The 57,671-nt window shown below is 42.1% G+C and carries 46 protein-coding genes and 2 pseudogenes (1 of these 48 running past the window's edge); 7 read left to right on the forward strand and 41 right to left on the reverse strand.

Going from position 1 to position 57,671, the window contains the following annotated elements:
* From AC1DM9_RS30925 to AC1DM9_RS31025, 21 genes are all read right to left on the reverse strand, one after another.
* Positions 1–1,070, reverse strand: a protein-coding gene (locus tag AC1DM9_RS30925; protein WP_477583898.1) for an IS3 family transposase whose coding sequence is annotated in 2 segments (ribosomal slippage) — positions 1–833 and positions 833–1,070 — 1,071 coding nt annotated over the 2 segments. Because the reading frame shifts where the segments join, the coding sequence is not laid out codon by codon here. This gene is flagged as partial in the annotation.
* A 478-nt stretch (positions 1,071–1,548) separates the two neighbouring features.
* Positions 1,549–2,688 (reverse strand): glycoside hydrolase family 88 protein, encoded by a 1,140-nt coding sequence (locus tag AC1DM9_RS30930; RefSeq protein ID WP_477512068.1) that lies wholly within the window; start codon positions 2,686–2,688, stop codon positions 1,549–1,551.
* A 47-nt stretch (positions 2,689–2,735) separates the two neighbouring features.
* Entirely contained in the window at positions 2,736–4,685 is a 1,950-nt protein-coding gene (locus AC1DM9_RS30935) for a heparinase II/III family protein (RefSeq protein WP_477512067.1), read from the reverse strand.
* Between the two features lie 126 nt (positions 4,686–4,811).
* Positions 4,812–6,434 carry an extracellular solute-binding protein gene (locus AC1DM9_RS30940; RefSeq protein WP_477583900.1) on the reverse strand — a complete coding sequence of 541 codons (1,623 nt, stop codon included), beginning with the start codon at positions 6,432–6,434 and terminating at the stop codon, positions 4,812–4,814.
* A gap of 57 nt (positions 6,435–6,491) precedes the next feature.
* Positions 6,492–7,352 carry a carbohydrate ABC transporter permease gene (locus AC1DM9_RS30945; RefSeq protein ID WP_477512065.1) on the reverse strand — a complete coding sequence of 287 codons (861 nt, stop codon included), beginning with the start codon at positions 7,350–7,352 and terminating at the stop codon, positions 6,492–6,494.
* A gap of 10 nt (positions 7,353–7,362) precedes the next feature.
* Positions 7,363–8,283, reverse strand: a complete 921-nt coding sequence (locus tag AC1DM9_RS30950) for an ABC transporter permease (protein ID WP_441884551.1) — start codon at positions 8,281–8,283, stop codon at positions 7,363–7,365.
* A 287-nt stretch (positions 8,284–8,570) separates the two neighbouring features.
* Entirely contained in the window at positions 8,571–10,712 is a 2,142-nt protein-coding gene (locus AC1DM9_RS30955; RefSeq protein WP_477551823.1) for a helix-turn-helix domain-containing protein, read from the reverse strand.
* A gap of 603 nt (positions 10,713–11,315) precedes the next feature.
* Positions 11,316–12,947 (reverse strand): S-layer homology domain-containing protein, encoded by a 1,632-nt coding sequence (locus AC1DM9_RS30960; protein ID WP_477512062.1) that lies wholly within the window; start codon positions 12,945–12,947, stop codon positions 11,316–11,318.
* 63 nt (positions 12,948–13,010) lie between these two features.
* A complete protein-coding gene (locus AC1DM9_RS30965) occupies positions 13,011–15,986 on the reverse strand; it encodes a LamG-like jellyroll fold domain-containing protein (protein WP_477583903.1) in 2,976 nt (991 codons plus the stop codon).
* Between the two features lie 392 nt (positions 15,987–16,378).
* On the reverse strand, positions 16,379–17,251 hold the full coding sequence (locus tag AC1DM9_RS30970; protein ID WP_477512060.1) for a DeoR/GlpR family DNA-binding transcription regulator: 873 nt from the start codon (positions 17,249–17,251) through the stop codon (positions 16,379–16,381).
* A gap of 48 nt (positions 17,252–17,299) precedes the next feature.
* The gene (locus AC1DM9_RS30975; protein WP_477512059.1) at positions 17,300–18,103 is read right to left on the reverse strand and encodes a PhnE/PtxC family ABC transporter permease; all 804 of its coding nucleotides are present in this window, start codon (positions 18,101–18,103) and stop codon (positions 17,300–17,302) included.
* Position 18,104: 1 nt separating this feature from the next.
* Positions 18,105–18,890: a PhnE/PtxC family ABC transporter permease gene (locus AC1DM9_RS30980; RefSeq protein WP_441884619.1), complete on the reverse strand. Its 786-nt coding sequence runs from the start codon at positions 18,888–18,890 to the stop codon at positions 18,105–18,107.
* Positions 18,880–19,668: a phosphonate ABC transporter ATP-binding protein gene (gene phnC, locus AC1DM9_RS30985; RefSeq protein ID WP_477528168.1), complete on the reverse strand. Its 789-nt coding sequence runs from the start codon at positions 19,666–19,668 to the stop codon at positions 18,880–18,882. The genes AC1DM9_RS30980 and phnC overlap by 11 nt, the downstream gene beginning before the upstream one ends.
* 69 nt (positions 19,669–19,737) lie before the next feature.
* On the reverse strand, positions 19,738–20,802 hold the full coding sequence (locus AC1DM9_RS30990; protein WP_441884539.1) for a PhnD/SsuA/transferrin family substrate-binding protein: 1,065 nt from the start codon (positions 20,800–20,802) through the stop codon (positions 19,738–19,740).
* A gap of 102 nt (positions 20,803–20,904) precedes the next feature.
* Complete coding sequence (locus tag AC1DM9_RS30995) at positions 20,905–22,044, reverse strand: phosphonoacetaldehyde reductase (protein ID WP_477512057.1); 1,140 nt, start codon at positions 22,042–22,044, stop codon at positions 20,905–20,907.
* Complete coding sequence (gene phnX / locus AC1DM9_RS31000; protein ID WP_477512056.1) at positions 22,041–22,856, reverse strand: phosphonoacetaldehyde hydrolase; 816 nt, start codon at positions 22,854–22,856, stop codon at positions 22,041–22,043. Before phnX ends, AC1DM9_RS30995 begins: the two co-directional genes overlap by 4 nt.
* Positions 22,857–23,561: 705 nt before the next feature.
* Entirely contained in the window at positions 23,562–24,005 is a 444-nt protein-coding gene (locus tag AC1DM9_RS31005; protein ID WP_076270629.1) for a cell wall hydrolase, read from the reverse strand.
* A gap of 206 nt (positions 24,006–24,211) precedes the next feature.
* The gene (locus AC1DM9_RS31010; RefSeq protein ID WP_477512055.1) at positions 24,212–24,808 is read right to left on the reverse strand and encodes a hypothetical protein; all 597 of its coding nucleotides are present in this window, start codon (positions 24,806–24,808) and stop codon (positions 24,212–24,214) included.
* A gap of 172 nt (positions 24,809–24,980) precedes the next feature.
* On the reverse strand, positions 24,981–25,502 hold the full coding sequence (locus AC1DM9_RS31015) for a hypothetical protein (protein ID WP_477583907.1): 522 nt from the start codon (positions 25,500–25,502) through the stop codon (positions 24,981–24,983).
* Between the two features lie 618 nt (positions 25,503–26,120).
* On the reverse strand, positions 26,121–26,822 hold the full coding sequence (locus tag AC1DM9_RS31020) for a class I SAM-dependent methyltransferase (RefSeq protein ID WP_477512053.1): 702 nt from the start codon (positions 26,820–26,822) through the stop codon (positions 26,121–26,123).
* 512 nt (positions 26,823–27,334) lie between these two features.
* Entirely contained in the window at positions 27,335–28,513 is a 1,179-nt protein-coding gene (locus tag AC1DM9_RS31025; protein WP_477512052.1) for an MFS transporter, read from the reverse strand.
* Between the two features lie 218 nt (positions 28,514–28,731).
* Between AC1DM9_RS31025 and AC1DM9_RS31030 the strand changes: the two genes are divergently transcribed.
* A complete protein-coding gene (locus AC1DM9_RS31030) occupies positions 28,732–29,115 on the forward strand; it encodes a MerR family transcriptional regulator (protein WP_441911906.1) in 384 nt (127 codons plus the stop codon).
* Between the two features lie 144 nt (positions 29,116–29,259).
* On the forward strand, positions 29,260–30,321 hold the full coding sequence (locus AC1DM9_RS31035) for an NAD(P)-dependent alcohol dehydrogenase (protein WP_477512051.1): 1,062 nt from the start codon (positions 29,260–29,262) through the stop codon (positions 30,319–30,321).
* A gap of 205 nt (positions 30,322–30,526) precedes the next feature.
* Here AC1DM9_RS31035 and AC1DM9_RS31040 read toward each other — a convergent pair whose 3' ends face one another.
* Positions 30,527–30,955: an NUDIX hydrolase gene (locus tag AC1DM9_RS31040; protein WP_430063174.1), complete on the reverse strand. Its 429-nt coding sequence runs from the start codon at positions 30,953–30,955 to the stop codon at positions 30,527–30,529.
* Between the two features lie 180 nt (positions 30,956–31,135).
* Between AC1DM9_RS31040 and AC1DM9_RS31045 the strand changes: the two genes are divergently transcribed.
* Positions 31,136–32,872, forward strand: coding sequence for an Imm51 family immunity protein (locus tag AC1DM9_RS31045; RefSeq protein ID WP_477583910.1), 1,737 nt, complete (start codon positions 31,136–31,138; stop codon positions 32,870–32,872).
* A 234-nt stretch (positions 32,873–33,106) separates the two neighbouring features.
* Here the strand turns inward: AC1DM9_RS31045 and AC1DM9_RS31050 are convergent, their stop codons facing one another.
* The 4 genes from AC1DM9_RS31050 to AC1DM9_RS31065 form a co-directional block, all read right to left on the reverse strand.
* On the reverse strand, positions 33,107–34,177 hold the full coding sequence (locus AC1DM9_RS31050) for a hypothetical protein (RefSeq protein ID WP_477512049.1): 1,071 nt from the start codon (positions 34,175–34,177) through the stop codon (positions 33,107–33,109).
* Between the two features lie 166 nt (positions 34,178–34,343).
* Positions 34,344–35,228, reverse strand: coding sequence for a putative RNA methyltransferase (locus tag AC1DM9_RS31055; RefSeq protein WP_477512048.1), 885 nt, complete (start codon positions 35,226–35,228; stop codon positions 34,344–34,346).
* Positions 35,229–35,560: 332 nt separating this feature from the next.
* Positions 35,561–36,118: a DUF4362 domain-containing protein gene (locus tag AC1DM9_RS31060; RefSeq protein WP_477512047.1), complete on the reverse strand. Its 558-nt coding sequence runs from the start codon at positions 36,116–36,118 to the stop codon at positions 35,561–35,563.
* A gap of 243 nt (positions 36,119–36,361) precedes the next feature.
* Entirely contained in the window at positions 36,362–37,036 is a 675-nt protein-coding gene (locus AC1DM9_RS31065) for a hypothetical protein (RefSeq protein ID WP_441884512.1), read from the reverse strand.
* A 397-nt stretch (positions 37,037–37,433) separates the two neighbouring features.
* Here AC1DM9_RS31065 and AC1DM9_RS31070 point away from each other — a divergent pair, with 397 nt between their 5' ends.
* On the forward strand, positions 37,434–37,802 hold the full coding sequence (locus AC1DM9_RS31070; protein ID WP_477512046.1) for a DUF6713 family protein: 369 nt from the start codon (positions 37,434–37,436) through the stop codon (positions 37,800–37,802).
* A 614-nt stretch (positions 37,803–38,416) separates the two neighbouring features.
* On the opposite strand, the gene AC1DM9_RS31075 is transcribed toward AC1DM9_RS31070, so the two are convergent.
* From AC1DM9_RS31075 to AC1DM9_RS31090, 4 genes are all read right to left on the reverse strand, one after another.
* A complete protein-coding gene (locus AC1DM9_RS31075; protein ID WP_430062057.1) occupies positions 38,417–38,635 on the reverse strand; it encodes a helix-turn-helix domain-containing protein in 219 nt (72 codons plus the stop codon).
* 10 nt (positions 38,636–38,645) lie between these two features.
* Positions 38,646–39,128 carry a DUF2975 domain-containing protein gene (locus AC1DM9_RS31080; RefSeq protein WP_477512045.1) on the reverse strand — a complete coding sequence of 161 codons (483 nt, stop codon included), beginning with the start codon at positions 39,126–39,128 and terminating at the stop codon, positions 38,646–38,648.
* Positions 39,129–39,365: 237 nt separating this feature from the next.
* On the reverse strand, positions 39,366–39,662 hold the full coding sequence (locus AC1DM9_RS31085) for a hypothetical protein (protein ID WP_339208316.1): 297 nt from the start codon (positions 39,660–39,662) through the stop codon (positions 39,366–39,368).
* Between the two features lie 290 nt (positions 39,663–39,952).
* Positions 39,953–40,378, reverse strand: a complete 426-nt coding sequence (locus AC1DM9_RS31090) for a GNAT family N-acetyltransferase (protein ID WP_477512044.1) — start codon at positions 40,376–40,378, stop codon at positions 39,953–39,955.
* 523 nt (positions 40,379–40,901) lie between these two features.
* On the opposite strand from AC1DM9_RS31090, the gene AC1DM9_RS31095 reads away from it, so the two are divergent.
* Together AC1DM9_RS31095 and AC1DM9_RS31100 are read left to right on the forward strand one after the other, a co-directional pair.
* On the forward strand, positions 40,902–41,681 hold the full coding sequence (locus AC1DM9_RS31095) for an alpha/beta fold hydrolase (protein WP_441884615.1): 780 nt from the start codon (positions 40,902–40,904) through the stop codon (positions 41,679–41,681).
* 212 nt (positions 41,682–41,893) lie between these two features.
* Positions 41,894–42,298, forward strand: a complete 405-nt coding sequence (locus AC1DM9_RS31100) for a hypothetical protein (RefSeq protein WP_441884505.1) — start codon at positions 41,894–41,896, stop codon at positions 42,296–42,298.
* A 363-nt stretch (positions 42,299–42,661) separates the two neighbouring features.
* On the opposite strand, the gene AC1DM9_RS31105 is transcribed toward AC1DM9_RS31100, so the two are convergent.
* Together AC1DM9_RS31105 and AC1DM9_RS31110 are read right to left on the reverse strand one after the other, a co-directional pair.
* Positions 42,662–43,231 carry a dihydrofolate reductase family protein gene (locus AC1DM9_RS31105; RefSeq protein ID WP_441884503.1) on the reverse strand — a complete coding sequence of 190 codons (570 nt, stop codon included), beginning with the start codon at positions 43,229–43,231 and terminating at the stop codon, positions 42,662–42,664.
* 161 nt (positions 43,232–43,392) lie between these two features.
* Entirely contained in the window at positions 43,393–44,181 is a 789-nt protein-coding gene (locus tag AC1DM9_RS31110) for a hypothetical protein (RefSeq protein ID WP_477512042.1), read from the reverse strand.
* Between the two features lie 457 nt (positions 44,182–44,638).
* Here AC1DM9_RS31110 and AC1DM9_RS31115 point away from each other — a divergent pair, with 457 nt between their 5' ends.
* Entirely contained in the window at positions 44,639–45,607 is a 969-nt protein-coding gene (locus tag AC1DM9_RS31115; RefSeq protein ID WP_477512041.1) for a copper amine oxidase N-terminal domain-containing protein, read from the forward strand.
* A gap of 307 nt (positions 45,608–45,914) precedes the next feature.
* Here the strand turns inward: AC1DM9_RS31115 and AC1DM9_RS31120 are convergent, their stop codons facing one another.
* The 9 genes and pseudogenes from AC1DM9_RS31120 to AC1DM9_RS31160 form a co-directional block, all read right to left on the reverse strand.
* Complete coding sequence (locus AC1DM9_RS31120) at positions 45,915–47,150, reverse strand: CynX/NimT family MFS transporter (protein WP_477512040.1); 1,236 nt, start codon at positions 47,148–47,150, stop codon at positions 45,915–45,917.
* Between the two features lie 220 nt (positions 47,151–47,370).
* Positions 47,371–47,937: a helix-turn-helix domain-containing protein gene (locus AC1DM9_RS31125; protein WP_441884495.1), complete on the reverse strand. Its 567-nt coding sequence runs from the start codon at positions 47,935–47,937 to the stop codon at positions 47,371–47,373.
* 158 nt (positions 47,938–48,095) lie between these two features.
* A pseudogene (locus tag AC1DM9_RS31130) lies at positions 48,096–48,482 on the reverse strand (manganese catalase family protein); the annotation flags it as partial.
* Between the two features lie 284 nt (positions 48,483–48,766).
* Positions 48,767–48,856: pseudogene (locus tag AC1DM9_RS31135) on the reverse strand (flagellar biosynthesis protein FliA); the annotation flags it as partial.
* Positions 48,857–49,384: 528 nt separating this feature from the next.
* On the reverse strand, positions 49,385–52,216 hold the full coding sequence (locus AC1DM9_RS31140) for a sugar-binding domain-containing protein (protein ID WP_477512039.1): 2,832 nt from the start codon (positions 52,214–52,216) through the stop codon (positions 49,385–49,387).
* 32 nt (positions 52,217–52,248) lie between these two features.
* Complete coding sequence (locus AC1DM9_RS31145) at positions 52,249–53,847, reverse strand: response regulator transcription factor (protein ID WP_477512038.1); 1,599 nt, start codon at positions 53,845–53,847, stop codon at positions 52,249–52,251.
* The gene (locus AC1DM9_RS31150; protein WP_477512037.1) at positions 53,847–55,634 is read right to left on the reverse strand and encodes a cache domain-containing sensor histidine kinase; all 1,788 of its coding nucleotides are present in this window, start codon (positions 55,632–55,634) and stop codon (positions 53,847–53,849) included. Before AC1DM9_RS31150 ends, AC1DM9_RS31145 begins: the two co-directional genes overlap by 1 nt.
* Before the next feature lie 90 nt (positions 55,635–55,724).
* On the reverse strand, positions 55,725–57,425 hold the full coding sequence (locus tag AC1DM9_RS31155; protein ID WP_477527907.1) for a type 2 periplasmic-binding domain-containing protein: 1,701 nt from the start codon (positions 57,423–57,425) through the stop codon (positions 55,725–55,727).
* A gap of 75 nt (positions 57,426–57,500) precedes the next feature.
* A protein-coding gene (locus AC1DM9_RS31160) for a carbohydrate ABC transporter permease (RefSeq protein ID WP_477512035.1) crosses the window boundary here: on the reverse strand, positions 57,501–57,671 show its end. The gene runs 726 nt beyond the window's last position; only the last 171 of its 897 coding nucleotides appear in the window; its start codon lies beyond the right edge, outside the window; it ends in the stop codon at positions 57,501–57,503.

The raw sequence follows: 57,671 nt of genomic DNA on the forward strand, positions 1-57,671 counted from the left end.
TTTTAGTTTCGTTTGAATACGAATTGCGTTATAGTAAGTGATGTAGTCTCGAACGGTCTGTTCAACGATTGCAGTCGTTGTATGGGTCAACCCTTCGAGGTAGAACGTTTCAGACTTTAGTGTGGAATGAAACGATTCAATGGGGGCATTATCAGCGGGCGTTCCCTTGCGGGACATGCTCATGGTAATGCCTTTTCCTTTTACAGCTTCCTGATACCCATGGGACGTGTAGACGCTGCCCTGATCGCTATGGAGAATCGCACCAGGCACAGCTGGCAATTGATTAAGTGTATCCAGGACAAAGTCCGTATCTTGCGTATCGGATAGACTGCTAGCTACGATCTCTCCGTTATATAAATCGAGGATGCTCGATAGGTACATCATTTTTCCACCGAATGGTAAATACGTAATATCCGTGACGAGTTTATGCATCGGTGYTTCAGCTTGAAATTGCCGCTTTAATAGGTACTCAGCTACATAAGCAGGCTGCCCTGTATGCTTTCGTTTCTTKACTCTGACTCGACATTGAAGCTGCTCACATTGCATGATTCGTTGTACGCRCTTGTGATTAATCTTGTGCTTTTTTCGAAGCAGTGCAGTAATCTTTCGGTATCCGTAACGGAATTTATGCTCAGTGCAGAGTTCTCGAATCTCTTCAACCATGCTGTCCAATGGCCGAGTTTTGTTTTTTGCTCTCCATCGGTAATAGGTAGCACGTGGCACACCCAGCCATGCACAAGCTTTGGTGATCGTAACTTCCCCGTGAATCAACTCAACCAGTTCAACTATGATTTTTGGTGACAACTCCTTTCYAKTTCCTTGTACTTTTTTAGCACATCTATTTGTTGCTTTAAGAACCGATTCTCCGCCTTTATTTGCTCCAGTTCCGAGGTAAACTCAGGTCCTTTACCRTAGCTGTATTGTTTGCCTACAGGTTGCTCCAAGCGGTTTAATTCGCCCTTGCGGTACCATCGCATCCAGGTTTCCAATTGCGTCTTATTTCGTATGCTCAGCTGCTCCATGACCTCTTTCACTGGAACTCCTGTTATTCTCAATTCAATATGATACACAGGACTATAGCCAAAGCACGAAAAGTTCTTTTTCGTTCTTCTTTTCTATCTACCATTTAATGCACCATCCCACCGTCATTAAGATATTGTTTATCTTCGTATGCTGAAAAAGGAGTACACAAGCAAAACATCTCCAAAGAAGATTGCCATCAAAAACGCTCTCCATAAATATTTTAAAAACACCGTTAAAGCACCTGTCTCCTTATTTCTGCATTTACTTCATTTAGAAGGCTGCTAGGACATTATATTTCATTTACTTTAATCCAAAAAGTGTAACTTTCAGGTGTTCTATTTCATGTTTTCGACTTGGTCATTTCCACGCTAAACTGCCCATTAGTTTAACAACTTCAGCAGGCAAAAGAAAAAACCTCCCCGCAGCACCCTGCAGAGAGGTTCTCCCAAATAAAATATCTTCTAATTGCACTTACCCTTAAGTATCTCCACCGCTATGATATGCTCGTTGGTACTCATCGTTTTACTACCACAAGAACAACTCGTTCCCTTTTAGCTTGAAAACAGCTTCCATGAAATAATAGTCGCCATAAATGATTGAAATATGAATGTCTTGATGATGATACGCTGCTGAACCATTGATCAACAGATGATCGGAATCCGTCGTCCAGTCGCAGCGAGAAACGTCCAGCGTTTTCAACAGCTTCAGTGCGGCATTCAGATAGACTTCCTTCTCATACTCGCCAACCGCTTTGGCGATTTCGATCAGTCCGCAAGCCGCGATCGCCGCTGCCGTGGAATCTTCGTAAGCGGGCTCGTTCGGTTGACGGAAATCGATCGGAATAATGCCGTTATCCGGAATATTCGCCATAAAATAATGCGCCACGCGTTTGGCTGCCTGCAAATACTCCTGCTTCCCTGTATGCTTATAACTGATCATAAAGCCGTACAAAGCCCACGTCTGCCCACGCGTCCACGACGAGCCTTCCTCGAATCCTTGACCGCCATAAGTTCGGACAACGCTTCCCTTGAATGGGTCGAACTCCACGATATGATTCACGGAACCGTCCGGCCTAATAAAAGCATCGAGAGCGGTGTCCGCATGCTTCATCGCGATTTGCGCATATCGCGGATCTTTGGTCTCTTCGCTCGCCCAATACAGAAGAGGAAGATTCATCATGCAATCCACGATCGCCCACCCTCTCGTATCTTCGCTGGTTGTATCATCGTTCCAAGCGCGGATAAACCCGCCCACCAAGTTTAATCGTCCGGCAAGCAAGTTGGCGGCATGCAGCGCCCTCTTGCGGGATTCCAGATTACCGGTAACTTTATAATTGGCCACACTCGTAGGCAGCCACATAAAACCGACATCATGATGCAGACCGTAGAATTGATGGAGACTAGCATCCAAAGCATCTTCCGTGAAATTGGCGATTTCCTTGTACTTCTGAGCCCCGGTTTCATGGTACATAAGCCACATCATGCCGCCCCAGAACCCATTCGTCCACCAGTTGATATCTTTCTTGATCTGGTTATCGTGCTCACCGTTACTTGTGGTATATGGAATTTTGCTGCTTGATCTTTCACTTACTGCGCCCATTTTGGCTGTTATTTTGGAAATAACATTTTCAACCCAAATTTGATCGTCAGTCTGTAGGTTCAACATCTTTTCACTCCTATTCATATCTTTCTAAGGGTTTCGCCTTTTCAAGCCTATTTGGATATTTGCATATCTCTTTCGTGTATCGAAACAAAGTATCGCTCTCCAAGCTCGAAGTTAAATACACCATCCGCTGTTTCAACAATCTGAACAGCAGGCTGCTGCCCCCCTTGGAAAGGAATAAGCACCGTCAAGAAAGTAACTGTACCGCTGAATCTATCTTGGAAGCGTACCCTTGTCGAAGGCCTTGAGAGATCGGTCTCATCAGACAACCTTCCTTGTAGAAAATCCAATTCCCCTATATGGCTTGTTGCAATCACCAGATTCGCAATTTCGCTCGTCGCAATCACGCCGCCCAGTTTCTCCTTCACCTCGACAAAATCCAGATGGAAATAGCGCTGAACGCTATGGTTATTCAGCCCTTCTACAAGGTCCGCAATAAGAACGAACCGATTATCGACTAGTGAAATATGCCTGTGATGAATCACCGGTTCGTAGTTTGTATGGCAGGCGCTGGCGAGCCGGTAGAAACCTCTATCCTCCACATTGTAGATTCCGCCGGGTTTTTGCGGTCCGTATTGAAAGGGGCGAATATACTCAAAATGATCTCGCTCATCGATTAGCAGCGTAGAGTGATAATTTGAACTCTTGAACTGTTTGCGGTCCTCATCATCTCGATAACAAAAAAATCCGGGATCGCAAATCATGTCTTTTCCGAGCGCAGTAAAATCAAAGCTCATCAAATCAATGTGGGCATGGGCATTTTGAACAGGGCTTTTACATGTAAACAAAAAACTGAGAGCCTTTGAATCCCAGCCGCTGCGGATAATCGCTTGATGCAACGTTCGATTCCAAAACGTCGTCGGTTTATCCAATACAAACTGTCTGCCCTGCAGGGAATACAGCTCTTCCACGAATTTGCTGACATCGAGCGCCCTCCATACATGCTTGCTTGCTTCCCGTACCACCTCGTTCACATCGATCAAATTCGTTGCAAGTCCGAGCCAGGATACATCCTCCAAAGCAAAATACCCATAGACGCCGGACATTACAGCAAGGGGATTCGCATAGGAATCGCCGACAGGTACACATTTCCCGGTTGGTCTTAACGAGTAGATCGAGTAATCCAAATTTTTTCTAAACCGCTCCATGTACGCTGGTGAGAACTGAAAATGGAAACGTTTAGCCAGAACCACAGCCAGCCCGAACCAGAACATGCAGCCATTATGATAAGATGGGCAACCCTCGATTTGACCGCCGTCCTCCGTCAGCTGCGCTATGCTGCACTTTTCGATGCCATCGATCGCAAAAGCCTTCCATTCTTCCGCTTCTTTCAGCTCGGGAAAATAAAGGGCCGTCGTCAGAAGACCCAAACACTCCATTAAATAATGATTATGATCCGCTTTAGGCCACAGCTGAGGCGACACGTTGCGCAGAGCTTTTATTTGCTTGTAAATGACCGTTAAATACTGCTCCAACACTGCTTCCGTAAACAGCTCCGAATGACCTAGATGCTCCAGGATAAGCGGCCAAATTTTGTAGGCTCGAATACCAATCTCCAAAACCCTCAGCGGATGGCATTCCGTAAAATAGTCAATCGGCTTATCGAGTAAGTCCTCGGGAATAGTGACGAACTCGATCCAGTCCATCATTTCGTCGATGACCTTAACACCGTACTTTACATCCTTAGTGAGAGAATAGGCTTCCAGCAAGTCCTGCCAATGAGTCATGCGATTCAGCTGCCATAAATATTCATTATCATTATGTCTGCGCTCCAGCCAGTTAGGCGGGTGCCCTACAAACTCCCTGACTCCCCCCGTACCGGGAAGCATGATCATCCCTCGATAAGCGAGTTCTGCATTCGCGATCGTCTCGCGCACATGATCAGGCATATGGGCTGCTATATAGGCGGCTTTATCTTCCATCGGCTCTAGCCGCGAACGCAAGTTAGCTAGCAGGTCTGTTGTACTTATCGGCTCAATCAACAATGATTGCAGATTCATTTTTTCATCTCCATCATATAATTTTTGTTTCGTTACGATGTTCTCGATCACATTTTCGATAACGTTTACAATCCAGAAGGAATACTCCCTCCTAAATCATCACGACTCCGGAGGGAGGGGTTCCAACTATTTCATGTAACGGTCATATGCACCTTGTTCCAGTTCAAGCAGTTGCTTGATGCCTAAATCTTCCAACTCCTTAATATACTTGCTGAATGTCTCATCGTTGATCGGTTCTACGCCGAGCACCCATCTCTGCAGCTTTTCCTCGACGTAGGTCAATACGCCCGCGTTTAGCTCCTCAAATTTGGTCCGTTCCTCATCCGTATACGAGATCGGCGGGTAGGCCTGCATAATATAACCATTGTCAATGTATTCCTTGATGCCTTTCAACGCAGTCGCGTTTGTCCATTGTTCTTCGTAAGCATAGTCTTGATGGAAGGCCAGCTCGATCTGAGCTCCCTCTTCCTGAAGCTGTTGAATAACTGTCTTTTCTTTATTTTTCAATACGGAGTCTTTAAACTTCGGCTTGCCGTCCACGAGGTCATAGTCCTTTCCTTCGATGCCAAAGTTCATCAGTCTCCGACCCTCCTCGGAGAACCAAAAATCCATATATTTGATCGCTTCGACGGGATGCTTGGTACTCGCTGAGATTCCCCATCCGCTCGCATGCGTCCCTTTACGGGAACTCTCTTCGACGACTTTGCCCGCGGTATTCACTGGGGGCGTCATCGGAACAAAGGAGAAGCTAGGAATCTTAGACGCAAGAATATCATTGAAATTAGCCGTGCTGGCGAACCAATCGTGCGTCATGCCGCCGACATTGTCTCCGAGCAAAATGTCACGCGCTTTCGCTCCGCGGGTGAAAATTTCTTTATCAATTAAGCCTTCCTTGTACCACTTCGCAATATTTTCGATTGCCGTCTTATATCCTGGCTCATACATGCCGTACTTGACGACACCGTTGTCCGCGTAAAATCCACGTTTGGCTGCATCGGCCCCGCCCTGCACACCCCACTGGATCAGCAGGTCGTAAATTCCATCCAGCTTCGACCTGCTGAAATATGGAATTTCATCCTTTGCTCCGTTGCCGTTCGGATCCTTTTCTTTGAATGCTTTCAATAGTGCATACAGCTCATCTACCGTTTTCGGTTGCTCAAGTCCCAGTTTTTCCAGCCAATCCTGGCGTACAAACCAGCCCCTAGCAGCCGGTCCGTCCGGCGTAAAGTTAAGGAAATACGTTTTGCCGTTATTGGCTTTCATATATTTGGCTGCATCAGGATGTTCGGAAAAGAACTTTTTAATGTTCGGGGCATGTTCTTCAATCAGTCCATCTAACTCAAGAAAGGCTCCTTCAACCCCAAGGCTGTCGTACTGCTCCTTAATTTGATGATGAACCAAATCAGGAATTTTCCCGGAAGCCATCATTGTATTGAACAGTTCTTTACTGTTCGTCGAAGCTTTAGATGCCGTTCCTTTCAACTTAATATTGGTCATCGCTGCCGCTTCTTTGAAGATGGGCCAGTTATCGTCGAAAATAAACTTATCTGAGTAGTGCATATGGATCGTCAGCTCAAGCGGGTCTTTTGCGATCAGTTGCCCGGATAGCTGCTTTGTATCCGCTTCTTTTGAATTATTCGCAGGACTTCCACTATTTTGCGGCACATTATTGTTGCTACAGCCCGCTAGCAGCATACCGACTGTTACCATGATTAATGCAGATGCTTTTATCCTTTTTTTGTTACCCATATTTATGACCTCCCAATATTGGTTTCTTGATTTCATAATAAAAGATTGAAGCAGCCACTAGCCTTTGACGGAGCCGATCATGGTGCCTTTGACAAAATATTTCTGAATGAAGGGATAGGCTGCAACAATCGGAATAATGGAGACGATGATCGTTGCATAAATAATTGTTTCCTTTGAATATACCGCCATATTGCCCATCTCGTCGCTCACGTTCATCTCTACGATGAGTTTCTTTAGCAGGACTTGCAGCGGTACCTTGTTCTCGTCTCTCAGCAGGATCATCGTCCAGAAATAACCGTTCCAACGGTGCACCGCATAGAACAATCCGATCGTCACAAGCGAAGCTTTGGACAGCGGCAAATACACTTGCCATAAGATCGTAAGATCATTTGCACCATCAACCTTAGCCGCCTCCTCGAGTTCCTCCGGAATGGTCTGGAAGAACGTTCTCATGAGGAAGACATAGAAAGTCGTAATCGCGAAACCGATAATAATCGTAAATCTACTGTCGAGCATGTTCAAATCTCGAAAATTAAGATAGGTCGGAATCATGCCGGGTTGGAACCACATCGTCAGCGCGATAAAGAAGCTGATGGCCGTACGCCCCATAACCCGTTTCTTGGATAAGGCATAGGCACCACAAATGGTGAGAATTAAATTGACGATTACACCGAATATGGTGTAATAAAACGTGTTTAAATAGGCAATCCAAATTCCCTTTTCCGATAGTACCTTTGCATAGGAGTCAAAGTTAATATCGTGCGGCAGCAAGATCACCTTGCCTGTAACGACCGATTGGGAGGAGCTTAAGGATGCAGATAAGACATAGACAAACGGGTACAACGCAAGCAAAGCGATAATTCCAAGAAATACACAATTAAAAATATAAAACAGCTTTTCGCCTCTGGTTTTTTTCATCTTCCATCACCTACCATAATCCAGTCTCCGTTAACTTCTTGCTCATCTTGTTGGCAAATACGACGAGAATAAATCCAACGACGGCATTGAACAGTCCCACCGCTGTCGCCAGGTCGTAACGTGCATCCTGAAGACCAGACCGGTACACGTAGGTGTTAATAACGTCGGCCGCCTCATAGGTGGCCGGCTGATATAGAAGAATGATCGCTTCATATCCAACTTCCAGCATGGAACCCACCTTCATGACAAGCATGATTGCGATCGTCGGAATGATTGCGGGAAGCGTGATATGCCATGTTTGCTTCCATCTATTAGCTCCATCGATAACCGCTGCTTCGTACAAGGCAGGATTGACACCAGACAAAGCGGCTAAATAGATGATAGTACCAAATCCCGCTTCCTTCCAAATATCCATGGACCCGATAAAAATCGTACGGAAATAATCGGGATTGGTCAGAAAGTATTGCTTTTCGCCCCCTACCATCTCAATGAGGATATTGATAATACCGTTGCTAGGAGCCAAAAAGTTGGTAACAATCCCAGCTACGACAACGACCGAAATAAAATGGGGCAAATACGTAAAAGTCTGCACCGTTGCTTTGAAAATCCCGCTCTTCAATTCGTTTAGTAACAAAGCGAGGATAATCGGTACAGGAAATGCGAACAGCAATTGATAAAAACTGAGCAACACGGTGTTTTTTAATAGCCGCCAAAAATACGGACTTTTAAAAAACGTCTCGAAATGTTCAAACCCAACCCAAGGACTCGCTTCGATTCCTTTATATACACTGAAATCCTTAAAGGCGATTTGCAAGCCATACATCGGCTTATACGCAAAAATGATATACCAAGCCAGGAACGGTATCAGGAGCAGATAAAGATAACGGTCCCTGATCAGGTTGGCTTTTATTTGTTTAAAGTTAAGCAGCACGCATCCTCTTCTCCTCTCGCAATGATGTTTAGCTGATTTCCTTAGGAGCGCTCCCATTTGAAAGGTCAGCGTTGCAATTCAAACTATAGATACGAATGAAAGCGCTGTCTATCGCCATTATTTCATCTAGCATCAACTTTTTATGTCGTAGTCCATAATGTGCATTATTTCATGTATCAACAATTTCCCTTCATTGAGGAAAGTGTCAGTCGAACATACAAAAGCCGCCTGGCACTTAGGCTAGGCGGCTTTTTATGAATCAACGATTCTCATTGTATGAAGCCTTACTACTTCTCGCTAAGCTTCTTTGCGTACTGGCCGGGAGCTAAACCTTCATACTTGCGGAACATTCGAATAAACGTGTTCGTATTGTTGCAACCGACCATCAGTGCCAAATCGCCAATCTTAATATCTTTCTGCTGGCGCATCATTTCTTTCGCTTGCTGCACGCGATAAAAATTTAAATAATCTTTAAAATTTTCGCCGGAATGATTTTTGAACGCGATGCTGACGTAACCAGGAGAGAAGTTAAACTCCTCCGCTATCATGCTAAGCGATAAATCCTTGTTGTAGTTGTCATGTATATATTCGATCATACGTTGGACCGTGCTATTATCCATCATCTCATTCTGCTGATCAATCGTATCAATCATGGCGCTAAACAGGGTCGTGATGGCCGAAACCATTCGTTCCTTCGATTCGCCGTTCTGAACGATGTCCAAAGATTCTTTGTGTGCTCGAACAAACTCTTCGAAGGACATGTTCAGTTGCTGGATAATTCGACTCAGAGTAGCTAATACAAGCAAACAGAACTGGTCGAGCTGCTGCGGCGTTAACTGTCTTTGCTCCAAATTTTCCGATAGAAGGAGGTTTAGTGTATGTAATGCATTTGCCCGCTTGCCCCGAATCACATAGCTGATCAGCTCTCGCTCCGTATCGATAGGATAATAATAGCTGACCATCTGAACTTGACTGAGCTGTTTATAAGTAATGACGGAAGTCTTATCAACTGCCGATTTCCTCTTCAGGGTATCAAGCGCCTGGATAAAGGAGCGGTCAATTTCGCCAGCAGAGGCTACGGGCCTACCAACAGCTGCAGTCAATCCGTACGCATGTGCGTCCTCGATTTGAGCCATCGCTTTCATGAGCTTCTTCTGAATGGATTCCGTATCTGAATCCTTGATTATGAAGACAAATTTGGTGAAATCGTGATCAAGCAGCTCGCAAGGGAAATGGACTTTCATTTGTTCATGAATGATCAAGGAAGTCTTTGATTTTATCGTAAGAATTGCGTCTTTCGAATATTGCTCCTCCAATTCTTTATCGTTCGAGAATGAAACTACGCAAACGCTTAAAGCGGTAGATAGGCTTTGCAGTTGATGTGTATTTAGCAGATCATCCACCTTGTCAGGAGGAACGAGTCCATAGAGCAAATCCCGCAGGAACTTGTCTCTCATTGAAAGCCTGTGCTCATGCAACGCGGTTTTCATCTGTTCATTAGCCTTACTTATACTCGTCACCGTCTCATTCAGGAAGGCGAATTCGTCTGCTCCCGTAGGTTCCCCGTAGCTTTTGAACAATCCGACGAGATGACCGACAGGTCGGTACATGCGCTTGGAAACCATATAGGCGAATGCTAGTCCCACAAAGATAAGAATGGCTAATAAAAGCACAGCCCCTTTCAAATTCGGTGAAAAGGAATCTACCAACGAGTAGTTCTGTGTAACATACATATACGTCCATTGTGGCATCGTTTTTGAGCGAATCAAATGAAAATCAAATTCATCATTGGATAGCTTCGTATAATCCCCGGTTGCCTGTTCATCAAGTTCTCGCAGTGGATAGGCAAGCAATTGCTTCCCCCGTTTATCGTCAAAGCTTGATTTGAGCGTAACGTATCGACCATTCTCAATAATGGCAAAAGCTTCTTGCATATCAGGTGATAGGGACGGTAGCAGTAATTGTTCAAAAAATGAGACAACAAAAAATAATGAATTTCCTATTCCTACCCGTTCCGGATTAACGATTATTATCGATGCGTTTTCATCGCTCTTCGAAATTATATTTTTGCTGCTCGATAGTGTTATGGTTGGACTCGTGCTGTCTGTTCCTAAGTGTGCAAGATCCTCATTCGTCATTCCCATATCTTCCATATAGCGTCTTCTATCCGATGAAATTTGTGGCGTAATGACCAAATCGTCGTTAGTCTTCATTAGATCGATGCTATAGCCGAATTCAGAGAATGCGTCTATATGATTTTGCAGTGCATAAGAAGTTTGTGTGATCTCATAGTAATTACGATCTTTTTCAGCGAATTTAACAACATGCTCATTTAATCTCAATTGCGCGATTAAGTTGAAAGAAACGCCGAGTTTGGTGTCAATATTGTCGCGAGATTGCATGAGGAAATTTTGCTGGTTTTGACTCAATTCCGATCGCACTCTTTGGCTGTCCTTAAAGAAAGACAGGCAGACCGCAATCATAGTGTAAGCGAATACAATAATAAGATAAGCGATAAGTAGTTTTGTAAAAAAAGACTTTCTAAGCAATTTTATCTCCCCTTGGCAATTCCTTCTGAGCTGAAAATAACCTAATAAGAAAGCAAATATCCTCATTGGTTACTCGTATACGCTTACATTCTTCGAAAATATCATAACTTACACTATATATGAATGTGAAAATACCGTCTATCACCAAAACTCACAAAGCGGTTCTAACCCACAGCTGCTTTTTATAATTGAGTCATTCTATATGACCTATTGTCTAATTGTAGAGAAAATAATTGTACTCATCCATGTATATTCATATGAGTTACATGTATAATCGTACTGAAATTAATGAGCTTTAAAGTTACATGTAGAATGAGATCATATAGGAAAAGAAATATTTTTATGAATTTAGCAGTATTGTTCACGACCCTAGCCTTCTCTTTCACCGTATCTCAGAAAGAGAATCTAGAGTCGGATATAAAGTCTGAATGTTATAAATATCCTAGATTTAACTAGGGTCCCATATAGCCACTGGTTTATTTCTTATTGAACAATCCGCTCGATCAGCACCGAAATCACTTTTGCTATTTCTGCTCTAGTCAACTTGCCTTTAGCATCAAATTGATTGCCTGGTCTGCCACTAATGATTCCATAACGCTGCAATTGTTGAATGGCAGGCAAAGCCCATCCTGAGATGAATTGTTCATCTGCAAAAGGAAGTACTGCATCTGCTTCAGTAACCGATATGGCTGCATAGTTCATGAAATTTGCGATCATTTGGGCCATTTCTTCTCTTGTAACATCTTTATCCGGAGCGAACTTGCCATTTCCTATTCCGTTTACAATCCTATTATCACTTGCAAAAGCAATAAAAGGAGCATAATACTTGTCAGCATCCACATCATCGAAAGTTGTCTTAGAGGCAGCCATAGCCACGCCACTAAGCCTGCCTAGCACTGTTGCCAGCATGCCTCTGGTCATTGTGCCGTTTGGTGCAAAAACACTGCTCGAGACCCCTTGAAAAAGCTCCCTCGCTGCCACAAAATCCACGCTGTATGTTGCCCAATGCTTCCTCATATCTGCAAAAACCTTCGAGTTGTATGCAATAACAAATGTGGAAGCCTGCCGAGTCAAAAATACAACCTTACCGTCATTCGCCATAGCTTGAGCAACAATCACTTTTTGTCCCTCATTCATTCGATAGACGATGATTCGCTCATTAGATTCATTCATTTTCACCTCATAAGGAACACTTACTTTAATATTGCTGCTAAAATTCGTTACTTTCTTACCGTCAACGATAATTACAACCGTTCTTGCCGGCTTTCCATCAACTGGTGCTTCATGCTCGATTCTGATTGTGATGTTTTCACCACCTAATTCCGCAATGGTTTCGCCGTTTATTTCTAGATCGCCGATAGACGTTTGAATGACTAACTTCTTACCGCTTTGGGCGATAAGCTTTGCGGATTCACCGCTAATAATGGCTTCGACGCTTTTTGCAGTCTTAGGTGCAGTGATGGTGAACGTTACGTTCTTATATTGACTTTCTCTTATATTACCCCTCACAAACTCGTCCTCTACCTGTACACTTACATGCCCATTCGATTCTTGAATTGGGGTTGGACTTGGATTCGCGGATGGACTCGATTCCGGCTTCGGTGTCGGTTGCAGCGGAGAAACGATCTCAAAGCCTCCCGTCTTGCTTGTCATAACTGCCGATGTATTCAAATCCTTATACGCCTTTAAATCAATTACGGCAAACTCCGAAACCCCTGCTTCTCCAATAGCCTTGAACGTCAAACTCATCACGACCACCGTATCATTTGTCTTAAATCCGTCGGAGTTGACGGCAGCCACTTTTACCGTTCCTCTTGCGGAATCCACATGGTACTCGTACAGCCAATCGGCAACATCCTTCCCTTTCTTAACCACTCTTCCCGACAATTCAAGGGCTGTGTGATCGTAATTCAATTGAAATTCAAACGTCTTTAGCCCTTTCGATCGGTGAATTACGATGTCCACGGTCGCGCTTTTTCCAGGCGAGGCTTGTGCGGACTTCACTTCCAACTCCGGATTAACTGTTGGCGACGAAATGGCATAACTAACATTTTGAAGCAAGAACGAGAGGATGAGCAAACAGCCTATCACTTTCCACAAATGCCTTATTTTCATAGGAATCGTCCTTTCTTGATTAAGGGGGAAGGCGTTCTGTCGCCTTCCCCGCTCGATAGTTTATTATTTAATATTCGGTCCGGCTAGCTTGTCCGCAATGATCTGCAATAGTGCTAGAACATCGAGCGTATCAACCTCCTTATCGCCATTCACATCCGCAGCCGCATATTGAGCTGCATTCTCTTTACTTGGACCAATAACAATTAGTTTAAGAATTCCCGTCGCATCCATTACATCAATTTTGTTGTCTCCATTAACGTCGCCAAGCATCATATTTGTAATGGTAATCGCTGCATTCTTCGATCCGATCCGCGCATATGCCGTCTCGCCTGTGGCGTTCATCGTTATCGCCTGCAAAAGCTCGAACGAAATCGCTGTCGTTTCATCCTTTGCAATATCCGCTTTGGCGCGGAATACCAGGTTGGCAACCACCGTTGGCTCGTCCGTACCAAGTGCAGCATCAGATACACTTGCGAAGCTGACTGTACCAGGTGTTGCTGTATTGGTAGCGTTTGTTTCCTTAAACTTCGTTAACTCAAATGATTCTAGTGTCAGCAGTTCTTCATCATAACGAATGACGCCTTCAAGACCAACGAGATCAGATGCCTGCTCTACGTTAACAGGTACCTTGAAAATACTACCCTTCGTAACGGATTGATCCACGGCACTCAGTTGCATCCCATTCTCGCCGGGATTCGGTTCATCGTCCGGATACAAATTAAGATCCATAGCGAATTGGTTTTTGTCGCGGAACAGTTTGTCATTTTTGACGGAATACCAATTCACATTCACATTGTTGCTGCCTTCCTTGAACGTCATCAGCATAAGCATGCCTAAGTCTCGCGGCTGCATGAATTGGGCATCCACCAGCATTTGCTGGACTGAATTTCCATGTTCGCCGATATCCTCTCTCACAACAAGATCCGGATAGCCAATATGCCCCGAAAGTACCAGCACAATGTTTTCGTGTTTGCTTACGAATTCATTCCACATATCATCGCCGTTATTTGCGTCATTGATATAAGCGGTCGGGTAATCGATATGGCGGGTGCTAATAAGCTCTCCGTTGTGATACACATAATTATGAGTTTCGACGATAATTCGTTTATCTGGGTTTTCAGTCGCGATTTGATTCGCCCATGCCAATACGTCATCGTTTGGAGCAAACTCCATCGCAATGACCATATACTCCACGCCGCCTATATCGAAGTAATGGTACGTATTCTCCATTTTTCCTTCTTGAAAAGCTCCTCCGAAGGTGGATAACTTGGAATATTTGCTGTACGGAAAGTAATTGTTGTAATTCGTGTAATTGCGGGTCAAATTCGTTTTATTCAAAATCACGTCGTGATTGCCTGGTGGCGCCACATAAGGTACTATGCCATCCAAATACGAATACGCTTCAGATGCGACCGCCCATTCTGCTGTGCTCGATGCCGTATCTACGATATCGCCCACGCCTATCGCCAGCTTGATATTCATATCGTCAGCATGATCCTTGATCCATTTCATATATTTCTTCATCTCTTCAGGATGCAATCTCGTCATATACTGGGTGTCAGGAATAACAGCGATCGTATAATCACCTTCTGCAAATTCGGGCTCTAGCCAATTAGTCGATTCATTATCGTAGATGATTCCATCGTTCTTATTGGCGGAGACATCCGGATACACGCCATTAGCGGCTTGATTGAGCTTCCAGTTCCCCATCAATCCCGCTTCATTTCCTTGCAATGAAACCTTATAATTCGTTTTTATCTCTTCGTCCGTTCGGATAGTGGACCATACACGAACATCGGCGATTTGACCATTGAATGTCATCAGCGGCTTGCCGTCTGTGCCATATCCTCTAAAATCCGAACCGATCTTCAGCTCGCGTGCGGTCCTGTCGTTCGGAATCTTCGCCTTCAAAACCTCCTCTTCTAGTTTTTCTCCATTGATATAAGTACTCGCTGTATTGTTCTTGTCATCCAATACCATAGCTACATGAACCCAATCGCCGACATTTACGTTAATATCCGAATAGTAATTGATTTCACTGCTTTTATCGGCTCTCCAGTACAATTTCGGATTGCCGTTGCTGCCAATCTCAAAGTTAAACCGGGAAACATCACTATAATATTGATCTTCGTAATTCCCCAAAACTACTCCAACTGGTTGATCCTTCGGTGTATTGGCCGGTACATTTACCCAAGCTTCAACCGTACGAGGGGCATCCGATAAACGTTCCTCAGTCATTAATTCCAATTGTCCATTGGTAAAATCAGTGCCAGTTCCTTCAAATTCGCTTATGTAAGGCGTTTCGATCTCATAAGCTTTTTTGAAGCCAAGCGCTGTACCGTTAATTTTACCAGCTTTATCGACTACCATATTCGTAAGAGGCACAGAGCTGTCCAGTGACCAAGCATGCATTAAGCCTTCTTCACTGCCCTTGATTTCTATATTGACATTATCTTTAATCTCATCCAACGTACGGACATCACTCCACAATCTAACCTCTGCGACCTCCGCTCTAATGTGCATGGAATTCCTTGTGTCCTTTCCGATGCTGTGTACGTACTGAGGAGTGACCTGTGCAGCCAAATCCAGATTTTCAAAGGTGGCAATAACAGCTCCATCTTGGATAACGGTTACTCTCTTATTCACAACGTCTCTGGTCACCGCCAGATGCGTCCATTTCCCCGTCGCAATATTTGCGCCTTGGGTCGATTTATCGATCAGCTTTGAATTGGATAGTTCATAATAACGGAATTGGTTGTCGGCTTTGAGTTCAAGGTTAAATTGAGTGCCTGCATTCGCGTTGTAATTCCCGAACAAAACCTGACGCTGATTGGGGTTAACTGCAAATTTAGCGCGCATCTCAAAGGTGGACGGTACATTGCTCAGCTTCTCATTAAGTTCTACAGCGTTGCTTTTCGCCGCATTAAAGACCAATCCGTAAGGGTCGCCAGACTCCTCAGCTTGTACCGGAGTCATGAAGCCTTGCATAACCATCATGACGGCTAACGTCAATGTAATGAATAACCTTCTTTTTTTCACAATTATCGCCCTTTCTGCCATTTGATTAAAAAGATAAAATTAATACCGATCCGCATCCTGAGGTAAGGTTATCTTCTGCTTGCTTTATCGAATTGACCATTGCCTTATACGTAACCCATCCTCTCAAATCAGTTTGTCATTCCCCATCGCCCGAATCGAAGCATACTGTTGAACTACAGCAAGGTAAATTTAAGCACCTATGGTTCATGCTTTTTAAAGTATATAGAAATAATGCATTTTAAAGCAATATATTTTGCTGTTTTTAACAGTAACTTAATACTTTATGCAGTATATTAATTTTAAAAATGCAAATTATATAAAAAAAAGCCCTTCCCACTGTTAAAGTGGGAAAGGCTGCCTTGGCGATTCCTGTTCTGTCCGTCCATTACCGGTTAACTCTGTTTGTAAACGACTTTCATTCCTGAATGTTTATACTTTTTCACAATATCTTCATTAATTGAAGAGTCCGTAATAATCATATCAATCTGATCCAGCGGACAAACATTCAAATAAGAAACCTTCTCGAATTTGCTGGAATCGGCCGCAACATTAATCTGCCTGGCACTTCCTATCATCGCCTTAATAATATCGATTTCATGAATACGGAAATCAGTTAAACCTTTGTTAACCGAAATCGCATTAATCGAAATAAATACCTGGTCAATATTGTATCCGGCGATATCCTCTTCACACTTCTTCCCATATAACGCGTATTCTTGTTGGTCCAAAATGCCGCCTGGCACAATGACAGTGAAGCTCGCCTTGTTGGAGAATTGTTCGATAATACGCAATCCGTTCGATATAATCGTCAGCCTTTCGAAATTTTCGGAGAGCTTCTTGGCGATCTCCAAAGTTGTCGTCCCCGCATTTAAAGCAATGGCTTGGCCTTCGGATACATATTCGCATACCAACTGAGCGAGCTCTATCTTTTTCTCTTTGTTTCTATTCTCTCTATAAAAAAATACACTCTGGTCTCCGTGATCGTCAGCTGGAATAGCGCCTCCATGGACGCGCTTAAGCAGCTTCTTCGATTCCATATTTTCCAAATCCCGTCTGACTGTATCAATCGAAACATTGAGAACATGGACTAGATCGGTTACTTTAACAGAATCGTTTTGCTTTAATATTTCTTGTATTTTTTTGTAGCGCTCTTCTTGGAGCATGAATCCACCCGCTTCCGACAATCTGACAATTGTACAATCAATTGCAACATCAATAGTATACATTTGATAATGCCAGTTCTCAAGTGGTTGGTTCTTTGACAATCCTATTTTTTGCTTTATTTTGCGTGATAAATAAAAAAAGCCGAATCGTTACACATTCATCTTCAATTTCTTCTTGATTATTCTCGCCACAATTTCCAGAATAATAGCGAATGCCAAAATCATGTACGTAATCAGTCCGATTTCCCGTACATCGAAATAATAATTGCTGGCCATAAACATATCATAGCCGATGCCTCCAGCGCCTGCCGCAGCGCCCATCGCTAACGCAACTGCGAAGTTGATCTCGAAGCGCATAAACGTCCAAGAGATCAGATACGAGATTGAAGAGGGAAGGACAGCCTGAAACACAATCTGCCACCAATTAGCTCCGCTGGCTTTCATCGCTTCAATAACACCATCCTCCATTTCTTCGAAAGACTCGGAATACGCTTTAACCAAGTAACTCACGGAGTGGAACGTCATGCCTATAACAGCGGCCACACTCCCAAGCCCTGCCGCTACAGCAAAAATAAGTACCCATAATACCGTGGGAACCGCTCTTATGAAGGCAACGATGCTTCTGATGAGCAGCGATACTGCCGGACTCGATAGATTACGCGCAGCAAGTAAGCCAAGAAATAGAGCAATTACCCCGCCAAACAGCGTCGTTAAAAAAGCAAGCCCTAGCGTGATGACCACTTGCTTCAGCGCCTCGGCTAAAGTGAAATGCTTTGCCCTTGCTTCTAGGAACATGGTGCCGAGCGTATCGCCCGTGCCTTTCACTGCCTCCAAGAGATTTAGATCCTTGTAGTCAAACGTGAAAAACCCGAATAACGAAAGCGCTGCTAGCGTCATTAAAGTTAGTCGAATTACGAATGAAGCTTTATTAAAGGGCTTAACTATGCGATTCATGTTACATAATCACTCTCCTCACATAGCTTGATACAGACTCGATAATCATGATGGCAATGACGATGACGACTACGACTAAGGAGGCGGCACCGTAGTTCAAGCTTTTGTAATACAGATTGAATAAAAATCCAATGCCTGTCCCAGTTAGAATACCAATTAAAGTCGCTTGTCTAATATTCGTTTCGATCGTGAACAAGATCCAGCTCAGCAACTGAGGAATACTCGATGGAATGACAGACTGTGCAATGATAGCCAGATAACTCGCACCTGTAGCCCTTAACGCTTCTACGGAGCTGTTGCTGACTTCATCAATAGACTCCATGAAAGCCCTTGTAAGAAAACCGAATGAGCCGAAAAACAAAGCCAAATAACCCGTCAGCACGTTCATCCCGAAGGAGAACAGCAATATCATCGACCAAGCTGCTACGTCGATATTACGGAATATTGTCGCAATCCAGCGGCTTGCCAGGCTGAATACCCCGTTTATACCTGTCGTCTGCGAGCCTAGGACTGCGAAAGCCAGTGCAAATACCGATGCCGTGGTCGTTGCCGCGATGGAAACCAATAGCGTCTCTATGAGCTTTTCCAGTATATCCGGCAGTTTCATCATCGATTTCTCATCCGGATAAAAGTTGCTGACCGCCCATTGCACCGCTTTAGGAATAGAAGTAAATCCCTTTATCACATCATACTCCGTAATTATTATCGCCAGCATCGTAGCGCCAAGCATCAGTGCGCAGAACAACAGGGTGTTCAGTCTTTTTCGCAGAAAAAAGTTATCCCGCATTAAGGCCACCGTTCGAATCAAGCAACACATCCAGCTCCGAGCCATATATGTGATGAAGACGCTCCTTCGTCAATCCCTCTGGAGTACCATCGTATACGACCGTTCCTTTGTTGACTCCAATGATGCGATCCGAATATTTCAGTGCTACATCGACTTGGTGCAAATTGACGACGACAGTAATTCCCATAGTGGAGCAAATATTGCGAAGATGCTCCATAATGACTTTGGAAGCATTCGGATCCAATGATGCGATCGGCTCATCGCATAAGAGCATCTTCGGATCCTGTATCAGTGCCCGCGCAATGCCTACGCGTTGCTTCTGGCCGCCGCTTAACTGATCACAGCGTTTATAGACTTGCTCCTCCAAGCCCAGGATCTGCAGAACACCGTACGCCTTCACCTTCTCCTCCTCAGTATAAATACCGAGCACGCCAGCCAAGGTAGACTTATACCCAAGCCTTCCATGTAGAACATTCTCGAACACACTCAACCGGTTAACCAGATTGTAATGCTGAAAAATCATTCCGATTCGAGTCCTTAGCCTCTTCAGCTCTTTCTTATTTATTGCTAACACATTCTTGTTATCGAATAGGATCTCCCCGCTGCTTGCTTCAATCATTCGATTAATGCAGCGAAGGAGAGTCGATTTGCCCGCCCCTGATGGTCCGATGACAGAAACGAACTCCCCTTCATTCACAGCGAAGTTAACATTCGATAACGCCTTTGTATCCGAGCCGTATTGTTTCGATACATGCTTGAATTCCAATAACGTTGTCATGAGTAACTCCTTTTCTCTTTCCCAGTTGTTTTAAAAATGGCCGTATGACGCGATGCCGAATAAAATTTCTTATTTAGCCATTTCGCGAACCGGGTTGAAGAAAGCGTCGTCCACCGGTACAAATTTCTCTTTACCCGATTTTTTCTTAAAGATGCTCGTTCCTTCGCCATCTTTCGGAAGGAAAATTTTCTCGTTATTCGTTACAGCGTCAGATGTGAATATTTCCAATAATTTCTGTTGGTCCTCTTCACTAAGTGTGTTTTTGTTAACTGCAAAAGGCTGGTTTAGAACAGGCGTAACAGAGATTAAAGTGAACTCTTTGTTCGCTAGTGTATTGAACGGTTCTTCCGCACCTTCTTTCACTTTGTATACTGCACCTGGTTTATTCGCATCGCCGGATACAAGCTCTACATAGTTCTCCACGCAAGTATCGCAGAATGCTGCAATGTCGGCTTTGCCGGACAAGAGGTTGACTGCCGCTCCTTGGTGCGATCCGCCAAATAAAACCTCACTGAACAATTTGTCGTCTCCGCCTTGCAGAAGATCTTCAGTCGTCAACGTCTTGTACTTGTCCATTTTGCTGAAGTAGCTGATAATGCCTGCCGATGGAACCTTGAATCCGGATGTAGAGGAATTCGATACGAATGAAAATTTCTTGCCTTCCATTTTATCGAGAGCGAAATCGCTGCCATTCATGTATTCAGATTCTTCGCCTTTGTTAACTGCGAGCCAGCTGTAATAAACAGCATCATCGAGCGTTCCGGACTCACCGCTTTGCACAAATAAAGACTGAACCTGATCGTTCTTTGCGTTAGCATCAATGTAGCCTTGCGCTCCCATGTAACCAATATCCGCGTTGCCGTTTGCGATGGCTTCAATCGCGATAATATAGTCGGTCGTCGTTTGGTGTTCTACTTTTTTGCCTGTTGCTTCTTCAATAATTTTCGAAAACTCGTCGCGTGCGTCTTTCAACTCGGCTCCCGATTCATTCGGATACCAGACCATCGTAATGGTGTCTTTCGATTTCGCCGGTTTCGAACTGCTGCTGCCATTCTCCGCTGAGTTATTGCTTCCGCATGCCGCAAGAACAGTAATTAGTACAAAAGTAAGAACGATCGATAATGCCTTTTTCATCATCTAACACTCCTTTGTTTTTTGTATATCGAATGCTTATATCAAGCGTAGCCGGCTGTTCTTTGCGTAATGGAAGTACAAGCCAAACATGACGCTGAGAATTTAAAGCAGTGAAACGAGCATATGCTTCAGTTCTTCAGGCGAAATAGGAGCGGGGTTGTTGTCCATTCTTCCTTTTGTGTATGCTTGGGCGATAATGGCTTCAATTCCTTCTTCAGTAACGCCGTAATCGTTCAGATTGCCCGACAAGCCGTATAGTTCATAAATGGATTGAACAAACCGTTGCACGCCTTGAACATCCTCCGCTCCGAACGCATGAAGAAGCTTCCTCGGCTCTACTAACGTAGAATAGTTATGCTTTAGAACAGTGGCTAACGTCACGCTGGCAGCAATACCATGATCAATGCCGTAGGATAATGTCAACGGATAAGAAATGGAATGGCAAGCGGTCGTTCTCGTATTGCTGAAGGCCAGACCTGCAAGCACGCTGCCTAGTGACAATTGCTCTCTGCAACCAAGCTGCTCAGGACTTTCTTTCAGCAATGGCAGCGCATTCCGAATTCGTTCAATCGCTTCCAGAGCATACAAACGGGAGATTTCGTTAGTATGAACGGACCAATAGGCTTCAGTGGCATGGCATAACGCATCCAGAGCCGTTGAAACGCTCAAGCGGAGCGGCATGGTCAAGGTTAGCTCAGGAAGAATCAAAGCCGCGCTTGCAAACAAACGTTGATCGGATACCGAATACTTGCAGCCGAGCTCCTCATCCCATATCGTTGCCCAGCTCGTTACCTCAGACCCCGTTCCGGAGGTAGTCGGAATGCCGATCCATGGCGCGAATCCTGTTTGTTTACTATATTGCTCGCCTGTGATTGCCTTCCTAACATCCTCTGGGCAGTCCAGATTTAAGCGCTGCAGTGCCGCTAACGTTTTTGCTGCGTCCATTACACTTCCGCCGCCAATCGCGACAATCAATTCATAATCGAATGAATTAACCTGCTGAATAAGTTGATAGATATCCTTAATGTCGGGATTATTCAATGTGACTTCATGAATAAAAACGTCTTTCTCGGTTAAAATGTCCTGAACAGGCTTCAAACATTCGGATTTATCGACTTCAAACCCTCTAGTTAAAAGCAATACGCGCCGTACCCTAGCATACTCGTGCTTTAACTTATCGCAGAGCGCGCCAAGAGATGCTTCGCCGAAATAAATAGATACCGGATTAAAGTAATGATTCATCGGAGCTCCCTCGCTAGACCGCTTAGTTCAAGTTCTTTTATAACGGCTGGAAGCTGGGATATTGAATTAATAATGAAATCAGCTCCCGCTTTTTCGAACGATTTTCTCGTCTCGTCCATGCGCGCTTTCAGCGCGCCTGCGTCCATCATCTCTACCTCTGATTGTGTCAGTCCGAGCTCACTGCTGCCCGAGATGATAGCCACTGTCCATACGCCTGCGTTCTTTCCTTCATAAATGTCAGATACCGTGTCCCCGACCTTCATCACTGAAGCGGGAGGAAATATCCCGAGTTCTGTCATATTACGGAATATCATATACGGATAAGGGCGTCCCGCTTTCACCTCATCTGAAGCAATCATGAAGTCAGGCGAATATCCTTTGCGCCTTGCCTCAGGCACGATAACATCCATCATTCCTTTGGTGTAGCCTGTAGTCGAGCCAATAACGATCCCCGCTTCACGGAGAAGACTAATCGTCTCCAACACTCCTGGTATCGGATCCGTATACGCTTTTAACGACTCCATCAAGGTCGATTCAAAATCGGAATATAATCGATCGATATCTTCTTTAACAGGTTCAGTACCGTACTTGTCAATCCATTGTCCCCGTACCCTATCCATCTGCAATATCGCTTGAATATGATCCCACTTCAACATGCCCATAGGTTCTCTTGCTTCCCGATTTGTGATGGGCACTCCCGCTTTATCGAATGATTCCAAAAATGCGTGCATTGGGGCAAAGCAACCATAGTCAATGACCGTTCCTGCCCAATCGAAAATGACCCCTTTAATGCGCTCGTTATTGTTGTCCATTACGTCTCCTCATTTCATTAACTTCGTCGAACAACTCTGATTATAGAGAATAATTCAAAAAGCCGCAATATAATTTGCTTTATTTTACGTACTTTTAACAATTCAATGCTTTTTTATGCTGTTTTAACATTGCGAAAACATAAAAAGCTGCAAAACGTGGGTTAAAACCACTCAATACTGCATTTTCCTGATCAAGTGCTGCAAAAAACTGAGTAGTAATTAAGGCATCATAGGGAAGAACAAGCTTTCTTCCTGAGGGTTGTTGGTTATTGCCATCATTTTTTTCAAATACAACATTATGATTTATCCATTTATTATTAGAATGGAAAGGCTATTAGCTAGAACTAGAATGCTTAAGAATATAAACAAACAAAAAAACCTCCCCGCAGTACCCTGCAGAGAGGTCCCCTCTCATAAAATATCTTCTCATCTCGCTTATCCTTAAGTATTTCACGACTTCCAGGAGCCGCAGCGAATGCATAATCTCACGCTCCAGCAGATACTAAAAGCTAACCTCATTCTTTTGTCTAATTTTCTTGTCATCCAACATCGAACGCCCTGCCACGTAGGTATAGTCTCCGAAACACTAAACACAAAAAAGCCGCGATTTACGCGGCACTTAATGAGATAAAGTTGTTGTCAACCGACACATGGCTGTGACAAGTCAGGTTATGAGATACTAATGAGCTCTTTGCATTTATAAAATTAAAACGTATTATAGATATTTTCACATTCTTCTCCGGTCGGTTCATAAAAGCAGTGCTTCTTCCATCGTCCTGCGAGCGGCTGATTATACCAAGTTGGCGGACATGGACCGGGATTTTCGAACGATCCTGGACGGAAATACCATAAGGAGAATTTGGCTGGCCAATTCCGCTCCCCATTCACTGCCCGTTGCGCCAGACGGCGTTCCCTGTCTCTTGCATTTTGATAGTACAAACTATGTTGCAACGCTTCGAACGCATGCTCCTGGTTGATCATTTGAGGAATTGTCCGGATATCTTTAAAATCGGAGCAATTCCCTCTTATTCGGTTAATGCCAACATTTCCAACAAGCAGCATTCCCATTTCGCCTTCGGTCTCAGCTTCAGCTCGAAGCAACCTTGCCAACATGTTAATATCCTGTTGCCTTGCTTTTACGACTGCCATTGACTCACCTCTTTAGATTTCTAGACTCATCATATTGTAGGTGAAGCGAATGTGTTACTCTGGCATAAGAAAGAGCGATAATAAATTGCCCACCACACTCTTCTGCCCGTTAGTTTAATGAAATATTGGTTGCTTGTTAAGATCTACAGTCCACTAATTATAAAAAGGATTACGTCTATTTCCAAAAGGTCCAGCTTGGCTGACAATCACTTTCTTAACTGCAACCCATTCAGTAGACTGATGAATTGTTTTTTCGTCGATGCCTCTTTATCATGCTTCGAGAATTCCAATACATATATTATTTTTTCTTGAATAGGTATGACTGCGAAATAGACGTCATGTGTGCCGGTCAGGCCAGAGGCGGCCGTACCGTTATCCGTGTCGAGCGTATAGAGCTTGCCGCTTCCGATGGAAGTATCAATTACTTCTTCATCTGTAATTTCACTATGGTTCGGCTTATACATGTTAAAGCTGAAATCGACAGTATACGGGTACGTGACAACACTTCCGAGATTGATTCCATTCTCGTCGGTGAGGGATGCGCCAAAGTGGTCTTCCGTATTCAGGCTCCATCCCTTCGGCAGGGTCAATTCCAAATTGGAGATGCCGTTTTCGATCATTGAATTTGGTTGGCTTGATTTCGAATGTTCCCCAGAATCAATGGTGTTTTCGATATTCTGGTTTGGCGAAACAGATAAGTTGGTATGGTTATTCTTTGAGGCGATATCTTCCTGGTTATCAGAACAACCAGCAAGAACGAAAACCAGCAGTTGAACAACCAATAGCAGTTGCGTTTTTGTCATTCTTAGACTCCTTTTAGTTATTGAACTCAAACTAGAAGTAGAGATGGTGGATAAACAAATACATAATTTACATATTGGAAATATTCTGCCGTTAGTATGGATAAGGGTCGCCATGTAGTATCTCTTCTAAAATTGAACAATCGTTCTCCATTAGTACAACCCATTTTAATTCCTAAAATTCAATCGGTTTATTGTTTTTGTCAAAATACTGAATACCGCCAGTTCCTGTAGGAAATATAAAGCACTTCTGATTTGGTTCTTTTGTAAAGGTTCCTATTCTGGTTGTATAAGTGTTTATTTTATTTAAAATACTCTCATCGATGATAAATTCAACTAAGTATTTGTCAGAAAAACCTCCAATGAATCGCTGTGGAATCTTTGTCCCCTCTACATTCTCCCAATGTTTCGAAAATGTTCCATTACCTGATTGATCCAAGTAGAAACCTACCTCTGTATCGTTCTTATATGCAATTGCTGTGTACTCCTTGTACTTCACCAACTCAATTACGTTAATGTTATTGTCACTAATAAAGGCCTCAATAACTTTATCATCTGGTCTTACTGGTTGTGATATACATCCAATAATGAGGGTAGCAACAACTATCATTGTTAGAATTAATTTTATAGGAAACAGTTTACCCACCACCCAAATGATTTGCATTTGGCCTTTAATTTTTATCAACAATTGCATCACTCTTAGTTTAATAAAAATGAACAGGCTAACACTCACCTGCTCAACATTAAGTATGATTCAACTATCGTTCTCCGTCAGTAAAACAAGAATCCAACATTTTTTTATTCGAGCACTCCTTTCCAAAAAGACCGTTAAAACAAGAATTAACTCCCTGTACTAGAGATCATTGTTCCCGTAAATATAGACGCACATCGATAATAAAAGGTTCCTTTTTTTTAAAGTTCAATATTAAGTTGTACTGCCCTTTATTTGAGTAACAGCGGCTAATATTCTAAAAAAAGTGCCTTTAATTAATTGGTCAAAAAGCCGCTATAATGACCACCTGATAGTCGGGATAGCCAAATTTAGAAACCAGCATCTGTAGCTATAAGGTGTATGCTTTTAGTGTGTTTGGACTAAATCCCTTAATCTGCTTTTCGACTACATACAGTTTCCTTAATTCACCAAAATTCATAATAAAACTTCCCATTAGACCTAATAATTCTAGAGTTGCTTTTAATGAGAAGTTTTAATATAATTTGCGTTCCCCATTAGCACAATGATTCTCTTAAATCGAAGTTTGATCTATACTTCTCCCCAAAATATTTCAGTTTCATAATCGAATAGAACAAAACCATCCTAATTATTCCTATCAAATAGATTTCGCAGATCCGTCATCATCGGTTTGTAATTGGGATGCCCAGGTACAGGGCTGTAGGAAGATGATAGCAACCGGCCTCTCAAGCCCTCGAAATCAAACTCCTGGCTCATTCTGAATCGCACCTCATGCATCGTACCTTCCTTGAAAAAAGAGTGAAGCATCGACTGAGAAATGTTTTTATGATTAACTTTTACGTAGTCGGTTCCGTATGTATGGAGCAGTTGATCGTACTCTTCACGAAATGTAGTACCGCTTGTAAGACGGGAATTCCAGATTAGTATTACTCTCCCGCCCGGCTGTAGAATTCTACGAAACTCGGTTTGCGCTGCTAAGCGATCAAACCAGTGAAACGCTTGTGAGCAGACAATAAACTCAACCGACTGATCAGGTAATCCAGTAGATTCTGCAGAACCTGATATACTCTGAAAGTTCGGATTGCTTTCTAACATTTGCTCGGCGGCTACCCGCATTGCCTGATTCGGCTCGACCGCAATCACATAGCTTCCGCGTTCCAGAAGTAGTTTTGAAAAGATGCCTGTACCGGAACCGATGTCAGCTATTTTACTGTTCGAACGCAAACCGACGTAGTCGTACAAATAATCAACAGCCTCTTTCGGATAGCTCGGGCGATACTTCAAATATGAATCAACCCGGTTCGAAAAGCTTTCTTTACTGTTCATCTCACGTCACTCTCCTAGTATTTCTTACTTTCATTTAGTGAAGTGTATTTTTTAATTATTAAACTCTTGTGTCACTTCTCTTAAGTCGTTCCTAGGGCATTATATTTCATTTACTTTTATCCAAAAAGTGTAACTTGCGGTTTTCTAATTTCATGTTTTTGATTTGATCATTTCCATGCTAACCTCCCTATATGGAGAATCGCTTTTCTCTTAAATGCTCACGTTTTCTTAGATTTTGACCAAGTATTCTTCTTCTCAAATAGCATCTAGATGGAACGAAGTTGTGAATGAAGAAAATTATAGGGCTGGTAAAAGCACCAAAAGTCTCTACTTAGACCACCTTCCGTAAAAAATAGTTAATTCGGTAAAGTATGGTTGAACCTTTGAATCTCCACATATGCTCATGTTGATTATTTCTCCTAGTAAGCCATAGATGTAAAAAAAGAAATCAGCTTTCGAATGGTATTTTAAAAAAAAGAAATCGTCTGTTTATATATTTTTGAAAATCAGGATTAAATTTCTTCTATAGAAACTTGTTTTCTAGGACTAAATATGTTGTTTCTTAGCAAAATACACACCGCACCCAATATCAATGATAGTAATCCCCCTACTACAATGTATTGTGTACCGATAATTGATATAAATAATCCACCTACAGCTGTACCAATTGTTGTTCCTATATTAGCAGATGATAAAAATAATCCATTAGCGAAATCAGGAGCTTTGGGAGCTGCGGACGTGATCCAATATTGAGCGATATTACCTCCAATACCAGCTAATATTCCCCAAACCAAAGTAATGATAGCCATAGGTACAGTGAACTGTCCAAATGAGAATAACAAGATGTAAACTGCTCCTAATGTGAAAGGAAAAATTGCTACTGTTTTGATAGCATTTTTAGTAAGTAACTTCCCAGCCACAATGTTTCCAATAACATTTGCCCCACCGTATACTACTAACATTAAACTAATCGTTTTCCCTGAAATATTAGTAATGGTTTCAAGATACTCAGCAAGGTAACTGTAAACCCCAAATATTGCTGAATTTATAAAAACAACTGCGGCAATGGAAATCCAAGTAATGGAATTTTTTAATACGCTTAACTGTGATCCGTAAGTGAGTCTTTCCTTAACAGGCATAGATGGTACAAATAGCAATGTAGCAAGGAATGTTAAAGCATTAATGATAGCAAAGAATAACATGGCCATTTCAAACGAAGTTTCACTAGCTATAAAACTAGTAATTGGCACACCAAGTACCATACCTGCAGATACTCCCAACATTATTTTGGAAACAGCTTTTGGAGCTTTTTCATTGCTTACTGAGTTAGCAGCTACTGTCAATCCCATTGAACAATAAATGGGATGAAAAATAGCTGGAATCACACGAGCAATTAATGCAATTGTAAAGTTAGATGCAATTATCGAGACTAAGTTACCCAAAACAAACACACCAAGTACAAGTAACATTGCCTTTTTGCGATTTATTCCTGAAAACAATAGCGGCATACTTGGAGCAGAAATTGCAACCACAAGTGCAAAGAGACTCACAAACAATCCAGCTTTCGATACACTGACATCATAATAATCAGCAATCAAAGGCAATATACCAATAACACCCATTTCAGTATTCAAAATACCGAAAACTCCTACCGCCAATATAAATATAAGCAAATTACTTCGTTTATCCATAAAAAGCATCTCCAGCCTTCCTTGTATCTTTACTATTTTCTAAACAAAGCAACAATAACTCTTAAAGTCGACTTTAAGTCAAGCGATAATCTAAAATCACTAGAACAAGATGAGAAAGCGCTGTTGCATTAAAGTGTACTTTAAGGTCTATAATAAAACCTAACTGATGATCACATTAATAAGAGCAAAATAATTATAAGGATATATGGAGGATTCAAATGGAAATTCATATCAAAGAAGCAGCAGATAAGATAGGTTTGCCTGCACATACACTCCGTTATTATGAACAAGAAGGTCTTTTACCTTTTATAAAAAGGGATGAAAATGGAAATCGTATTTTTAACGAAGCAGATTTATTATGGTTAGAGCTTATTGTATGTTTACGAAAAACTGACATCCCTCTTTCAGAGTTACGTGCAATCGTGGAGTTAACAAAAGTAGGAGATAGCACAGCCTCGCAACGCAAACAGATATTTGAAAAGCATAAAGAAAAAATGATGGAGAAACAACGAGACTTGGATAACGCTTTTATCAAAATTGATTTGAAAATAGAATACTACGATGTATTAGAAAAGAAGTACTACAAAGAAAATCTTAAATAAGAACTTTTTTAATAATTTTCAAAAAGCCCTTGCCTTAAAGTCCACATTAAGGATTAAGCTAATCTTGCTATTAAAATAAGTTGATCCGAGTTACTTCTTCAATCAACTTATTATTTTACCAAAGAAAGGATTGTATTATCTATTATGTGTAATAATCATAAAAACATTTCTACAACACGTGTTCTAAGTGTCCCAAGTGCAAAAGCACCATTTGAAAAGATCATTATTGAGCGAAGAGATTTACGGCCAAACGATATCTTAATAGATATTAAGTTTAGTGGCATTTGCCACTCTGATATTCACAGTGCATTCGGTGAATGGGGTGGCGGAATATTTCCCATGGTTCCTGGTCATGAAATTGCCGGAGTCGTAAAAGCAGTAGGGACAGAAGTCACCAAGTTTGTTGTTGGTGACCGTGTTGGCGTTGGCTGCTTTGTTGATTCCTGCGGAGAATGCGAATATTGTCTCAGTGGAGAAGAGCAATATTGTACGAAGGGTGTAGTCAACACATATAACGGTCTAGACTATGATGGTAATCCAACATACGGAGGATATAGCCAAAAAATCGTTGTAAAGGAAGGGTTCGTTGTCCGTATCCCAGACGGTCTGAATATGGATGTGGCTTGTCCACTATTATGTGCCGGCATTACGACATTCTCTCCTTTAAAACACTGGAATACTGGCCCAGGTAAGAAGGTTGCCATTGTCGGAATGGGAGGTCTTGGCCACGTAGCAGTTCAATTTGCTCATGCCATGGGTGCTGAAGTATCAGTATTGAGTCGCTCTATTGATAAGAAAGAAGAAGCATTGAAATTTGGCGCAGATCATTACTTTGCTACAAGTGAACCTGCTACATTTAAAGAATTAGCGGGGCGTTTTGATTTGATCTTAAACACCGTGTCTGCAAATCTGGATGTTGATGCGTATTTATCACTACTGCGCGTTGATGGGACACTTGTAAATGTTGGTGCACCAGCCGAACCCGATAAGTATCATGTATTTTCCTTAATTATGGGTCGTCGCAGCATTTCAGGTTCACTTGTTGGTGGAATTCGTGAAACACAGGAAATGCTTGATTTCGCAGCTGAACACGGTATTTCCCCTATGATCGAAGTGATAAGTGCAGACCAAGTCGAAGAATCGTATGAGCGTGTTCTCAAAAATGATGTGCGGTATCGGTTCGTTATTGACATTTCTACTTTATAACTCGCAATGATCTTTTATATCCACTTAAACCGGACCTGATGAAAAGAAAAAAAGCCATCGTTTAGTTTGATCAAAACGATGGCTTTTTGCTATTTGATTACCAACTATAAGTCCTTTGTAACACCGTGTCATACTAAGATCGTTCTTTCAACGACCAATAAATCATACTTACCCGTTAGTTCCGACGGAAAAAACTTAAGACTCTCTAGCAATCCTTAAGCGGAATGGAAAATTCAACATAAAAAGGATGAAGTTCTTCATTCAAGCAAAGCTCAATTCTTTGCCTGAAATTTCCCCAACTCACCATCTCTAATGCTGTTTCGATTGGAAAAAATCCTACTTCTAAAGACTCAGCGGTAGTTGTTAATTCTCCTCCGACCGGTCTGCCTAAAAATAAAGTGTTACAAATACTACTACTTACATTTTGAAAAATACCACAAAACTTTGTCACTTCTATATCTATACCGCTCTCTTCCTTTGTTTCCCTTATCGCTGCATCTTTCAATGATTCACCTTCTTCAACCTGCCCTCCTGGCATTTCCCAACCTCGTTTAGGTCCTTTTATCAATAATATTTCGTTACGCTCATTAACTACAATTGTTGCCGCAGAAACTATATGTTTTGGAGCCACTATATCGTCCTCCCCTTTTTTAAAATAACAAAACTAGATTACCACTAATTTCCTATAGCTGTATACTGCCCTTTTGGGGCAGACCGACGCAGACTGCGTATTGACGCTAAACATTTCCATTCATAGCTTTCTCTCTGGTAAAATAGAGAAAATCATATTTTACTTAGGAGGCAGGCGGCAACGATGGAACAAGAGCTAAGCGCACAGATATTGCAGTGGCACGAGGATGACGAACACCAGCAGATCGTAGACACTCTGATGAAGATTCCTCCAGCGGACAGGGATTACGATATGATCAGCAGCATAGGTCGGGCTTATAACAATCTGAGTTTGTATAAAAAAGCACTGGAACAGTTTGCTATCATTGCTGAGCAGGGAAAAAATGATCCGTTGTGGTATTTTCGCGTAGGCTATTCCTACTATTATATGAAGCGGTATGAGGAAGCGGCAAGTGTGCTAAGCACCGCGCTAGAGCTGGATCCTAACGATCAGCATTCAGCCAGATTGTTAGACTGGAGCCATAGCAAATGGCAAAAACAACAAAAAGCTGAATCCCTGCGCACACTCAGCAAACAAATGAAAGACCAGGGAGCGATTCCTTTTGAAGGTATGGATCTCGACAGCTTCTGGGAAGACAGTAACTATGCTAGAGAACAATATGTCTCTGATCCGCCTACAGATGAGCTGATTTCTTCTGTAGAAGAAGAACTCGGCTATAAGCTACCGGCAGCCTACATCGCTCTTATGAAGCATCAGAACGGTGGCATTCCCCATAATACATCCTTTCCGACAGATGAAGCTACCTCTTGGGCTGAGGATCATATTGCTATAACAGGAATTATGGGGATCGGACGCGACAAAAGCTACTCTATCTGCGGTGATCTCGGCAGTCCATTCATGATTGAAGAATGGGGATATCCGGATATCGGTGTGGTAATTTGTGACTGCCCTTCGGCAGGGCACGATGTTGTGATGCTGGATTACCGTCGCTGTGGCAAGGACGGCGAACCAGAAGTCATTCATGTCGATCAGGAAGATGATTACGAGATCACATTTCTGGCACCCAACTTCGAGTCGTTTATCCGCGGTCTGGTGAATGATGAGGATTACGACACTACTGAAGAAGATAAAGAGAACGATCTGCGCAAAGTGGCTGAAGGAAAATTCTCTCCACTGCTCACGGAACTCTGCGGTCAGGCCTCTGATGTTGACGGGCTGGAGTCCAAAATACGCAGTGTCTGTACCCGGATCGTCCAGGAGAAGAACCATTTCTCATTTCATGCGGATGAGCGGTCTCATCTCATGTACGATGTCCAGTTCTGGCTATATACCAACGCTTACCCGACTACCAGCCGTCAGCAGTATCTGGATACCTATCAGCAAATGATCGCTTTCGGCGGTGAATTCGGCCAAGGAGGGTACGCTCCTGGCTTCATCAGCGATTGGCTGGATGGGCGAATCGCGGAAGGCCTTATCGTTGAGGAGAACAGGGTTCTCCGCTTCACGGACGAGGCACGCAGTGCGGTTATAGCAAAGCTTTCCGCGGAAGCAGAAGCTGCACAGTCATTGTCAGCTGAAGGAGAAACGAAGGATGTGGCCCCCTTTACCATCGTGAAACAAAATAATGGCGGCAAATCTGTCATTCTGACGGTCGGTAGCTATTTGGCCGAACTATTCGACACCCGGGCAGACGAGGGGTTCGAAGGCAACGGTTACGATTGGGCTTCATTGGCGGCGGTGTTCTTGAATGAGCGGATGCCGGAACTCGCGGAAACGATTCATTTTGACCCGGAAGCAGATATGTTCTGTGCCTACTCGAGTAATGGAGTCGCATTAGAACAGTTCGCATGGGCGTTCAAATTCGCTTGTGAGGATGAGGTGCTTATTTACGATCTATTCACTCGCGCAGAATTGGATTGAGCTAATCATTCGGACAATTCCAGTTATGAATTATCCAGTATTAAATCGCCATTTAGATCAACATCCTCGAAATTATCATTTTTCAAATGAATGATAGAGCTTTTAATACTAGCACCTAACTTCTAAATTTTTATAATTATTCATCTTATTTACTTTTAGCACTGTTAGGTCTACGATCAAGAAGCAGCCGATCGTTGTCATCGGCTGCCTCTTAATTTACTGCCATCCGACGAACTAAGCCTCGCAGATCTGTCTGTTAGCTGCTTTACATTCTTCTTCGATTAACTTATAGATCATTATTTTTTCATTATCAAAACCAATAAACTCTTTTGATTTATGATGATAGTTGTATGGATTTATTTTCTCGTCTTCGAACAGTAAACGTCCACTATTTATATCATATATTTTCATTCCTGTTTCCTTTAAACAAGAGAACAAATATGTATCCATAAAAATATTACCTGACGATATTGGAAACTCCTTAACTACATTTCCTGTCTCCAGATTAATCACTCTGAAAATCCACCCATGTCGCTCATCCTCATCAATGAAATCATAATTATTTCTACCTACTAATCCAATCTCGTTATCACTTACCCAGCATAATGGATCGTTCCAATCCTCTTTTCCACTCCAGAGATTTTTTTTGCTCGTTCCATCTTCCGATTCCCATCGATTTTCTATCCATTCAAGAATGCTCCAACCTGTCACACACCCCGCAGGGTGCCACACCCATCCATTATCAACAATCCATTTATTATCAGGTGAAACTACGAGTTGGCCATGAAAATAATCTAAATAATGTTCTGAATTACTTGATTTGCTTTCAGTTAATTCATATTCCGGATCATTTCTATCAGTTAGTACTTGATAATCGATTGGATTTGTAATATCCAGTCGATTCCATTTTGTACCATGAATTAATAAAAGTTGAGCATTATAATTGACAAATGCAACCGGAAAAATGGTTTGTTCATTATAATAATCATCACGATTAAATCGCATTATGGTCTTCATTGAAGTAATATCTATTACAATTCCCTGTCTACCAAAAGTATTAAATACAGCAATTAACTCAGCATTTGGCGAGACAAGTAGAGACACTTTCTCTTCAAATATTATTTCTTCATTATCAAAAATAAATAGCTCTTTAAACACATTCTCATTTGTATCCAACTCGATAATTTTTCTGGTAGTAGTAAGAATCAGAAATTTGTTATATTCATTAATTATTGGTTGTATGTCAATAATAAGTTCTTCATTTCCCTGTATTGTTTTTGTTTCAAACTGAAATGTTTTTGACATTGGGTCACCCTACTATAATTTATTTAAATTCAGCTAACGTCATATTTACGAACTTCGAGAACGTTCCATATATAACGTATTCGAGAATTTCATTAAACTGACCTGCCCATTAGCTTAATAAAATGAGCAGGCCACCGCAGCGCCTGCTCATCTATGCGTTATTCAACTAATATTTCTTACCAATCAACATTTTAAAGTCCATAGTGACTTTTTTCAGATTCATCTGTAACACTTTTTCTATGCGTTCCTTGGAAGTCCCCCAGGATAATGGCGTCATACCGAGCAATGGTTCGATTAAAGGTTCATTCAGGTTTACTTGATATTGAATGCTTTTAACATCCAATAACTTGAACTGTTCGTTGAAGTGGTTAATTGTATGTGAATTTGAATAAACCCGTTTATCTGACCCCTCGTAAAAGATTTCTCTTAATTCTTTTAGATAATCCTGTTCAGGGACGATTTTAATCACCAAACCATTATCACCAATCAATCTCTGAAATTCTGAGTAATTTGCCGGTGAAAGAATGTTTAAAATAAATTTAAATTGCTGATTTGCAAACGGACAGTTTGCAATGTCCGCCACACACCAAATAACATTTGAATATTCAGCTGCAGCAAAACTAATTCCCTCTTTTGAAATATCAATCCCTACAGCCAAAAGAGGGTTGAGTTTTTTCTTATTTATTTCTATTTGTATGTTATTTAAGTGAGAACCTTCTCCACAACCTGCATCCAGTATGCTTAAAGGTTCATCGCTCGGGAGTTGACTCATTATAATCTCACTTACCGCTGCATGTAAGGGATTAAATAAACCACTTCTGCTTATTACCCTTCTATACTCGAAGATTTTTTTATCATACTTAGTATTACTGGTTCCAGACAATAGGTTTATATATCCTTGCTTGGCTATATCAAAACAGTGCTGATTGCAACAAACTAAACTTTGTAAATGGATCATTTGCATCTGTTTTTTACATAATGGGCATATAAATATCTCCTGAGAGTTTTCAATTTTCTCAGCGCTCATCAACTTTTTACTTTTTTCGAACACAAAAAGCACCCTTCCATTCGTTTTAGGTGAATGAAAAAAGGTACAGTCAAATAAACCCTAGCTAGTTTGTATAAAAAAGCCGGGTTATGTGAGCTGCACCTTTCACTACCTTAAACGAATGAACTTGATGATCATGGTTTGAATCTCCCACATTTTAATATTTTAAAACACTTTTATATTAGCATAACTCGCTTGTATGAGAAACCTTAGTACTAACTGCCCGTTAACTTAGAAGAGGCAACCGATCGATGTGATCGGCTGCCTCTTTGTGATGATTGAACTATTGTTCTTATTAGAATTAAACGATCGAGCGACTCTAGAGTATATTGTTCTTATTGGCTGCCCTGCTCAGCTTCCGACTCTACGTTCGTAAACCAGAACGTATTACTGGTTTCAGAATCGCATCCGGTTAGCTTGTAATGGGAGCCTAACTCCTTGTCCTCCTCGAGCTCAATGCCTCGGCACAACGTGCTCGGACGACCTGCATTGCTCCCGAACCCGTCACGCGAGTTGTCGTACGTATACGTAATCACTTCAGCCCCGTCATAGACTAACTCATAGAAGATCGGGTCACCTTCAATCGTATACTGCGTAATACGCACTTGATCCGGCACGCCAACATCTAGATTCGCAAGAAACAGCTTCCACTTGTCGAGATTGTACATTTTCCCGTGAACGTTCACGATATCGCCGTTCTCCGCTGCTTGGTCGGCATCATAAGGGTTAGACACAGCGGGAAACGCTTCCGGCTTCGCTAACGGCGTAAACGTCTCCCCCGGTGCAGGAGCAGTAGTAGGATTAGTCATATTGTCACTAGGTCTGCCCGACTTCTCACTGCAGCCCGATAGCAGCACTAATACTGCCGCTAATGTTAACACCCATTTAATCATGAATTATCACCTCACATTTAAGAACGTTATATCGAGTACGATTGTTTCAGTCGTACATGCGCTTTTGTTTCTGCAGCTGCCGTCGTGTTTTATTGAGCTATCACGTCCCGTTAACGTAATGATTTACTGCCATCCGACGAATTACTCTCGTAAGTGTCCTCATGAATCCGTTAACTCGAAATGCCTCTGCTGACTGAGGATCGGTGAAAACGATCTTTTGCGTGAACATATATGAAATCCATTTTACGTAGCTCTAACCGAATACCAATTCTTATTCAGTTTTTTCACTTCCATAAAGTTTCCGCCAAAAAGCATTTCATCAGGGGCGCTATCATTAGCGGTATAAATAAATCCAGCCATATTACCTAATATTCCACGATAGGAAAAAAAAAGAATTTGAGCACTCTGTCCGTATCCATGAACCACGATCTCACCACCGCCTTTGGAAAGTTTCTTATATTCCTCTGGCAAACGAATCAATATTTCATTATCAGATACATTCGGTTTCAGTGTGCCATCCAATACCATTCGAACTACATCTTCTCTTTCTTCCTTATTGAAGCGATAATCTAAATCTAAAACTATTGAGGTAAAAGGAACAATTAACATCAAAATAAAAATAAATAGATTCAACAAAAAAGGTATTCCTCTTCTTGCCCTATTGAAGGATTTACTTACGACAAAATACACAAAAACAATCAGTGAACAAATCAAGAAAATAATATAACCCAGTATCTCAATAAATGGCGCAAAAAAGGAAGTGAGGATATCAGCTAAAGTAAAGCGATAGATATTCAGAAGCAATATTATCATTGATCCAATTATTGCAATCGAAAGCATGAAATAGAATATGATTTTCGATTGATTATTCTTAATTCGCTTTATTTCATCCTCTATGAGATTTAATTCATCCTCCATGAGACACCTCCATAACAAAAGTTTTTAAGTGAATTTCCTAGATCGTCTTATTTACGAACTTCACGAAATTTCCATATTTATGGTATTCGTTACGCGAACTAAATAATCCTGTTCGTTCAATGAAACGCTAACACAAGAAATTGTTTCACCATTATTATACATTTAATTAAAAAATGGCATCAAATTCAAGCGTCGTTTTTATCGTGTTGATCAATTTTTCACTATCATTTTGAATGCTTTTTTTCATGTTCATTTAAATTTTCTACATTACTCTGACAGATATAGCTTTACTTGTTACATTTCGAACAGTTTTACGTATTAACCAAGGGAAATATTTAAATGTGTTTGTTTATTACGCTATAGTAAACGTTTGATATAAAATTTTTGGAGGTTTGATATGCCAGATTTGTTGTTGTTGCTATTCTTGTTTAACTTATCCTTATTTCTCCTGCACGAAATGGATGCAATTCGACGATCGGAATGGAAACTATTTTTTGTTCTACAAGATATGGATGATGCAAAAGCCTATAAAGTGTTCACCCTTATCCATCTCCCCCTGTACACCATCATACTCGCTTTACTTTTTAGCCAATATCAGACGATTACGTTTTGGGTGATAGACATCTTTCTCATGATCCATGCGATCCTGCACTTATTTTTCGAAAAGCACTCCCGCAACGAATTTAAAAATACATTCTCTCGTTTAATCATCTATCCGATGGGAATTCTTGCTGCTATTCATTTATTATTAATTGCGAATCCTTAATTTCTCACTTAGGTCTTAGCGATTGTACAAGGAAGGTATCTCCGGTATCGGTCCTCTCATATAGCTTGCATCTGGCTTATGTAATGGGAGGAACAGCTATGGCTTTTTTTGAAATGTAATAAATTGACCCAGTAGCAATTATTCCGTATAATTACTCACTGCCCCAGTATCCAAGCAGCTTTTTCATTGCTCAAACCTGCCCGTTAGCTTAATAAAAAGAGCAGGATACCGTAGTACCTACTCATCAATGTCTATTATTCAACTATCGTTTCCCGTTTGATTAACGCCAGGATTTGTAAGCCCTCTTTTCCCATTAACCTATTTGATTGTAACTTTCGCCTAGGTTTTTAGCAAAATTATGCAATGTAATACCGCCGATAATTGCCAAGAACACAAGAATACCAACAAAAAGTAAAATTCGTTTTTTCATTCTATTATTAGCTCACCTCGTTTATTAATCCTGAATATGTAATAATTTAGACTCTATCTGCGATAAAAGGTTACGCTATCCTGCCCTTCAGCTTAACGAGAAAGGAGCAGTTGCCATCGACTAACTGCTCTATGGTCCGTTCAACTTTCGTTCCCTGTTAGTTAAATAAATTTGTTGTCTGTTTTTATTGATTGTCTTCGTCGCTTTTGTACTCCAAAATATCACCTGGCTGACAATCCAAGGTTTTACATATCGCTTCTAATGTTGATAAACGAACCGCTTTTGCTTTCCCATTTTTAAGAATGGAAAGATTCGCCATAGTAATTCCAACCCTCTCCGAAAGCTCCGTTACGCTCATTTTTCGTTTTGCTAACATCACATCAATATTAATAATAATTGCCATATGCTCCACCTCAGACCGTTAAATCATTTTCTGATTTTATATTAATAGCTTCTTGTAAAAGTCTTTGGAGAACAGCAGCAAAAACGGCGATCACCATAGAGGCGAAAATAATGACCAATCCCATTGGTATGAAACTTGGATGGTCAACTCTCTTCCCCATGAGATAATAAAGTGGCATACCTAGCAGGTACAAGGTACTGATTGTGATGGCACAGTATTTTATATTCTTTAAAGCTTTTACCGATAATTCCGAGAACGCCTGGTTCTTATCAATATAGCTTAAAAGTTTAAAAGCTTGATACAAAGCAAAATAAAAAGGAATCGCCGCTGCGTACATATCGATTAAGACGAGAGATTTCATATAAGCCTTTTCTGGATACAATTCTCCAGCAAAATTCCCAATCTTAGGCACTAAAAATATGTACATAGCAAGAATTGGGATTCCAATAAGAATAACAGCTATCTTCAAAAAGAGTGTTTTTCCTCGTTTCATAAACTGCACCTCACTTGTTTAATGTAAGTTTTTACTTTACCACAAATTTTATCGTTTTACGATAAAATAATATCGTTTTGTATAAAAATAAAAAGCATTTCTCATTACAAAGAAATGCTCTTACTTTAAAATGTTAAATTTGCAACTTGTTCAACAAAACCGCCCGTTAGCTTAATGAAGGGCTTCCGCTTGGAAGCCCTTTGGATGTTCAACTATCGTTCCCCGTTAGCTCAACGTTTAATTGTATTCCCCTTTAAATGGCTTTTTAAAATCCCGTATTTGTTTGTTATTTTGATCGTATTCAGCCCAATAGAACACATCTCTAAAATCTATTTTTGCAATGTTGAGATATTTTTGAAGCTGTTCAATACTTCCTTCAGATAAAAACAAAATTGATCTAATTAATCTCAATATAAACTCTTCTTCGGTGTGGAAAAAACTTTGATTAGTTAATAGGTCTTCAACAAAATCGTATTGATCCTTATATTCCTGCTGTATTTTTTCAATAATATCCAAAGGAAGAATTAAACTCATATTTCAACTCCGAGCTTAATGGATTTTTGAAATTAATGGTACTACCGCAGTTTCTCATAACGTCTTATTTGCGATGACCGTAAATTTCCCATATCTGAGGTATTCGTGAAGAGATCAAACTATTAGCTAGAATAGTTTAACAAAGAAAGGGAGCAGCTGCCGCAGCAAACTACTCCATGTTTGTTCAACTATCGTTCCCAGTTAGTTAAATATTAATTTGCCGAATAAATCATTCCCTCCTATTAAAACTTTGCTGTCGATTCAATAAAAGTTAGTGAGAGTTTATGCCGTCATTTGTCTAACATTTTTGAAAAGTACTTAGGAGCCTCCTTAAAACCTTGTCTCTCATAAAATTTATGAGCATCTATTCTTCTGGAATGACAATGAACTTGGATACTGTCACATCCCCTTTTTCTGGCAGAGGCAGAGGCAAATCCCTCTAATTCCTTTCCAATTCCTTTACTTCTAATTGAGGAGTCCACAACAAGATAACTAATTGATGCGATATCTCCTCTATTTCCTAATTGCGGGATATAATGAATGGAAATACAGGCAATAACACGTCCTTCATCTTCATAAACCATTAATTCTTCGTTGGGGTCAGTAAGAAGTCTTTCCATGTTCTCTTTAATAAAAAATTCGGTTTCCGGGTAGCCTAATTGCGTCAATAGTTTTGCTATATCTTTCCTATCCTCCAATTTTGCAACTCTTATCATAAATTTCATCTCCACTCATCTAACACTTTATAGGGTGTCGCTCGACATAAATCATAATTTGGTTTTGATATGCTTAAATAACTATCGGCAACTGTAACCCTTCACCATAAGCATGGCATTATATTAGCGAAATTACTAGAACCACGGTGTGACTATTTCAATGCAGGTGTGGCTTATTGTTGCTAAACCATAACTTATAAAAAATGCCAACTAGCGCTTTTACGCAATTTATTTAATAAGAAAATCCATAACAAGGACCGTCTGCTTTCTTGTTTTTATTGAGTTAAACTGCCCATTAGCTTAACAAAAAATGGGAGCAGCCGCCACAGCAAACTGCTCATAGGTATGTTCAACCATCGTGTCCCGTTAGCTCAATGATCTGAAGAAATTGTTTTACTCAAGTTATTCCTCAGAAATCTCTACGTACGATCTAAACCTAATTTGACGCCGAAATTGGGCATTCACCTTGCCTAGGGCGAATATCTTAATGGGGAAGTACTTTTATAAAATTGAGGTGATACACTTGGGATACTTCGTTACTGTGGAACCGGGCGTAAAAATATTTATCGAGGACATCAATCCGAAGGGAAATAAAACGATACTTTTTATTCATGGATGGCCGCTAAACCATAACCAGTTCGAATATCAGTTCAATTACCTTCCGAAGCTCGGATATCGTTGTATTGGAATGGACTGGAGAGGATACGGCAATTCGGATAAACCATTCGACGGTTACGGTTTCAATAGATTAGCAGATGATCTTCGTATGGTCATCGAAGCGTTACAATTAAAAAACATAATATTAGCAGGACACTCTACCGGAGGCGCGATCTCGATTCGTTATATGGCTCGTTACAAAGGGTACGGGGTATCTAAACTCGTCCTGATCGACGCTGCGTCTCCATCAAGCGTTCCCAAAGAATTTACGAATAAAATCATCGAAGAAACAAACAATGACCGTCCGAAAATGCTGCAAAACCAAACGGAGATTTTTTTCTTTCAGTACATTTCTGAACCAAAATCCGAATGGTTCTTTCTAATGGGTTTACAAGCTGCGAATTGGTCGACTTCCGCTATTATGGTCACGCTAAGAGACGAGAATGTTTACAACGATCTTGGACAGATCGATGTGCCCACATTAATTATTCATGGAATTCATGATAAAGTCGTTCCGTTTTCCCAAGCTCAGGAAACAAATAAGCTGATTAAAAATTCGCAATTAGTTTCATTCCAATACAGCGGCCATTGCCCTTTTTTGGAGGAGCGTGATAGATTCAACCAACTATTATCTTCTTTTGCATAATGCACATTCTATCTAGGGGTTCCAGCGTTTCATTAGTCGAAAAGTCATTAAGTGCTTGATATGTTTGTTTTTCATCCATTAATTAAGTTCACTTCCCCTTTTATTACCAGTAGCTGTCTTCACTTGCTTAGTGACTAAAAAAACCCCCTTCTAACGAAAAGTATTATATAAAACCAGAATGGTAACAGCATGTTGCTAGGAGGGAAAAATTTATGACTAACCAACTCACTGAATGTATTAATCACTCAGCTCAAAATAATCCCAATATAACTTCTATTATGGCCGAAATGATCGCAACTATGGAGAATGACGCAAAACTCAAAAAAGAAATTCTTTTTAAAGTTGATGAAATCAGTATGGAGATTTTCAGAAAAGATAAACTTTGTTATGACGTAGTGAATGCTACTCGTAATAACGGTGATTATTACAAAGCTATGATGTTATGGAAACAATTTAGAAATGAAGTAGAGATTGCCCTAGGAGATTTGTATAAGCGAATTCAATGGACAAGGTACCCTGACGAGTGGAGTGAGACATATGAGCTCCTAAAGCGTCGAGCAGCTTTACATGATGATGAGGTGGAACGATTAGAGCGGCAAGAGTTATTGAGCGTCTAATCAGTTCTATAAATTGGAACAGTCATCTCTTATCACACTCAATTCGAGCTCGACCCCGGGTAGTCTTGCGCTCGGGCTACATGTTTGAATTTTGCGATGTCAACACCAACAATTAAAGTAGAAGAAGTGATTTGATTAATGCGTTCATTTATCTTGTAGTCTCCTTGGTTTGATTTGAATCCGGTGGCTGACGAGCAACTTGGACCCAATAACATCATACCAAGGAGTCTTTTTGTTACTCAAACCTCGTATTTCTTCATAATAGGAATGCTGCCCGTTAGCGTAATGACGAAGGGCTGCCACGCGGCAGCCCTTTAGTTTTCAACTATCGTTACCGTTAGTGGAAAATCTTGTACGGCACGGCTATTTCTCCAACACATAGCGGGCTGCGATAATACCTGACTGGAGCGTTCGGCTGGACAGCAGCTTGAGCCTGATTTTCTCACCGCCGCCGTGGAATGCCGATTTTCCGCCGCCCAAGATGACTGGACAAATCGTCAGCAGGAATTCGTCGATCAGGCCGAGCTCAAGCAACGTCTTCGCCGCCCCCGGACTGCCGAAGATAACGAGATTTTTGCCTGGCTGCTCCTTGAGCGCCTTGATTTCATCTGCAATATTGTCCTTGATCAGTACCGTATTGTTCCATTCGACAATGTCCATCGAGCCAGAAATGACGATCTTCTTCACATCCTGCAGCCATTTGGCATGCTCCATATCGTGCCTCGACGCATCCGGATTGTCCAGCATCGCGGGCCAGTAGCTCTCCATCATCCGATACGTCGTTCGTCCGTATACCGGTGAGCCGACTTCGGCTACGACTTCCTCGGCGTATTTCTCTAATTCCTCGTTGTACGGAATCCAATCTAGTCCTCCGTTCGAATCCGACGCATACCCGTCCAGCGATACATGCATAAACAATACGAGTTTTCTCATGTTTGCTTCTCCTCCGATTTCTAATTTAGTAATTCGATTATTTGGCAGTAGGCCGTGTTTCGTCCTTCTCTTACGTTTACTATAAATCATTACGTTACGTAAGGGTCAAGTGGAAATCTGAAGACAAAATTATTGCGTATCTGTTCGTTAGCTTAACCAATTTACGGATTCACCAAGACTCTAACATCGAAAGCTGAAAGAGACTTTAGACCAATTTTATTTAGATATGATAGACGCAATTCCAGATCATTAATCAATTCGCAATAATTATCTAATACTTGTTTGTCGAGGCAATTACGTAATTTCTGGACAACTAATAGTGATTCTGAGATCGGCATTCTCAACACATCTGAAAGGGAACTCCCCATAACCAAGCGTTCCTGTTCCAACAAGCTTTCGGTACAATTTGGACACTTTCCATGTTCGGAGAATAATTTTATTGCCCAAAGGTTTCCTTTACTAGTTGTTCCTGTATCACGCATATGTTTCAAATCGAAAACGCACCCACGATAATAGTTTTTATGTTCCCTTTTCTTGTAAACGTATGTTACAGGTTCCTTATCATATCCATAAAGTAAAATATCGATAAATTGCTCATCTTGCTCAACAAGTGGGCTTTCAACGTCAATCCCGATCATTTTAGCCAGTTCTCTAATCTTTACAACAGGTCCGCAGTTAGTCCCCGCCCATAAAAGCACAGCTCCTTTTTTAAGCGAGAGTTCAGTTGCGACCATACGACTTGAATCAATATCACCAAGGACAGTACCTGTACCGTTACATGTAGTGCATGTTGGAGTGCTTTCTGGTAAAGACCAAATGCCATTTTTCTCTCTGGCCTCACCAATATTCGCATACAATGACGAAAGATGTTCTAAGACTCCGGTAATTGTACTAACAAGAGACCCTGGTCTTTTGGCGTTAAACTTTCTATGGGAAAGTCCAAATTCCAATTAAAAACACCCCTTTGGCTGTTTGCTCAATACTCTTAAATTATACCGACCACTTGTTATTATGTAAATATTTACCTCTAAACTATCATGCCCGTTAGTTCAATGAAAGACTGAATAATTAAAGGCATCCAACAATACTATTGAACCTGATTAACTAAATTCTAAAAAAAATCGGTGATAACGTTCTCTCCGACGCTCTCCGCGGAGCTGAGCATAAACTTGCGTGGTCGATGCTTTTTCATGCTGAGATCGTGAATCGACCGACAGCCCAAAGTATGTAAAACGATTGATGAGCTTAAGCTGCAATTGGGTTAGCCTCTTTATTTGAGGGAATTCGAAAGAACATTGAATACTTGGGTCACATTTCGACAAAATAACTATTTTTTTATTGACAGAGTTCCAAATGATAGTAATATAGTAAATAGTGGAAATAAAAACTAGTTCTGGAGGCGTTTTTTTGAAGAGATTGTCGATTACTGCTATGATTTGCGTTTTATTGTTCAGTATAGGTGTTATTCCTGTATCAGCAGCCAATAAAGGAGCTTATATTTTTGTAGATGGAGTCCCGCTCAAATCTAAATCAGTAAGCAAGAATGGAGTTTCCTTCGTTCCTTTCAGAGAATTATTTGGAAATTTGAAAATGGAAATCGGTTATGATGCAAAACTTAAACAAGTTACGGGCAAAAAGGATGATTTAAAGATTACATTTACGATTGGCAACAAAACAGCAGTTGTGAACGGCCAGAAGAAAGCATTGCAAGCAGAACCCTTTACGCAAAATGGTAACACTTACATCCCAATTAGAATCGTTGGGGAAGCAACAGGTAACTCCGTTTATTGGTCTGCAGAAGCAAATGTGATTCAAGTTAATAGTCCATCCTTTAAAGGGGCCTCTTACACGATCGACGGTATCCCGATATTTTTCAGTGCTGATGGAGTGATATCGTTTGGTCCCGCTGCAACCAACGCCCTGAATACCCAAAAAGAGTTAGCCGAGATCGATTCCATTACCAAGACAATTGCAAATTTCCCTGAATTCCGTGTTGTTGGTGCGCCACCAACAGAGAAGGAATCCAAACTACCAGGGTATAAAGGATATCCGGATTATTTTGACGCCAATTATGTAGCTGCAGCAGAGAATAAAGAAGCATTGCCACCACTGATGAGCAAGGGATGGATTTCATTATCTATGCTGTCTGAAATCGAAGGCGTAAGCAAACTTGGCAATAGCAATGCCAACATCATTACGATAGGCAAATATGTCGGCTTCGAAATCGTCAGAGTGGATATTAATTTGACAGCGGAATACAAAAAGGCGACGGATGGCGACTTTACTTTAAGTGACATTCGTATTAAGAAATACAAAGGAACCATGTATCTGAACATTGAAGATTTAATAACAACTGGACTCATAGAATCTAATTAACACTCATTTTTTTCAATTAAGAGTCAAATCATTGCTAAATTAATCGATTGAGCTGATCATGATTGACGCTTCTAAAAAAACTAGGGCCACTTTGGGGCCCTAGTTTTTTGTTTGTTAGCGATTATCCACTTTCAATGATAATCAACGAACGCCAATTTAGCTGTCGAAAGCCTTCGATACATATTCCTGGCTGACATTAACCAAGGTAACTTGAGTTTATTTGTTTCAGGCTATTCATAGGTTGCATCGAGGAGTTTGTTCATTATTTTAGCTTTATCAATTGCCACAATAATTTTGTCAAACCTATTCATCGTCCTTTCTGTGGCAGTTCGTAACTATTTCGGCTACCTACAAAACGGTTTCTTCCTGCTCCTATACCGACTATAAAGAGTAAGACCGAAGCGCCAAGCAGAATGAAAAGTGGCAGATTCCAACTATTTGTCAAATCATGTAGAAATCCTATAAGGGCAGGACCGATTGCGGCAAGAAGATATCCGATCGACTGCGCCATGCCAGACAGTTCCGCTGCTTGATGCGCATTTTCAGTACGTAAACCGAAAAACATCATGGACAAACTAAAGGCGCAGCCTCCACCAATTCCGAGTATTATGATCCATAACAGAATTATATTGGAGCTTCCGTATAGAAGTCCGAGCGTTCCCGTCAAAAGCAAAATGGTTATGATGACCACTAACAAACGTTGACTAGACATGCGCCCAGCAATAACGGGCACAATAAAAGTAAATGGAAGCAGAGCTAACTGCATTATCGAGAGGTACCATCCTGATTGGTTTGAGTCAATTCCTTGCTGCTTTAAAATTTCAGGCAACCATGCGATCAACACATAGAAAACCATGGACTGTATACCCATAAACAGGGTTACTTGCCAGGCAAGAGGGGATTTCCAAACATTCACATCATTACTGGCTATCTGTTGACTCATCGTGGTTGTTTGCTTCGTTTGATTTCTTAGTTGGGGTAGCCAACAGAGAATCGATACAAAGCTTAGAATCCCCCATATTCCCAATGCTCCCTGCCATTTTAGACCTGCGTTCACGGCTAGCGGTACACTGATTCCCGATGCGATTGCTCCAAATAAACTCATTGAAATGGAGTAAATACCTGTCATGGAGCCAATTTTATTTGGGAAATCCCTTTTGATTAAACTTGGCAATAATACATTACATATGGCAATTGCGAATCCAAGAATTGCTGTCCCAATATACAGATTAGCTATGCCAGATAAAGAACGTATTACAATGCCAACAGTCAGAAAGATTAGGGCAATCAAAATGATACGTTCAACACCATACCTTCGTCCTAATTTTGGTACTAGTGGCGATAATAAAGCAAAGGCAAGCAAAGGTACCGTTGTTATCAGGCCGGCTAATGTATTTGAAATAACAACGTCATCCCTTATGAAACTCACTAAAGGACCGACTGAGGTTAAAGGAGCACGTAAATTAGCTGCAATAACAATAATGCCGAGAATTATCAGTCCGATAGAAGATGGTACGGCTTTTTTATTTTGTTTGTTCGACATTTTTCATTTCTCCTTCCTGAATTTATACGTATAATTTGTTTCCTACTGATTGAAAAAATATGAAATAACATCCGCGCGAATATTAAAAGTATATTATAGTATATTATTTTTAACAAGTGGTATTGTATAATATACATAAAATCATCTGAAAACAAAAATACAACTCTGAATTCCCGTCATGGAATTCGGAGTTGTATTAAATAAGTAGGATTTCTGACTTTTAGAAATCATACTTTAAGCATATATGGAGCACTGTTTCGCTATTCGTATGATTGGTATAAGAGTGAGGACAATCTGCACGAAAACTGATCGTATCATATTGATTCAATGTGTAAACCTCTCCATTGACTTGAATTTCAATGGAACCAGTCATTACTGTCGCAATTTCTGTTGTATTCGCATGATGACCTTCAGGGTGATACGAGCTATTCGGCTGTAAGTAAGCCCGACACATTTCAATATCGTTGCTTGTGTGTTTAAAGACTGGTTCAATGATCCAATTTTTTTGATCATTAGAAAACCGCAGTCCTTCTCCTGCTCGATACAAACTAACAGGCTCTTCTGATTTCAACAAAGCCAATAGCGGTAAAGACATGCCTTTTGAAATTTTCCAAATAATCGCCAAAGTTGGATTTGTATCGCCACGTTCGATATTCCCCAGAGTAAGTTTGCTTACACCCGTTAATTCCGCTAATTCGTCTAAGCTCATGTTTTTTTCTTTTCTGTACTTTTTCAAGGCACCGCCGATTTGTAATACAAGCTGTTTTGATTCATCGATTTCATCCATTTGATATTCACCTCAACAAAAAACAATTATAGCAAGTATACTGTTTATCTAGACTCTTTTCCATACAATTAGTATTGGATGGTGGACTATTCTCCTCTGTACAATTCTGTACACAAACAAAAAAAACCTCCCCGCAGTACCCTGCAGAGAGGTTCCTTCTAATAGAATATCTTCTCATCCCGCTTATCCTTAAGTATTTCCACCGCTTCCCGGAACCGCAGAGAGTGTATAATCTCCCGCTCCTGCAAATACTTCAAGCTATCCTGCAGATCCACATCATCCCTAAGATCAATTAGCCACTGATACGTCGCCCTAACCTTCTCCTCCGCCGCTATGTCCTCATATAGATCCGCAATTGGATCACCTTTGGCCTGAATGTACGTAGCCGTAAAGGGTACGCCGCCTGCATTCTCATAAAACAAGGCGCTGTTATGAGCCACATAATGAGCACCAAGTCCAGCAGCCTTAAGCTGTTCTGGCGTTGCATCTTTTGTCAGCTTGTAAATCATGGTCGCAATCATCTCAAGGTGTGCAAATTCGTTGGTGCAATGCCTTCCAAGACTGACTTGGCATTATGGTATCCTACTCATTTAGACAATATATAAAAAAGCCACATGTTATGCGACTTCCGTTGTATAGATATTCATATCATCAGACAGAACTAATGTTGCTCTTCAAAATAATGAACTCTGAAATAATAACTTCTTTTAATGTTATTTTCTTTTTTGTTTCGATCTATTGGAGTTAGAAAAATCACATCATCTGGGTTTTTCGCAACTCCAAACACTTCTCCTTTAAAACTTACTGTTTCTAAATCCCAAGTCAATAGACTTACCGTAGCTTTGATCAGGGCTATGGTGCCGATTGAAATCAAATCCTCTAAGTCCTCACCCGTATTATCGTATTTTTTGAGGTTGTGGACACAACCCTATGTAAATCATTGCTGCCAAGAGTGGAAAGCTATCCTCTGCAGTTCGATCCACACTAATAGTAAACACCCATTGTATAAATACAATGAGTGTCTGTCTTTCATTACTTAATCGTTTTTAGCTTAGGCGAATTGCTCTCTCATAATGATATCACCGTTGATAAGCTATTTCTCAAAATCCGAACCCAATTAGCCATTCTCCAAAGCAATTGGTCTACGGCCAGCATGCAAAGAAGCTCTTTATTAACGTTCACGTTAACCAGAAGAGGAAGATTGTCGATCGTATTGTCAAAACCTTTTATCGTGCAGCTTTGGGGGATAGGAAACGCCCGTTTCTCTAACGCTAAGAATGCGAATTGAGCAGTGGCTCAGAGCAGATGTCATCAACATCAATAGTTTGTTTTAGCACATAACCGCTGAGATACGGAAGAATGTAGAGACATTTATGATTAATATCATGAAAGAATCCCATGCGTATTATCGATCGTCTTTGCATCAGAATGTAGAAGTGTCTTTAGTTCAACTTATATTATTCGGATAGGAAGGATTAATAACCGCTTGACCGCGATGCGTCTCGCGATCGCTCTCCACGTTCGGATCCAGCACGCTGCGAATCTGGTCATAGCTGAGTTCTAATGATGGGTTGAACTCCGCAGATGCCGCATATTGCAGCAAGCTATGAAAAAGCTGGCGTACCTCCGGCTTATCTTGGTGACCAATAAGGTCGCTTGCGCATATGAGCAAGCTTCCATTGCCAACCTTAGCTTCAACGATCAAGCCGAGCTTATGATTGCGCTCAAAGTTGTCAATGACCTGCACTAGGGGACGGAACGCTTCCGGCCACTTATCCAGTATAAGCGAATGAGAGTGGGTCAGGATCGGCCACCACTGCCAGTTGCTATGAAACTCGGTTGGAAAGGCCTCGAACATGGGATGCTTCTCATCACATAAGATTCCGAGCGTTCCCGGTGCTGGAGCCGCGTTTTTTCCCTCACAGATGGATCTAAACATAGGATAACACCAAAAGTCCGAAGCAAACGCTCCGCCGATATGGGAGGATAGCTGCTCTTGATGGGGAATGAGCAAAACACGCCCGCCTTCTTCGAGAATATCGCTTACCTCTTGATTGAATTCTCTACGCAAGTGAAATTCAGCTTGTTGCGGCTTGGCTTCTGCCTGCGCCGACGGATATACCCAGATCGGATAATGATTTATAACGTCGCTGCCCTTCCATTTCAGAGTAAGCTCCAGCTTGGCGGGAGCCTCTGCTGCGGACAGGTCGATCTGCAGCGTACCCACATTTTCCAAAGCCCCTTGTTGAATATTCTTTGCCGCCATCGCTCCAGCCTCAATTAGTCGGTCTCCTTGCTTTAGCGACCACTCCAACTGCATAGCTTCAAGCGAGTCAGACCCGTAATTTGCGATTTCCAGTTCGGCGACAAACGTCTCCTCCTGGGTATACGTAAACCTCGGAATCCTTGCCAGCAGAACGATTTCCGAGCAAAACTCGCGCCACTTCTCCGGTTCTATAAAGCCTTTGGATTCCATAAACGCGTCCAATACGCCAACCAATGCCGTTCCTTGGCCCGGAAAGTCCTGCAGATCTAGCAGTTGAAACCCGCCGAAGCCCGGAGTGCGCAAAGCGGCTTCAATCTCTTCGCGGTAGCATATAACCGCGAGCTGTCCGGATGCCCGGAAGAAATGATCGGCTTGATCGAGCATTCCCGCAGCCTGAAGCCTCTCGCGAAACACTTCTAAGTTCCGTGCTTTCAGAACGCCTGTGTATTTCTCTATTTCGCCAAAGTTTGGGAAGGATTGATATTGGCCAATTTCATGGCTTATCGTAGGCACTTGAATGTCCGGAAGATTATCACGATAGTCCGTTAAGGTTGAAGGATAGCTATCCTGCACATGCCCAAGGGGCAAGTCCGCATGGGAGAAAGAAGCTCGAACCATCGATTCGCCATGCCCTGTTCGCATGGTAACCCAGAAATCAGAGTCTTCCGAGAAAGCCGGCGCCCAGAAATAGTTATTCGCCCCTTCAGCGTATAAGCGCCTGCTATCTTGTTCCCGATATTCCTTCAACAAGCTCGACATGGCGTTGCGACTGCCATGCAATTCGTTGCCTAGCGTAAACAAAGCAAATGATGGGTGATTGCCATAAGCCTTTAATATGCGCAATCCTTCCTCCCGCAAGTAGTCCGATCTCGCCTCATCATAGTCTTCATCCGCTGGATCTTGAAATGCGCCCCAATACGGCAGCTCAGGCTCGAAATAAATACCGAGCAAATCCGCGGCTATAAATCCTGCTTCTGGCGGGCAGCAGGTGTGGAAGCGATAATGATTAATCCCGTAGGACTTGGCGATAGATAGCACCTTGACCCATTCTTCCACCGTCATCGGCGCATAACCGGTTAGAGGAAAAGCCAACGCGTCATGTTTTCCTCGCAAAAATACTTTACGACCGTTATTCGTGAACTGTGTGCCTTCCGTACCGAACTTGCGCATGCCGAAGCTTACGGATTGCTCATTCCGATACAATTTCCCGTTAGCGTTCGCCTCCAGACTCACAAGCAAGCGGTATAATACGGGGTTGAACTCATCCCACAGCATGATATCTTCGCCGAGTTCATAGTGCAGTTCAACAGACTGGTTACCCGGTACGGACTGAATCATAGCGATCTTTACTGCTGTTGCAGCATTTGCGTTGCCTTGGATTGTTCCAACCATATCCATTAAAGCGATAGCTAGCTGGGTATCCGCATTGTCCATCGTATCGTTGATCAGTTGAAACCTGAGCTGAACGGACTTATTAGCAACATCGGGGAACGCCTGAATGTTGTCCAATCGGATTAAATCCGCTGCTTGAAGCTCCATTCTGCCGAGCAGTCCGTTCCAGTTCGTCTGCGTATCGGGTGATGTCATATGACCGCCTTTTATCGGCAGGCCGCTGTTATCAACCAATATGGTTAACGTATACGTGCCAGGAGTCATGATCCCAAATTCATAGATATGGGGCGCGCTTATGCTGTTCTGCATGCCTTGCAGTTCATCGCCGATCCAAACCTTCGTTACTCTTGTCCGCTCCACGTACAGCTGGATATGCTTGTTCGCCCATTCCGCCTTGATTTCAATCTCGCGTTGGTACCATGCATAACCGTTTATCGGATAAGCCTCAGTTAGGTGAGCGACTTCTTTGGCCGTGTTATATTCGCCTTTTTGATACTCCGAGGTGGTTCCTGGCAGCTGAATGTGATCTTGCAGCCGCTCGTTATACCATTTTTGATCAATGCCTTGCTTGGTCTCATCCAAGCAAAATCTCCACGTTCCCGCAATTGACTCTATCATCATTTTTTCATAGCCTCCAGCTCATAGCAAATGCCTTAATGGTAATCCCTATATTCTTGCGGCGTATAGCCCGTCGTCTTCTTGAACAAGTAGGCAAAATAAGCTGCGGTCTGAAATCCGACCTGCTCAGATACCTCATACACCTTGATGCTTGGATTGTTAAGCAGCTCTTTGGCTTTATTCATGCGTGTTTCCTGTAGAAAATCAGATATCGTTTTGCCCATCTCTTTTTTGAACAGCACGCTTAAGTAACTCGCATTCAGATGATGAATTTCAGCAATTTGCTTTACTGTGATATGTTCTTGGAAATGTGCCTCCAAATATTCGGAAACCTTGCCGATCAGATTATGCCTTTGACTGGCTTCACCTTTCTTTTCGATAACCATATGGCGTTGAACGTAATCGATCACGACTTCACGAATTTGCGCCTCGCTTCTGCAATCGATCAGCTTCTGCCACATCTCCAAATTCATTTCCCCGCCCAGCTCTTTATTCCATGTCTGCTTGCGAGCCAGTTCGCTGAGCAATGCCATGCCAAACGCCTGTATATACGTAAATGGCATAGAAGGCTGAGGAAGCAGCATATCAAACACATTATTAACGTAGTCAACAACCTTATGAGCATCGGCAGCATCTTCTGTCAGCTGTAAAATCTCGGGTATAATCTCTTCTCGCAGACGAAATTGTTGGAACTCAGATTCATCTAGTCGATCATAGTGCAGAATTTGCCCGCTCTCCATCAAGCGGAATCTTGCCATCATGAATTTAACTTCCTTATAAAGCGTCGGTACATCTTCCCAAGTCGTACATACTCTGCTATTGCCAATCGTAACCGTTGAGCCGTATTGCTCCTGCATGACATTTTGGATGAAAGCAAGCTGTTTTTCAATTGACGCACGTTCAAGCGGACTTAAATTAATGTGCAAGGCCACGATTTCATCAGTGACGGTCTTTGCGATATAAACATGATCAAAATCGCTTAAACCGATATGGACCGTTCTCAAAAATCCGTTGCTGATCACAACCCTCTCTCTTGCGTCCTGCACCGAGGAATGAAAATGATCATAGCCCAGTACGATTAATCCGATTTCTTGGTTGCTTGCAGGAAGCTCCAGCAGGCTGCCCCATGAATGCAGCATCTGGGCATGAATGCCTGCCTCCCCAATAACATCGGATACGAACCGTTCTCTGACGATATCGAGACTGCCGGATACTTTCTGCTGCAGCTCCTGCGCTTGATTTTCAATTTGCTTTAACTTGGTTAATGTCTTGCGGAACCCGGTAAGCTTGCTCTCTACCTCTTCCACTTTAATCGGCTTCAACACATACGCTTGCGCCCCAACGTTCATCGCTTCCTGTACAAATTCGAATTCGTTGTAGCCGCTGATCATCAGCACTTGAAGCTGCGCCTGGATCGCTTTAGCCTCTGCAACAAGTTCAATTCCCGTCATAACAGGCATTGATACATCTGATATCAACACATCAATAGAAGTATTCCGCAATAAGTCGAGAGCTTCTTGACCGGACTCTGCGGTGAAAGGCGTATCATAGCCTAGCTCCTTCCACTTGATATAGCGCACAAGCCCCTGAACATGGGTAGGCTCATCATCCACGATCAACGCTTTTAACAACACTACATCACCTTCCTAATCTGCGGCCTATGAACACTTGCCGGTATGATAATCGTTGCCGCCGTCCATTCGTTCTCTTTGCTGTCTATGGTAAATTCATGTTTATTCTCAAAATAGAGCTGGAGCCGCTCGCGAATATTAGCAGTACCGTATCCGTTTCCGTTCCCCGCCTGCTTTCCTAATTGAATCTGTTTCAGCATCTCTCTTGAGATGCCTATTCCGTTATCGAACACCTCGAATCGAATGTTGTCTTGTTCGAGCTGCGCCGAAATTCGGATAACGCCGCCCTTCTTCCCTGTAATGTTGCCATGCAAATAACAATTTTCCACAATAGGCTGTAATAACAGCTTGATCGTGTAAAGCTCCAGCAGCTCTTGCTCGATATGCCACTCGATGGTCACCCTTCCCGGATAACGCATTTCTTGAATATCCAAATAAGCTCTGACATGTTCAAGCTCGCCCTTTATTTGTATGACATTAATTTTATTGTCCAGCGCCAGACGGTAAAAGGCGGTCAAGGCGTCTATGGTGCGCAGCTGTTTTTCGTCTTGAAGATCCAGCGCACGCCACCTTAGCAAACTTAACGAATTGTATATAAAATGAGGATTGATTTGAGCCTGCAGCGCTTTGAATGATTGCTCGCGTTCCTTGAGCTTCGCTTGCGTAATGTCTTCAACGAGCATACCCAGACGGCTGGACATCGAATTAAACAAAATTTCCAGATCGCCGAGCTCATCTTTAGCCGTATTGCGAATACTGACATCGAACTGTCCTTGACTGACATCGTACATGCGCGTGCCAAGCTTACGAATACGCCATACGACATTTTTCAGCACCGTCATAATTAAAAAAGTAGAGCAAAGCAGAAAAAAGAAAATAACAGCCACGATGCCGTATAAAATCATCTTGGACTGGCGCTCAAGCTGATCCATCTGGATCAACGCGGCCACATGCCAGTTCGAATCAATCGGCCTTACCATAAGCAGATTGCCATCCACCATTACGCCATCAGATAGGCTCGCATTATCCCAGTGATTATTCAGCGTTGTCGATTGAAACTTTAATCCGATTTTTTCTGGATCGGAGGAAACGATGATCATGCCGGAATCGTCAATAATCGATAATTCGCCTGAACCACTGAACGGCTGATTGAACAGATTGCCAAAAACCGATTTATAGTCTAACAGCATATAAATAATGCCCTGCAAATTGCCGGTCGGGCTCATCACTTTATGTGAGATGACAAGCTTATTCTTGTTCACATTGCTCCATATTAACGAGTTGGAAGCCTCGCTCGTTTGGATAAACCAATCCGTCTCATTCAAGTCAGGCTGCAAGATGCGCCCCTCTGGCTTCCACAGCAATCGTCCGTCCTGCACAAGCATCGGATTCGTGTGGTAAATCCGGAAATCATCGATACCCGGCAAGTATTTACTCGTAAATACAAATGAACGGTCTACATACTCAACCGTGTTCAGCTGCTCGAACATATCCGAGTAATTACGGCTTAACCGCGAGATTAGCTCCCCATCCGTTGCCGTACGCGTAGCAAGCACATCGTAGCTTTGCTTGCGGAATTCTATATTTTGAACGGTTTGGCGCATCGCTTCATTAATGGTGACCAGGTAATTGTCCCTGAAGCTTTCAAGCGCAAGATAGCCCGCAACAATGCCTAAAAAAATCGTTGGAACAAAAATAATGGCTCCATACAGAATTAATATTTTTCGGCGCAGGTTCATTTTCTGGGTGTATTTAATAACGATTCGTTCAAGACTGCGGCGTAATAGCATCGTATCCCTCCTTTCCGTATTGTAATCGTATTCGCAACAATGGAAAAGGGAGCAACCTCCCAGAAAGGAGTGCTCCATTTTGGTATACCGCTAGCCTTGCTCTTTCAGCAATACTTCATATTGCTCCTGCCATTCTTGCTTAACTTCAGTCCAGTGCCCACGTTTCTCAAGGGCATCACGGAAAGCCATCCAGGTTGCTTCGAACTGCTCGCCGCTTTTGGACATGATGAGTTTCGCTCTATACTCTTTGCGAATATTTTCGAGCTCAGGCAAGTATTTCTCTAGCAGACCGCCTGCCTTCGCTTTAACCAAGTCATAGGTTTGCGTGCTACGCACGGCGCCCATCTGTCCTACCGTTGCCGTGAATTTCGACGTTTTTTCGTTTCCGACTTTATCGCCTGTGCCGTAATTCCACCACGGATACCAGTCGTTATTATAGGAAGAAATCATATACAGCTCTGGCGTTACTTTCGCTTTCTGTGCAGGCTCGCCAGAATTACGCGCTTTATCATATTCTGCATCAATATAATTCCATCGTCCTAGCGGCTGATCGATCCAGCCCCAGAACTTTCCTTCTGGTCCTTCGTTAATGACTTGCTGCTGATCCGCTCCAGGCTTAAGTGAGTAATCAAGAAACTTCAAAACCGCTTCTAGATTTTTGGATTTTTTGCTAATGTAGACGTCATATCCTGGATACGGGTTGATGACAGTGTTCGCTCCAAGCTTCTCAACGCCCTCTACCTTAGGGAATGGAACGACTTGATAGAACCAGCCTGGCTCAGTCGGGCCGTCCAACGTCTCCCAGATCGAATTATCCACGTTAAAGAAGGAGCCTACGTTCATCGCTACGCGTCCAGCTTTGTTTTTCTCTTTGTAGCGTTCCTTTTTATCGGTTACGACCTCTGGGTCCACCAGATTGGAACGATACATTTTGTTCATCCATTGGTAAGCCACTTTATACTGTGGGTCGTCATACAAGAGGACAAGTTCGTCACCCTTCTTCTCTACCGGGATAATACCGCCTCCCGTCGTTACGCCAAACGTGCTTAAAACCGTATTTTCATCGTTCCAGCCTGCCGTATCGTTAGGATCCATTAAGAAGCTAAGCGGAATCAGCGGCTTGCCTGACGCGTCTTTTTGCTCTGAGGCTTTTTTCAAGTACGCTTCAACACCTTCAATCGTAGCCAAATCAGCTGTGGTCATTCCCGCTTTCTCAAGCACGTCCGTACGGACAAGCCATGTTTGCGATGCCCAGCCCGGCCATGGATTGTCAGGATTTTGGTCGAACCAGGTTGGAATGGACCAAATATGCCCGTCCGCATCCTTCATTTGGTCCAAATATTGCTTAGGAATCGCTGCAAGGTTGGGATATTGATCAGGCATATCGAAATATTGCTCGACTGACAAAATTTTATTGGAGCGAATCATCGCTGCTTTCACGATTTCACTTCGATTGAAGACAGCTGCATCTTCGAAGCCGCCGGTATTCAGCTTCAAGTTAAGCGCCGTAACTGCGTCACCTTGAGTAGCTTCAAGCACAACCTCAATGCCTGGCTCCGTTTCCTTCCAATTTTTTTGGACAAGGCTATCATTATTAACCGTTGCCGACCAGCCCAGCCATAGATTGAACTTGTTGGAGCCTTTTGTCGTTTCCGTTCCGCCTTGCGCTGCGTTCGTGCTTTTCGGATCGTTCTTCGATGCATTCGAACCGGAACATCCTGCGATGACAGATAGCAATACTACACCGGACATAGCCATTAATCCGGTCTTCTTTACCCATTTGCTCTGCATGCTTCTTTTCTCCCCTTTTCGCTTACCTAAGTTACGGTATGTGATGAAGCCCAATACCCTCATTAACGGTGGCTCTTAACCTTTGACGGAGCCGATCAATACGCCCTTTACGAAATACTTCTGAAGGAACGGATACACACATAGAATCGGAATCGCGCTTACCATTACGGTTGCCATTTTGACTGACATGAGTGTCACGTTCTGCATTTGCGATCCTCTGGCTAGCGCTTCCTGATTCGAGTTCGA

The organism is Paenibacillus sp. 01T431, assembly GCF_056398625.1.

Excerpts from the sequence above, each read along its gene's own strand:
- AC1DM9_RS30990 (WP_441884539.1), bottom strand. The coding sequence starts at position 20,802 with ATGAAAAAGGCATTATCGATCGTTCTTACTTTTGTACTAATTACTGTT.
- AC1DM9_RS30995 (WP_477512057.1), bottom strand. The coding sequence starts at position 22,044 with ATGAATCATTACTTTAATCCGGTATCTATTTATTTCGGCGAAGCATCT.
- AC1DM9_RS30935 (WP_477512067.1), bottom strand. The coding sequence starts at position 4,685 with ATGAATCTGCAATCATTGTTGATTGAGCCGATAAGTACAACAGACCTG.
- AC1DM9_RS31125 (WP_441884495.1), bottom strand. The coding sequence starts at position 47,937 with ATGGATGAAATCGATGAATCAAAACAGCTTGTATTACAAATCGGCGGT.
- AC1DM9_RS31025 (WP_477512052.1), bottom strand. The coding sequence starts at position 28,513 with ATGGATAAACGAAGTAATTTGCTTATATTTATATTGGCGGTAGGAGTT.
- phnC (WP_477528168.1), bottom strand. The coding sequence starts at position 19,668 with ATGACAACGTTATTGGAATTCAAGCATGTATCGAAACAATACGGCTCG.
- AC1DM9_RS31155 (WP_477527907.1), bottom strand. The coding sequence starts at position 57,425 with ATGCAGAGCAAATGGGTAAAGAAGACCGGATTAATGGCTATGTCCGGT.
- AC1DM9_RS30945 (WP_477512065.1), bottom strand. The coding sequence starts at position 7,352 with ATGAAAAAAACCAGAGGCGAAAAGCTGTTTTATATTTTTAATTGTGTA.
- AC1DM9_RS31070 (WP_477512046.1), top strand. The coding sequence starts at position 37,434 with ATGCCAGATTTGTTGTTGTTGCTATTCTTGTTTAACTTATCCTTATTT.
- AC1DM9_RS31075 (WP_430062057.1), bottom strand. The coding sequence starts at position 38,635 with ATGGCAATTATTATTAATATTGATGTGATGTTAGCAAAACGAAAAATG.
- AC1DM9_RS31120 (WP_477512040.1), bottom strand. The coding sequence starts at position 47,150 with ATGTCGAACAAACAAAATAAAAAAGCCGTACCATCTTCTATCGGACTG.
- AC1DM9_RS31100 (WP_441884505.1), top strand. The coding sequence starts at position 41,894 with ATGACTAACCAACTCACTGAATGTATTAATCACTCAGCTCAAAATAAT.
- AC1DM9_RS31105 (WP_441884503.1), bottom strand. The coding sequence starts at position 43,231 with ATGAGAAAACTCGTATTGTTTATGCATGTATCGCTGGACGGGTATGCG.
- AC1DM9_RS31030 (WP_441911906.1), top strand. The coding sequence starts at position 28,732 with ATGGAAATTCATATCAAAGAAGCAGCAGATAAGATAGGTTTGCCTGCA.
- AC1DM9_RS31045 (WP_477583910.1), top strand. The coding sequence starts at position 31,136 with ATGGAACAAGAGCTAAGCGCACAGATATTGCAGTGGCACGAGGATGAC.
- AC1DM9_RS31150 (WP_477512037.1), bottom strand. The coding sequence starts at position 55,634 with ATGCTATTACGCCGCAGTCTTGAACGAATCGTTATTAAATACACCCAG.
- AC1DM9_RS30975 (WP_477512059.1), bottom strand. The coding sequence starts at position 18,103 with ATGAATCGCATAGTTAAGCCCTTTAATAAAGCTTCATTCGTAATTCGA.
- AC1DM9_RS31005 (WP_076270629.1), bottom strand. The coding sequence starts at position 24,005 with ATGGCAGTCGTAAAAGCAAGGCAACAGGATATTAACATGTTGGCAAGG.
- AC1DM9_RS31010 (WP_477512055.1), bottom strand. The coding sequence starts at position 24,808 with ATGACAAAAACGCAACTGCTATTGGTTGTTCAACTGCTGGTTTTCGTT.
- AC1DM9_RS31060 (WP_477512047.1), bottom strand. The coding sequence starts at position 36,118 with ATGATTAAATGGGTGTTAACATTAGCGGCAGTATTAGTGCTGCTATCG.
- AC1DM9_RS31020 (WP_477512053.1), bottom strand. The coding sequence starts at position 26,822 with ATGAACAGTAAAGAAAGCTTTTCGAACCGGGTTGATTCATATTTGAAG.
- AC1DM9_RS31080 (WP_477512045.1), bottom strand. The coding sequence starts at position 39,128 with ATGAAACGAGGAAAAACACTCTTTTTGAAGATAGCTGTTATTCTTATT.
- AC1DM9_RS31065 (WP_441884512.1), bottom strand. The coding sequence starts at position 37,036 with ATGGAGGATGAATTAAATCTCATAGAGGATGAAATAAAGCGAATTAAG.
- AC1DM9_RS31035 (WP_477512051.1), top strand. The coding sequence starts at position 29,260 with ATGTGTAATAATCATAAAAACATTTCTACAACACGTGTTCTAAGTGTC.
- AC1DM9_RS30930 (WP_477512068.1), bottom strand. The coding sequence starts at position 2,688 with ATGTTGAACCTACAGACTGACGATCAAATTTGGGTTGAAAATGTTATT.
- AC1DM9_RS30940 (WP_477583900.1), bottom strand. The coding sequence starts at position 6,434 with ATGGGTAACAAAAAAAGGATAAAAGCATCTGCATTAATCATGGTAACA.
- AC1DM9_RS31085 (WP_339208316.1), bottom strand. The coding sequence starts at position 39,662 with ATGAGTTTAATTCTTCCTTTGGATATTATTGAAAAAATACAGCAGGAA.
- AC1DM9_RS31050 (WP_477512049.1), bottom strand. The coding sequence starts at position 34,177 with ATGTCAAAAACATTTCAGTTTGAAACAAAAACAATACAGGGAAATGAA.
- phnX (WP_477512056.1), bottom strand. The coding sequence starts at position 22,856 with ATGGACAACAATAACGAGCGCATTAAAGGGGTCATTTTCGATTGGGCA.
- AC1DM9_RS30960 (WP_477512062.1), bottom strand. The coding sequence starts at position 12,947 with ATGAAAATAAGGCATTTGTGGAAAGTGATAGGCTGTTTGCTCATCCTC.
- AC1DM9_RS31140 (WP_477512039.1), bottom strand. The coding sequence starts at position 52,216 with ATGATGATAGAGTCAATTGCGGGAACGTGGAGATTTTGCTTGGATGAG.
- AC1DM9_RS30980 (WP_441884619.1), bottom strand. The coding sequence starts at position 18,890 with ATGCGGGATAACTTTTTTCTGCGAAAAAGACTGAACACCCTGTTGTTC.
- AC1DM9_RS31090 (WP_477512044.1), bottom strand. The coding sequence starts at position 40,378 with ATGATAAGAGTTGCAAAATTGGAGGATAGGAAAGATATAGCAAAACTA.